Below are 57,671 nucleotides of genomic sequence, written 5' to 3'. Positions count from 1 at the left end.
CAATCCTAACGATTTTGCCAGCGCCGATCGGGTAGCCGAATAGTTTGGAGCGACCATGGGATAGTCCTTCGCCAGTCCCCACTTCGCCCGGTATTCATCGGGCGTCATCCCATGTCGAGTTGCCAAATGGCGTTTTAGCGACTTGTATTTCTGACCGTCTTCAAGGCTGATGATGTAGTCTGGGAACACGGACCTCTTGGGATTCACTGCGCGAGTGCTAAAGTCGCCCGTGCGCGCCATCCATTTTGCCTTCTTACGGTGGACGAGGATGCCGAGCTGGAGAAAAGCTGGACCGCGTTTCGCGTCCGGGCATGAAAATACGCGTCTTCAGCGGGTCAATGGAAGCGCGCCAGACCGATTACGTGGCCATGCGTCAGTGTGTTAGGCTTGCGGCCACACGTTGGCGCCTCTACCCGCGGTCGGCTCAGCGCTTGAATGCCACTGGCGTCGATGCCATCTTATGGCTAAATGGATTCTGATAAATAAGGACACCGAAATGGCCGACATCAAGAAGCGCTACGCGGCCGTTACAAAGCAGGCTCAGCGAAAGGTCGCAGCAGCCGAAAAATCGTCATCGCCTCATCCTGAGGAGGATCGCATCTATGCGACCTTTAAGAAGCGCGCACGGGAGGACTATCGTACGATGGGATCGTCAAAGTCCGTGCCATTGGCAAAATCTGCTGCGAAAGCGTACTAGCGTCCAATACCCGTCCTAACCCAATCCGGCCGCGCTGCGGGTTCGAGAGTAACGCCGGTATGGGATTCATATTCCCAACGATGCGATGAACCGCCGTCCGACCGGCCGTCTAGCGTGTTTTCGGATTTAGCAACCGATCTAATTTGCAGAGAAATCGCATCCGCCTCGCGCGGAAGTTCGAGAACCTTGATGCCGGCTGCCTCGTCTTTCCACAATCCGATCGCGCAGGACTGCGGCCATTGGCCGAGATCATTCTGGCGGGCCATCAATCCGAACGAAGTTAGGCTGAGCACTGATGTGCCCGGGTCGTCGGCCAGTACGGTAGCATATCGGGCTGGCCAACGGCTGCCGATTTGCGGTCCATCCATCAAAAGAGCGATCAGCAGGTTCGGCCCGATGGCCCGAACAACCGCTTGGCAAGGATCAACCCTCGCCAAATCTTCACATATCAGGGTCGTGAGAGTTGAAGAGCCCCGATACACCAAAACATCAAGACTGCGGCTAAGAATGTTCAGGTCTTCCCACCAACTCCTGGCGGGGTCCAACCCGAGGCTATACGTCTCGATCTGAGATCTGTTGAGTTTCCAGCGATGATGTTTCTCTCGCACGAGCACGGTCTGTTCCCAGCCGCTAATCGTGCCGGTGCGTTCACGTCCTAGCAGGAAGAACGGCGCGATGGCGACAAAGTTGCCGTGACGATGGTCCTGGTCGTGTGTCACTCCGGCGATCAGAAAATCGATGCCATTGTCGCGTGCGAGGGCGCGAGCCAAGCCTAGAAATTGATTATAGTTTAGCGACAGTTCCGGAAATACAACCCCATTAACGCGCTGCCCTTTCTCGCGCGCTCGATCAACCAAATCTTGGACAAATGTCACAAAGCTGGAGCGCTTTTGCCGATCGGTGTTTAGAGGCAGCCAGGTCGGCCGGGCGGTGAACCATCCCCAACCACCCCCGGGATGTTCACCGACCGACACGAAAGCGTTTTCGTCCACGCGGTAAGGGAATGGAATCAAAAGAAGACCCAGTTTGTCATCATCCAAAGCAGGCGTTCGTGTAAATGGCGGATGGACCCATCGCGCCCGCACTTGGCCGCGGAGCGGCAGTAGAGCCAGATTGTGAGTTAAGGACCGCAACGTACAGCCGACTGACGGAGTGCGTGATTTTGCTTGCACGCACACCAAGTCCTCGGCTGCAGTGGACAGCGAGAAAGGCGCACGTTGAATGCGCCGAAACTCCTTACCGGATCCCAGATCGGCTGGACATAAGCTGACCGGATAGGGCGGGCGAATTTGTTTCCAGGATCAAAACCGATGTCTTGGCAGGCCTCGTCTGCAATCATGACGAGTTCGAGACAGATCATCCACCATTCCGGAGCGTCAGCGGTTTCCACAAGCGGCTCGAATACGTGTTCGTCCCGAAATTGCTCAAGTTCTTCCCAAAGTACCTCGACGCGCGACGGCGGGGGCGGCAGGCGTCTGCCCGCGCGCGGTTTGGATGCCCTCCATATTCGACCCGTTCGCACCGCACGGGCCCGCAGTTCATCGTCGACGAGGAGCTCGCGAAAACCGCTAGACCGAGCCCGGTTCACATCCGGTGCTACATGATGATAGGCGCCGGAGCGCTCAAGGAGGTGAGCTCCGAACGCGAAAAGGTCTGTCGGCAGAAGAGGTGCGCTTGCAAATATATCGGACCCGGATCTTGGTGAAAATAAGGCGGTATAGACCTCTTCCAGTGTGGCCATCAGACACTTCCATGATTTAGTCTGTCGCGCGACAGAAGAACGGTCTGCAGCCAGCGTCTTCCTGTTGTGGCAAATCAATGTCACACTTGCGCTCATGGTGCAAGACTGCTGTCGGAACGTCATTCATTAGGTTGGAGCGCAAGTCTATAGGTTTCGGACTCTTCTCAGTCGGCTGATACGCAACAGTGCCCGGTGGGAGATAGCGATTCCGAGACTGGACCTTGCACAATCGCGGCTTGGTGTCGAGTGATGACAGACGCTACGCCCATCCGATAGTTGGAATGACTTTTGGTCGCGGATGAAATACCTCGTACTGAGAAGACCCGAATCGGTAGGCCGCAGCGATCTGACGATTATAGGATCATTCCTGGCGTCGGACCTCAGGTTCGCCAGACCATCCGGAGAATATGGGCTGGGCAACCATCAGCTAAACAATCGATTTTCCTTAGAGGCATCACACCCTCCGGGCTCACTATTTAGTTATCCGTCCTTTTTCAAACTCAGTATGATCTTCGAAGGTTGGAGGCTCGTCTTGGCGTTTGGTGAACCGTCGCTGTTGGGGTTAAAGTGGACGCTCGCGATGGGACAGCAGGCTTGCCGCGTTCCCCGATTGAGATCACCCGCGCGTTTTTGCTCCCCAGTTCATCCAGATAATCGGCCCACCATTGCATCATGTTAACGCGCTCTTCCCAGTGCTCTGCCCGGGCGTAGGCGCGACGCACGTCGTTGTTCTCGATGTGGGCCAGCTGCCGCTCTATGGCGTCCGGGTGCCACTTTCCGCATTCGTTTAGCAGCGTTGATGCCGTTGCCCGAAAACCATGCGCGGTAGCTTCTTCCTTGCTATAACCCATACGACGCAGTGCGGCGTTAAGCGTATTGTCGGAAATCGGACGCGAAGCCGATCGAACACTAGGAAACAGCAGCGATCCACCACCAGAGACTTCTCTCAGTGAAGTCAGGACGCTGATCGTCTGTTTTGATAGGGGTATGCGGTGCGGCCGTCGCATTTTCATGCGTGCTTCAGGAATGGTCCACAAAGAGCTGTCAAGATCGAACTCTTCCCATTCAGCGGCGCGAAGCTCGCCGGGGCGGGGAAACAGCAGCGCCATCAGCCTCAGACCGGCTCGGGTTGTCGGCTGTCCGTCAAATGCATCGATCGCCCTCAGCAGACCGCCCAAGGCCTTCGGATCGGTAATCGCGGCGCGAGACGTTATCGTGGGACTGATGAGTGCGCCTCTGAGGGCGAAGGTCGGATCTGTCTCGGCGCGTGCGGTCGCGATTGCGTATCGAAACACGCTGCCGATGGTGGAGCGCAGTCGCCTGGCCGACTCGTATCGACCGCGAACCTCCACGCGACGGAGGGCGGCAAGGATGGTGGCCGGATCGATCTCCCGAATGCACTTGTCGCCGATTATCGGATAGGCAAAGCCGAGCAGCCATTTGACCTTGTTGATGGTCCGGTCGGCACGTCCCTCCTTCTTCAGCTTGTCAACATATTCGTCCGCGATTGAGCGAAAGGAGTCCTTTGCCGAATCGGCCTTCCGCAAGCTGCGTTCCTTTCCAGGGTCGACGCCAGCTAGCAGGAGCCTTTTAGCATCATCGCGCGCCTCCCGTGCCTCGGCGAGAGAGAGAAGGGGATAGCTGCCCAGCGCGAGCAGTTTCTGCTTGCCGTCAAAGCGGTAGGCGAGCCGCCAAAGGCGAGAGCCCGTGGGCTGTACCCATAGCTGCAGCCCGCCCCCGTCAGATAATTTCACGAGTTTGGAAGCAGGGCGGGCGTTTCGACATTTCACGTCGGATAGGGCCATTCGTCAGGTCTCCCTTGGCTGTTTCGATACCATCAGGATGTCGAATACCAACGGAAATACCATCCCCCCGCCTCGTTGGATCAAATGCGCCCGAAGCGCTCTCTGTCCCGCCTAATTGCGCAATGCGACAGCAAAAGATCAATAATTCCAGTCGCTTGCAGAAGCTGCAGCGTAGACGGTTCGGCTAAACGGAGTGTCGGGAGAAGAGGGGATGGTGCCCAGAGGCGGATTCGAACCACCGACACGCGGATTTTCAGTCCGCTGCTCTACCAACTGAGCTATCTGGGCCTGTTCCGGCAAACGAAAACTCGTTGACCGGATTTCATCGAGGCGCCGTGGGGGCGCCCTTGAAAGCGCGTGGGTTATAGCACGGGAATTCGGCCTGTCCAGCGCCTAGGTGGCGATTTCAGAGAGGAAAAGCGATGCTGTGCAGTGCCCCGGTTTCCATGCCGCTTCATGGCCGGAATGGCGCACAGCATGGCACGATACGGCCGTCGTCACCCTTGCCCGCGCCGTTATTGAGGGCTGATATGCCGTGACACGTCTTTTAGCCAGCGACCGAGGCACGGCAGTGCTTTCGCGGCACCGCGCCGCTGGTCGCCGCTATCTATCTGGCGCCGGTCACGCCTCTGCGAAAATCGGAGGGCGACATGCCGGCCAGTTTGCGGAACGACTTGTTGAAGGCGCTGAGCGAGCCGAAGCCCGAATCCATGGCGACGCGCAGCACATTGGCGTCCTGGTGCATTAAGAGCGCCTGCGCATAGCTCAACCGCAACAGGTTGACATACTCGTTGAGCGTCATGCCCGTCGATTTCTTGAACTGGCTCATGGCGTATTTGGGATGGATGTCGGCGGCGGCCGCTATGTTCACGCAGTCGATCTCGTAGAGGAAATTCTCGGCGATGAAATCGCACATGCGCCCGACATTGCGCGACGATTGCTGGTCGAAGGGGCTGCCGGTTTCCTGCCCGGGTGCGGTTTCCGGCACTAGCCGGTAGGGCTCGAACCGCACCCGCTCCAGTCTGAGCAGCAATTCGTTCACGGCATGCTCGATCATGGCCGGATCGCCCGAGCGGAAGTAGCGATTCCAGCGCTCGAAATTGTGGTGGTCCGCCGGATCGGTCGCGCCGGTCACCAGCGTGGCGCCCGTCATCAGCCGATGGCGGACATCCGTCGGCAAATGCAGGCGAAAGAAATGCACCAGGGGCAGATGCGCTCCGGCATAGATGGCATCGTCCGAGAGATCGTCCATCTGGTGCGGCAGACCGCCCCAGAACAGGCACATGTCGCCTTCCGACAGTGCGATCTCATGTTCGTTCATGCGGTAATGCACGCTGCCGCGCACGATGAAATTGACCTCGACCTGGGCATGCCAATGCGGCTTGAGCATCACGAGCGGATGGTTGTGAAACATCTGCAAGGCCAGCGGCAGGCCTTCCACGCTGCTGGCGCCAGGCTGATAAAACGGACGTTCCGGCATCTTACTTTCCGCCAATTTCATATTCCCTTTGACGGCGACAGGCCCTGCCCACTGCCTAGTCTAGGCATGCTCACAGTGAGAGAGCAAATGAAATGGGAGGATTTCTATGCGCATCACAATGACCTGCGCCGCGCTCGTGCTTGCCCTGGGCTCTGCCCCGGCCTTCGCGCAATCCGGCGAAATCACCATCTGGAGCTGGAATGTCGCGGCTTCATCGCTGAAGGCGACCATTGCCGGCTTCAACAAGCAATTTCCCGACGTCAAGGTCACGGTCCAGGATCTCGGCAACCAACCGACCTACGACAAGTCGATCGCCGGCTGCGCCGCCGGCGGCGTCGGCCTGCCCGACATCGTCACCATCGAGAATGGTGAGGCCGAGAATTACTGGAGCCAGTTCCCCGACTGCTTCGTCGATCTGCATACGCTGGGCTACACTGCCGAGGACCAGGCGAAATTCCCCGACTTCAAACGCACCGAACTCGAAGTCGGCGACAAGGCCTACTCGATGCCGTGGGATTCGGGTCCGGTCGCCGCGTTCTATCGCCGCGATTTCTACGAAAAAGCTGGCGTCGATCCGGCGTCGATCAAGACCTGGGATGATTTCATCGCCGCCGGCAAGAAGATCCAGGCCGCCAATCCGGGCGTCACCATGACCAACGCCGATTTCAACGGCGACTCCGAATTCTTCCGCATGATCGCCAACGAACAGGGCTGCGCCTATTTCTCCGCCGACGGGCAGTCTATCACGGTCAACCAGCCCAAATGCGTCGACGCCATGACCAAGGTCAAGGAGATGAAGGACGCCGGCATCATCTCGTCGGCCGACTGGGGCACCAAGATCACCAACAACACTGCCGGCACCGTCGCCACCCAGATCTATGGCGGCTGGTATGAAGGCACCATCCGCACGGAATCGGCCGGTGAAAACGGCAAATGGGGCGTCTATCTGATGCCGAGCCTCACCGCCGACGGTCCGCGTGCCGCCAATCTCGGCGGGTCCTCGCTGGCCATCACATCAGCGTCCAAGAACAAGGAGGCTGCCTACGCCTATCTCAAGTACACGCTAGGAACCAACGAGGGCCAGATCACCATGCTGAAGGAGTTCGGCTTGGTGCCATCGCTGGTGTCGGCGCTCAATGACCCCTATGTCTCGGAAGGCCTACCCTACTGGGGCGGCCAGGCGGTGTGGAAGGACATCCTCGGCACCTTGCCGAAAGTTGTTCCGAGCCGCGGCACACCGTTCCAGAGCGATGCCGAAATCATCGTCCGCGCCGTGCAGACCAAATACCTGGCCGGCGGCTATCCCGATGCCAAGGCAGCGCTCGACGACGCCGCAAGCCAGATCGCCGCGGCGACCGGATTACCCGTCAAATCTTGATCTGGAGATGATGTCGCGGGCAGCATGCTGCCCGCGACCATTACCAAACGCGCCGCGCGTTTCAGCAGGGCGCGCCACCCCTTGAACGCGGAAAGGAGGCAGCAATGCGCCATCAGAATGCCACGGCGTATCGCTTCCTCGCGCCCTATCTGCTGATCTTTGCGGTCTTCTGGGTGTGGCCGATCATCAGCTCGTTCATGATCTCCTTCCAGGCGACGCGCACCGTGCCGTGGCGGTTCGCGCCCGGCTTCAACTGGGGCCGGTTGATCGGCGACCCGGCCTTCTTCAACGCTCTGAAGAACACGCTGCTCATCCTTGTCATCCAGGTGCCGGTGATGATCTCGCTGGCGCTGGTCATGGCGGTGCTGTTGAACTCGCCGCTCTTGAAGGCGCGCGGCCTCTACCGCTTTGCCTTCTTCGCCCCCGTGGTGGTCGGCGAGGTCGCCTATTCGGCGGTGTTCCGGCTGATGTTCAACCTCGATTTCGGCATCATAAACAAGCTCCTGAACAGCGTCGGCCTGCCTAAGATCGACTGGTTCTCCAACGTCACGCCGGCGATGGCGCTGATCATGATCGCGGTGACCTGGCGCTGGGCCGGCTACAACGCCATCATCCTGCTCGCCGGCATGCAGTCCATTCCCGAGGATGTCTACGAGGCGGCGACGCTCGACCGCGTCAGCAAGCTCAAGCAGTTCTTCTACATCACCCTGCCGTTGCTCAAGCCGGTCATCGTGTTTTGCCTCGTGCTGTCGATCATCGGCACCATGCAGCTGTTCACCGAGCCGTTCCTGATCACCGAGCGCGGCGGACCGGGCGGCGGCACTGAGACGCTTGGCCTGCTGCTTTACCGCCAGGGTTTTCGGTCGCTCAATTTCGGCTACGCGTCGGCCGTTGCCTACACAATGGCCGGCCTGGCGATCGCCATCACGCTGGCGCAGCTGTGGCTGACGAGGGAACCGAAATGAGTTCGCGCTCCTCCGCCAGGCTGGGACGCAGCATCGCGCTGCATTTGTTCCTGACGCCGCTGGCGCTGATCTGGTTGTTTCCGCTGTGGATGATGGTGGTGTTCTCGACGATGCCGGACAACGGCATCTTCAGCCCCGGCATCGAGCTGTTGCCGCACGGCAATTTCATCGACAATTTCAACAATCTGCAGCGTGACACCAACTTCGTCGGCGCCATCGGCATCTCGGTATCGGTGGCGGTGACTTACACATTCCTGTCGGTGCTGCTGACTTCGATGGCCGGCTGGGCTCTGGCGCGCTACCAGTTTTTCGGCAAGGGCGCGGTTGTCGCCATCATCCTCGGCACCATCACGCTTCCTTATGCGGTCGTGCTGATCCCGCAATTCATCATGGTGGCGCGCGACTTCAAGCTCGCCAACACCTGGGTTGCGCTGATCGTGCCGCCGCTGTTCAATTCGCTCGGCGTGCTCTTCATGCGGCAGAGTTTTTCGATGATGCCGGACGACCTCTTCGATGCGGCGCGCGTCGAAGGCGTGAAGGAATGGCGCATCTTCCTTTTCGTCGCGCTGCCCTTGGCGCGGCCGATGCTGGCAGCGCTCGCCATCATCCTGTTCCTCGCCTCCTGGAACAATTATCTGTGGCCGCTTTTGATCAACAGCCAGCCCGGTTCGATGACGGCGCCGGTGGCGCTCGGCACGCTGATCGGCCTCACCAAGGTGTCATGGGGCGGCATCATGGCGGGCGCGGTGATGCTGACGGTACCGATGCTCGTCGTCTTCGTGCTGCTGCAGCGCCATTTCATCGCCGGCATTGCCGCCGGCGCGGTCAAGTAAGGGGCAGAATGGCAACGGTTACGCTGAACAATGTAGTCAAGCGCTTCGGCGTCTTCGAGGTCGTCCATGGCGCCAGCATCGACGTCAAGGACGGCGAATTCGTCGTCTTCGTCGGCCCCTCCGGCTGCGGCAAGTCCACGCTGCTCAGAATGATCGCCGGGCTCGAGGATATCAGCGACGGCGAGATCGCCATCGGCGGCAAGGTTGTGAACGATGTCGAGCCGGCCGACCGCGGCATCGCCATGGTGTTCCAGTCCTATGCCCTCTATCCGCACATGAGCGTCGAACAGAATCTGAGCTTCGGGCTGCGCATGACCGGTAACCCGAAGGCCGACACCAATCGGCGGGTGAAGCGGGCGGCCGAGATCCTGCGCATCAGCGAATTGATGGACAGGCGCCCGAAAAAACTCTCCGGCGGCCAGCGCCAGCGCGTCGCCATAGGTCGCGCCATCGTGCGCGAGCCGCAGGTCTTCCTGTTCGACGAGCCGCTCTCTAATCTCGACGCCGAACTGCGCGTCCAGATGCGGGTCGAGATCTCTCGGCTGCACAAGGAACTCGGCGCCACCATGATCTATGTCACGCACGACCAGACCGAGGCGATGACGCTCGCCGACAGGATCGTCGTGATGCGCGCCGGCCATATCGAGCAGATCGGCCGGCCGCTCGATCTCTATGACAATCCCGACAACCAATTCGTGGCGGGCTTTGTCGGCTCGCCGAAGATGAACTTCATCAAGGCTCATATTGTCGGGCATGATGCGCGTGGCGTGATCGTCGAACTGGCGGGGCAGGAGAAGACCCGTTTCACTCAGCCGCTCACAGGCGCCATGCCCGAAACGGGGAGCAAGGTCATCGTCGGCGTGCGGCCTGAACATTTCGGCAGTGCGGGAGAAGGGGGCGCCGACCTCGTTGTCGGCATCGACGTGGTCGAGCACCTCGGCGGCACGAGCTTCCTCTACACCAGAACGGCCAATGGTGAAGACGTGGTGATCCAGCGCGACGCGGCAAAGGTTCCCGATACGTCCGAAATCACCGTTTCCATCCGCAAATCCTACCTGTTCGATGAAAAAGGACTGCGGCTGCGCTGACCGGCCGTCCTTTCCAGCCTCCAAGGAGAATGACAATGACTGCAACCACGCCCATTCGCTGGGGCATTCTCGGTCCGGGCAGCATCGCCCAGTCCTTTGCCGGCGGCGTGGCCGATTCGCGCACTGGAAAGCTGGTCGCCATCGGTGCCCGCAATCCCGCCAAGCCTGGCCTCGCCGAGAGTTTTCCCGGCGCCCGCATCCTCGACGGCTACGATGCCTTGCTCGCCGATCCCGACGTCGACGCGGTCTACATTTCGATACCGCATCCCGGCCATGCGCAATGGGCGATCAAGGCGGCCGAGGCCGGAAAGCATGTGCTGTGCGAAAAGCCGCTAGCGCTGACCGCCTTCGAGGCCGACGCCATGATGCATGCCGCGCGCAAGGCCGGCACGTTTCTCGGCGAAGCCTTCATGTACCGCCTGCATCCGCAGACGCTGAAGTTGGTCGAGCTGATCAGGTCTGGTGTCATCGGCGAGATCAGGATGATCAAGTCGAGTTTCGGCTTCGCCATGCCGCGCTTCATGCCGGAACACCGGCTCTATGCCAATGATCTCGCCGGCGGCGGCATTCTTGACGTCGGCGGCTATCCCGTCTCGATGGTGCGGTTGATTGCCGGCGCCGCAGCCGGAAAACCCTTCGCCGAGCCTGACAAGGTGGTCGGCACTGCCCATCTTGGCCAGTCCGGCGTCGACGAATGGGCCTCGGCGCTGCTGCATTTCCCGGGTGGCATTGTCGCCGAAGTCTCCTGCAGCATCTCGCTTAACCAGGACAATGTTCTGCGCATCCTCGGCACCAAAGGCCGCATCGAGGTGCCGGACTTCTGGTTCGCCGGCGGCAACCGCGACGTTGGTCTCGGCCAAATCGACGTCATTGCATCCGATGGCACGCGCGAGACCATCAGCGTCAACGAGAAGCGCCATGTCTATTCTTTCGAGGTCGACGCAGCCGGTGAGGCCATCCGCGCCGGGCGGCAGGAATTCGCCTGGCCGGGCATGGCCTGGGCGGAAAGCCTCGGCACCTTGCGTGTGCTGGACAGATGGCGGGCGGCAGCCGGCCTCGAATACGAGATCGAGAAGGCCCAGCAACGCACCAACACCATTTCCGGCCGGCCTCTGCGGTTCGGCGGCACGGCGATCGCAAAGCGCACTATTCCCGGCCTGTCGAAGCCGGCGTCGGTGGTGGCGCTCGGCTTTGAGGATTTCCGCACGTTTTCCTCAGGCTCGATCCTGCTCGACGCCTTTTTCGAGGCTGGCGGCAATCTGTTCGATACGGGCTATGTCTACGGCGCCGGCTATACCGAGAAGCTGCTTGGCGAGTGGTTGAAAAACCGCGGCGTGCGCGCGCAATCGGTGATCATCGCCAAGGGCGCGCATTCGCCGCTCTGCTATCCCGACGTGATCGGCAAGCAGCTCGACCAGTCGCTCGACCGCCTGCAGACCGACCACGTCGATGTCTATTTCATGCACCGCGACAATCCGGATGTGCCGGTCGGCGAATTCGTCGATGCGATGGATCGCGAGGTGAAGGCTGGCTGCATCCGCGGCCCATTCGGCGGCTCGAACTGGACGATGGAACGCATGGATGAGGCCATTGCCTATGCCGAACGCACCGGCAAGCAAAAGCCCGGCGCGCTGTCCAATAATTTCTCGCTGGCCGAAATGCTGGAGCCGATCTGGGCTGGCTGCGTCACGTCCTCCACGGATGCGTGGAAGGCCTGGCTGACATCCAGGCAGATGCCGAATTTCGCCTGGTCGAGCCAGGGGCGTGGCTTCTTCACCGATCGCGCCGGACGCGACAAGCACGACAATGAGGAACTGGTGCGGGTCTGGTACTCGGAGCGGAATTTCGGCCGCCGCGACCGAGCGATCGAACTTGCCGCGAGACTGAGCAAGAGCCCAATCCATATAGCGCTCGCCTATGTGCTCGCTCAGCCCTTTCCATCCATCCCACTGATCGGGCCGCGCACGCTTGACGAGTTGGACGACAGCCTACTCGCCCTCGACATCACGCTTTCACCGGCCGATCTCGAATGGCTGGATGGCGGCAGTCTGCGCGCTGCCTAGTTTAGCTGCCTTGTTCAACAGCGGCGACGTCAGGTCTCGTCATCGGAGACCCTGACGCCGCGCCTGGCCGGCGTTCGCATGTTGGCATACATACCGGTGGTGCGGAATTGGCTTGGCGTGATGCCGTAGCAGCGGCGGAAGACCTTCGAAAAATAGTTCGCGTCCTCGAAGCCGCACAGGATGGCGACTTCCTTCACCGGCAGGAAATCCGCCTTGGTCAGCAGCTTCGCCGCGCGTTGCAGGCGCTGCTGCAGCACGAATTCGGCGGGCGGCAGGCCTTCGCTCTCAGCGAAACAGCGTGAGAAATGGGCCCGGCTGAGCCCGCTGATCTGGACCAGGTCCGCCACCGGCAGCGGTTTGTCGAGATTGGCACCAATGTGATCGATGACCGGCTGCATGACACTCTGTTTTTCGGCAAAGGCGTGGGAGCCGAAGACATCGTCATAGAGCGCCATCGCAGCCTCGTAGGCTATCGCCGAAGCAGCACCCGGCGAAGCGGCCCCTTTGATCAGGCGCAGGCTGCAATCGGCAAGATGATCGATCGTCGCCGGCTGCAGCCGAAATACAGGACCAGAGACGCCGAGGATCGACTTATGGATGCGCAGCGCTTCCTCGCCGTTCATCGAAATCCAGAAATACTCCCAGCGCTCATCCCCAGCCAGCCAGTAGCGGTGGTTGTGCGGCACCAGCACCAGCAATGTGTCGTTCTTCTGAAGGCGGTAGTTGCGGTTTTCGTAGCGCAGCCGGCCGGCTCCGCTGATCGTGTGCTGGAGCACGGTGAACGGTGTCTGGCCACGCTTGCGGCCGTCCCAATCGTAGATCTCGTCCTCGCGCACCTCATAGCCCGTGCTCGTCGGCATGGCGTGCAGGCGCTGGCGACCGCGCGGCAGCGAGATCGTACGCATGGATTGTCCGTTGGCTATTAAATCATGCAGCACAAAATTACCCTCGAAAGCATAATCCTTCTCTGGTCGCGCTCGCGAATAAGCGCATAATCCCCGTCGAAAAGCGAGAGAGATCCGTAGTCGAGGAGCGGACGGGGAGGTTGGCAGGCCGGATTCCGGCTTGTCACGCATACATGTCACGGCATGTGGCTACAACTTCCCATTGTCATTCCTTGCCTGCAATTCGAATGGAATGAGGTGCGGCTGATGAGTTTCAAAATCGCTATCATCGGTGCAGGCAGCGTCGGCTTCACCAAGAAATTGTTCACCGACATCCTGTGCGTGCCCGAATTCAAGGACATCGAATTCGCGTTGACCGACGTCAGCGAGCACAATCTCCAGATGATCAAGGCGATCCTCGACAGGATCGTCGAGGCAAACAGGTTGCCGACCAAGGTGACGGCGACCACCGACCGCCGCAAGGCACTGGAAGGTGCTCGCTATGTCATCAGCTGCGTGCGGGTCGGCGGTCTGGAAGCCTATGCCGACGATATCCGCATTCCCCTGAAATATGGCATCGACCAGTGCGTCGGCGATACGATCTGCGCCGGCGGCATTCTCTATGGCCAGCGCAACATCCCGGTGATCCTGGATTTCTGCAAGGACATCCGCGAGGTCGCCGAGACGAACGTCAAATTCCTGAACTATGCCAACCCGATGGCGATGAACACTTGGGCAGCGATCGAATACGGCAAGGTCGACACTGTCGGGCTCTGCCACGGGGTCCAGCACGGAGCCGAGCAGATCGCCGAGGTCCTCGGCGCGAAGTCCAGGCAGGAACTCGACTATGTCTGTTCCGGCATTAACCACCAGACCTGGTTCATCGACCTGCGCCTGAACGGCCGCCCCATCGGCAAGGATGAATTGGTGGCCGCCTTCGAGGCGCATCCGGTCTATTCGCAACAGGAGAAGTTGCGCATCGATGTCCTGAAGCGCTTCGGCGTCTATTCGACCGAAAGCAACGGCCATCTTTCCGAATATCTGCCCTGGTATCGCAAACGTCCCGACGAGATTACGCGCTGGATCGACATGTCCGACTGGATCCACGGTGAAACGGGTGGTTATCTTCGTTACTCCACCGAAACCCGCAACTGGTTCGAGACGGAGTATCCGCAGTTCCTCGAAGCGGCGTCAAAGCCGATCGACCAGGAGAAGCGCTCCAACGAGCATGCCAGCCACATATTGGAGGCGCTGGAGACCAACCGTGTTTATCGCGGCCACTTCAATGTCAAGAACGATGGGGTGATCACCAACCTGCCGCAGGATGCCATCATCGAGTCGCCCGGCTTCGTCGACCGTTTCGGCATCAACATGGCTGCCGGCATCACGCTGCCGGAAGCCTGCGCCGCCACCTGCATCTCCTCGATCAATGTCCAGCGCATGTCGGTGCATGCGGCGATATCAGGCGACATCGATCTGTTGAAGCTCGCCGTGCTGCACGACCCGCTGGTCGGCGCGGTTTCGACGCCGGAGGAGGTCTGGCAGATGGTCGACGAAATGGTCGTCGCGCAGGCAGCATGGCTGCCGCAATACGCCCATGGGGTTCCGGCCGCCAGGGAGCGGCTGTCGACATCTCAGGTGAAGACCCGCGAGTGGGCGGGCGCCGCACGGCGCAGCGTTCGCTCGATCGAGGAATTGCGCGCCGAAAAAGCCGCGCTGAAGCAAGCCGGCTGAAACCACATGCGGTGATGGTGGATCCACGGGAGGCGGATCCACTGCCATGAAGCCTTTTGAATTCGAGGAGAAGCGGAGCAGGGCAAAACTGCTCCGAATAAACAAGAGGGAGAGAGACAGTGAGGAATTTACACAATATCGGCCTTGCTGCCGGACTGGCGCTGAGCGTCTCGGTCTCGGCACTCAATGCATACGCTTCCGAGCCGACGGTTCCACCGGCGCCAACGCCGTTCCCCGCCGAGGGCAAGATCAACTATGTCGCGCGTGACTCCATTCTGGAGTTCAAGGCGCTGCCCGAATATCACGAGCCCGACTGGGTCACCGATAAATACGTCAAGACCGGCAAGCTGCCGCCGGTCAAGGACAGGCTGCCGAAAGAGCCGCTGGTCTTCAAGACGGGCAACATGCAGGACGGCATCGGCGTCTATGGTGATACGATGCGCCATGTCATCGGCGGACGGCCGGAAGGCTGGAACTACGGCGCCGGCCAGACGCAAGGCTGGGGCGGCATCGATATAGGCCTTTCCGAATGCCTGACACGCACCGCGCCGCTGTTCCAGGTCGAGGCGAAGGACACCGAACCGCTGCCGAACCTGGCCAGGAGCTGGGACTGGTCGAAGGATGGCCACAAGCTGACCATGCACCTGGTCGAAGGCGCTAAATGGTCGGATGGCGTTGCCTTCAATGCCGACGACGTCATGTTCTACTGGGACGACGAGGTCGTCGACCCGAACGTTTCGCCGCTGAACGGAGCGACGCCGGAAACCTTCGGTGTCGGCACGACGCTGAAGAAGATCGACGACAACACCGTCGAGTGGACCTTCAAGGATGCGTTCCCGAAGCAATATCTCTATGCGATGGCCTATGGCACTTTCTGTCCCGGCCCCGCGCATATTCTGAAGCCGCAGCATCCGAAATATTCGAAGAACACCTACGACCAGTTCAAGAACGCCTTTCCGCCGGAATATATGAACCTGCCAGTGATGGGCGCCTGGGTGCCGGTCGAATACCGGCCTGACGACATCATCGTCCTGCGCCGCAACCCCTACTATTGGAAGGTCGACGAGAAGGGCAACCAGCTGCCTTACCTCAACGAGCTGCAGTACAAGCTGTCGACCTGGGCCGATCGCGACGTCCAGGCGGTCGCCGGCTCGGCCGACTTCTCCAACCTGGAACAGCCGGAGAACTTCGTCGCCTCGCTGAAGCGCGCGGCGGAAGCAAATGCGCCGGCCCGCCTGGCCTTCGGCCCGCGGCTCATCGGCTACAATCTGCGCATGAATTTTTCGGCCAATGGCTGGGGCAACCCGGACGAGCGCGGTCAGGCGATCCGCGAGCTGAACCGCAACGAGGACTTCCGCAAGGGCGTCACCATGGCGCTCGACCGCAAGGCGCTCGGCGACTCGCTGGTCAAGGGGCCGTTCACCGCCATCTATCCCGGCGGCCTGTCGTCGGGCACCAGCTTCTATGACCGCGATTCGACCGTCTACTACCCCTTCGACCTCGAGGGCGCCAAGGCCGAACTCGCCAAGGCCGGCCTCAAGGATACGGACGGCGACGGTTTCGTGAACTTCCCTTCCGGCACTGCCGGCGGCAAGAATGTCGAAATCGTAATGTTGGTCAACAACGACTACACCACCGACAAGAGCCTTGCCGAAGGCGTCGTCGCCCAGATGGAAAAGCTTGGAATTCGGGTCGTGCTCAACGGGCTCAACGGCACCCAGCGCGATGCGTCGCAATATTCCGGCCGCTTCGATTGGCTGGTCCGACGCAACGAACAGGAACTGACGTCGGTGGTGCAGAACACCGTGCAGCTTGTCCCGGTCGGTCCACGCACCAGTTGGGACCATCGTGCGCCGGAAAACGGCGAGGTCGATCTGATGCCGTTCGAAAAGGACCTCGTCGACATCGTCAACAAGTTCGTCTCGACGCAGGACAATGACCAGCGCGCCAGCCTGATGAAACAATTCCAGAAGATCTCGACGGAGCACGTCTACAATGTCGGCCTGACGGAATATCCTGGCGCGCTGATCGTCAACAAGCGTTTCTCGAACATCCCGCAGGGCACGCCGATCTTCATGTTCAACTGGGCCGAGGACTCGATCATCCGCGAACGCGTCTTTGTCGCGGCCGACAAGCAGGCGAAATACGAATTGTTCCCTGAGGAGCTGCCCGGCAAGCCCGGAGAAAAAGGTCCGATGAATTAGGTTTACCTCCCCTGACCGAGAGAATTCGGGCCGCGCCCCCGGCGGGGCCCGACAAAACCAACCTCCGGACGCAACCACAGGCGCGATCGGCGAGACAAGAAACGGACCGTCCATGTTGCGATTCCTGCTCACGCGCATAGCGTCGGCGCTACCGGTCCTCGCTATTCTGAGCCTAGTCACCTTCGCCATCATCCAGGCGCCGCCGGGCGACTATGCCGACTACATCCGCTCGCAGGCGATCAACCAGGGCGGCGCCTCCTTCGCCGAGGCCGACGCGCAGGCCCAGGCCTATCGCATCGAGCATGGCCTCGATAAGCCGCTGCCCGTGCAGTATCTCAACTGGATCGGCGGCATCGTCACCCGCGGCGATTTCGGCTACAGCCTCTACTACAACAAGCCGGTCGCCGATGTGGTCGGCGAGCGTTTGCCGCGCACGCTCATTCTGGCACTGGTCTGCCATCTGCTCGCCTCGGTGCTCGGCATCACATTCGGCATATGGGCGGCGACCCGGCAATACACCTGGATCGACTCGACGCTTTCGGCCATCTCCTTCCTCGGCATGACGGTGCCGCGTTTCCTGATGGCGCTGATCATCGTCTATCTCCTGGTCTTCCAGTTCAACGTGTCAGAGATCGGCAGCTTCTTCTCGCCGCAATATGGCGGCGCTCCGTGGTCGTGGGCCAAATTCGTCGACCTGGTCAAGCATGTCTGGCCGGTCGTGGCGATCGCCACATTCGGCGGCCTCGCCTACAATATGCGTGTCATGCGCGGCAATCTGCTCGACACGCTCAACGCGCAATATGTCGAGACGGCCAGGGCCAAGGGGTTGACTGGCACTGCTGTCGTCATGCGTCACGCCGTGCCCAACGCGCTGCACCCGCTCGTCATGTATCAAGGCGTGGTGCTGCCCTACATGCTGACCGGTGAGATCGAGACGGCGATCATCTTCGCGCTGCCGACTGTCGGGCCGGCGATCGTCGGCTCCATGGCCGTCGGCGACGTCTATGTGACCGCCACCTTCATGATGGTGCTGTCGGCGACGTTGATCGTCGGCAACATCATCGCCGACATGCTGCTGGTCCTGCTCGATCCGCGCGTGCGCCAGTTCGGGGAGGGTTAGAAATGTTGGCGCGCGATCCATCACCTTCGCCTCTGCCGGCCGAGGGCCCCATCGTGGCCAGACCGGCGCGCGGCAACGAAAGCTACATCGCGCTTGTCTGGCGCCGGCTGAAGCGCTCCTGGACCGGCATGGCCGGGCTTTGGCTTGTCGTGCTCCTGTTGGTGATGGCCGTGTTCGCCGAGTTCATCGCGCCGATGGACCCGAAGGTCACGGACGTCGGCTTCGCTCCGCCGCAGGTGCCTGTTTTCCATGACAAGGACGGCGGTTTCACCGCTCGGCCGAGGGTCTATGCGCTCGCCGATTCGGCGGATCTCGATCCGGTCACCTTCCAGCCTGTCGTTGGTCCTGACTATGACCATCCGAGGCTGCTTGGTTTCTTTGCGCACGGCGCACCCTACAAGCTGTTTGGGCTCATCCCGGCGGACCGGCATTTGTTCGGCTCACTGGATGGCCAGCCGGTACATTTCCTCGGCACGGACAAATTCGGCCGCGACGTGCTGTCGCGCGCCATCCATGGCTCGCGCGTCTCGCTGATGATCGCGCTGACGGTCGTCTTCATCATCACCGTCATCGGCACCACCGTCGGCATGGTCTCCGGCTATTTTGGCGGCAGGTTCGATGTCTGGATGCAGCGTTTCGTGGAACTCGTGCTCGCTTTCCCGCAACTGCCGCTTTACCTGGCGCTGACGACATTGATCCCGGTTACTGCTCCCACCAATGTCTTCCTCGCTTTCGTCATCATCGTCATGTCGGCACTGGGCTGGGCGCAGATGTCGCGCGAGGTGCGCGGCAAGACTTTGGCGCTGGCGCGGATCGAGTATGTGCGAGCCGCCATGGCGGTCGGCGCCACCGACCGGCGCATCATCATGCAGCACATTTTCCCCAACGTGATGAGCCATGTGATCGTCGCCGTCACGCTGGCGATCCCGACGGTGGTGCTGCTCGAATCCTTCCTCGGGTTCCTCGGCTTCGCCGTCAAGCCGCCGCTGATCTCGTGGGGCCTGATGCTGCAGGACACCGCGACCTATTCCGTCATCGGCACCTATCCCTGGATCCTGTCGCCGGTCGGTTTCGTGCTCGTCACCGTCTTTGCCTTCAACGCGCTGGGCGACGGCCTGCGCGACGCCGTCGATCCCTATTGAGGTGGCACAGATGACCGTCGCGCTCGCCGAATCCTTCGCACCAACCGTTCGTCACGACCATGATGGACGCCAGGACCAACCCGTCATCGACGCCCGCAACGTCGCCGTGGCCTTCAAGGTCGAGCATGGCGTCGTCGACGCGGTCAAGGACATCTCGTTCCAGCTCTATCGCGGCGAGACCATCGCAATCGTCGGCGAATCCGGTTCCGGCAAGTCGGTGACGGCGCGCACCGTCATGGGCCTGCTGTCGCGGCGCGCCACGGTGTCGCCCGGGTCGAGCGTCTGTTATGACGGGCAAAACATCCTGAAATTTCCCGAGAGCGCCCGGCGCAAGCTGCGCGGCAACCGCATCTCGATGATCTTCCAGGAGCCGATGAGCTCGCTCAACCCGATCTATACGGTCGGCAGCCAGATCGTCGAGGCGATCAGGGTGCATCGCAAGGTCAGCCGCAAGCAGGCGTGGGCGCGAGCACTCGAACTTCTGCAGCACGTGCAGATTCCCGATCCGGCCGCGCGGCTCAGGCAATACCCGCATCAGCTCTCAGGCGGACAGCGCCAGCGGGTGATGATCGCCATGGCGCTGGCCAACAATCCCGATGTTCTGATCGCCGATGAGCCGACCACGGCGCTCGACGTCACCGTCCAGGCGCAGATCCTGAACCTGATCCGCAGCCTGCAGAAAGAGCTGCGCATGGCGGTGATCCTGATCACCCACGACCTGACCGTGGTGCGCCAGTTCTCCGACTACGTCTATGTCATGCAGCATGGCGAAATGTGCGAGCACAACGTGACCGAACGGCTCTTTGCCGATCCGCGGCATCCCTATACGCGGCGACTGCTGGCTTCCGAGCCGCGCGGGCAGCCGAAACCGCTGCCTGAGGGCTGCGGCACCATTCTCGAGGCGAGCGGCGTGCGCGTCTCATTCATGCTGCGCCACGGCACCTTCCTGAAACCGGACTGGCGAGAACTGGTCGCCGTCGACGATCTCAGCCTCAGCCTGTGTCGCCACGAGACGCTGGGGCTGGTCGGCGAGTCCGGCTCCGGCAAGACCACCTTCGGCCAGACCCTGCTGAGGTTGATCGACGCCAAGCGTGGCGAGATCCGTTTCGACGGCCAGCCGATCCACGGCCTGTCGCGGGCCGAGATGCGGCCGCTGCGCTCGCGCATGCAGATCGTCTTCCAGGATCCGTTCTCCTCGCTCAACCCGCGCATGACGATCGGCCAGATCATCGAGGAAGGGCTGATCGTCAACAGCATAGGGGCGAGCCGACGCGAGCGGGTCGAACGGGTGCGCGAGGCGCTGGTCAGCGCCGGCATGCCCGGCGATATACTGTCGCGGTTTCCGCACGAATTCTCCGGCGGCCAGCGCCAACGCATCGCTATCGCCCGCGCTATAGCGCTCGAACCCGAATTCATCCTGCTCGACGAGCCGACCTCGGCGCTGGACCTCTCCGTCCAGGCGCAGATCATCGACCTGCTGCGCAAGCTGCAGGACGAGCGCGGCCTCAGCTACCTCTTCATCTCGCACGACCTCAAGGTGGTGCGCGCGCTGTGCCATCGCGTGATCGTCATGCAGAACGGCAAGATCGTCGAGCAGGGCCCCGTCGACGACGTCCTGTCCAATCCCAAGACCGCCTACACCGAACGGCTCGTCAGGGCCGCTTTCGACGTGGCCTGAACATATGCCGGAGGTTAGCATGGCAAGAAATCCCAAGATCACGTTCATCGGCGCCGGCTCGACGGTGTTCATGAAGAACATTGTCGGTGACGTGCTGCAGCGCCCGTCGCTTTCCGGCGCGACGATCGCGTTGATGGACGTCAATCCGCAACGACTGGAAGAGAGCGCCATCGTCGTCAACAAGCTGATCGCGACGCTCGGCGTCAAGGCGAAGACCGAGACCCATTCGGACCAGCGCAAGGCGCTTGCCGGTGCTGATTTCGTCGTCGTCGCCTTCCAGATCGGCGGCTACGAGCCCTGCACGGTCACCGATTTCGAAGTGCCGAAGAAATACGGCCTGCGCCAGACGATCGCCGACACGCTCGGCGTCGGTGGCATCATGCGTGGCCTCAGGACCGTGCCGCATCTGTGGAAGGTCTGCGAGGACATGCTCGCCGTCTGCCCGCGGGCGATCATGCTGCAATACGTCAACCCGATGGCGATCAACACCTGGGCGATAGCGGAGAAATACCCTGACATCAGGCAGGTCGGCCTCTGCCATTCGGTGCAGGGCACGGCAATGGAGCTGGCGCACGATCTCGACCTTCCCTACGAAGAGATCCGCTATCGCTCGGCCGGCATCAACCACATGGCGTTCTATCTCAGCTTCGAGCATCTCCAGCCGGACGGTTCCTACCGCAATCTCTATCCCGATCTCGTGCGCGCCTATCGCGAAGGCCGCGCGCCGAAGCCCGGCTGGAACCCGCGCTGCCCCAACAAGGTGCGCTACGAGATGCTGACCAGGCTCGGCTATTTCGTCACCGAGAGTTCGGAGCATTTCGCCGAATACACGCCCTATTTCATCAAGAACGGACGCCCGGACCTGATCGAGAAGTACGGCATCCCGCTGGATGAGTATCCCAAGCGCTGCATCGAACAGATCGAGCGCTGGAAGGGGCAGGCGGAAGCCTACCGCTCGGCCGACCGCATCGAGGTCGAGCAGTCCCGGGAATATGCCTCCTCGATCATGAATTCGGTCTGGACCGGCGAACCTTCGGTGATCTACGGCAATGTCCGCAACAATGGCTGCATCACCTCGCTGCCCAGGGATTGTGCCGCCGAAGTGCCGTGCCTAGTCGATGCCTCCGGCATCCAGCCGACTTATATCGGCGAGCTGCCGCCGCAATTGACCGCGCTGATCCGCACCAACATCAACGTGCAGGAACTGACCGTGCGGGCGCTGATGACGGAGAACCGCGAACACATCTATCATGCCGCGATGATGGATCCGCACACCGCGGCCGAACTCGATCTCGACCAGATCTGGTCACTGGTCGACGATCTTCTCGCGGCTCATGGCGATTGGCTGCCGGCCTGGGCGCGCGTGAGGCGCAAGAACGAGGCAGCCTGAGGACCTATTTCGGATCGACGGGGTCCGTCTCTTCCTCGTCGTCGCGGGCCTTGATGACATAGGCGCCCTTCAGCCAGCGGTTGAGGTCGATGTCCTTGCAGCGCGTCGAGCAGAACGGAAAGGTGTCGCGCGCCGAGGGCTTGCCGCATTCGGGGCAGGGGCGCTTTGGCCGCAGTTGCGTGACCTTGTCGTCCATGCTCATAGCCGGGTTCCCGCCAGCCATCCGCCATGCACTTTGAAGCCTTCGCCGCTCAACAGCGCCACCGTCTCATAGAGCGGCAGCCCGACGACGTTGGTGTAGGAACCGACCAGCTTGACGACAAACGCCCCGGCGAGACCCTGGACGGCGTAGCCGCCGGCCTTGCCGCGCCATTCGCCCGACGCGACATAGGCGTCGATCTCTTCGCGCGGCAGCCGCTTGAAGCGCACCCGCGTCTCGACCAGCCGCTGACGCAGCTTGCCACCTGGGGTGATCAGGCAGATGCCGGAATAGACCCGGTGCGAACGGCCCGACAACAGCCCGAGGCAGTTGGCAGCGTCGTCGAGGGTTTCTGCCTTGGGCAGGATGCGCCGCCCGACGGCGACGACCGTATCCGCGGCCAGCACGAAGCCCGGCGCGTAGTCGGCTTCGGTTTTCAGCGACGCGAACGCCTTCTCGGCCTTTTCCTTCGACAGCCGCTTGGCCAGCGAGCGCGGATGCTCGGCACGCAGCGGCGTTTCGTCGACATCGGCCGGCAGCACGCGGTCCGGCTCGATGCCGGCCTGCTGCAAGAGCTCGATCCGGCGCGGCGAACCCGAGGCAAGCACCAGCTTCTGCAAAATGCTCATCGCGGACCAGTCGGGCTTTGCTTACTTGAAACGATAGGTGATGCGGCCCTTGGTCAAGTCGTATGGCGTCATCTCGACCAGAACCTTGTCGCCGGTCAGCACGCGGATGCGGTTCTTGCGCATGCGGCCGGCCGTATGGGCAATGATCTCATGTTCGTTTTCGAGTTTTACCCGGAACATCGCATTGGGCAACAATTCCGTCACGACACCCGGAAACTCGAGGACTTCTTCCTTCGGCATTCGATACCTTTGCTTGGATGGCAGTTCCGGCGCTTAGAGCATGATGCCGAAAAGTGTGGAGCGGTTTTCGGACGACATCATGCTCTACTTCTTGGTTTAGAGGCGGATTCAGATTTCAGGTCGAACAGACCTGAAATCATCCGACTCTAGCCGGAATTTCGGCGGAACCTATATGATAATCGTTCGCTTGTGAACACGCTTAATCCGTCGCGTTTTTTGCTTCTGGATGCAAAAAACGTCGACCTATGCGCAACTTCAGCCGCTCGCGTACGTCCCTGTAGGCCGCCATGATCTGCTCGCGCGTGCCGCCGGCATCGGTGGGATCCGGCATCGGCCAGTATTCGACTTCGACGGCGAGCGAGCGGGTGAGTTCAAGCGCCGCGTGGTGCGCTTCCGGAGCCAGCGTGACGATGAGGTCGAAATAGTCGTCCTCGAGATCGTCCATCGTCCTTGGGTGACGCTCACCCAGTGTGAGACCCTCCTCGGCCAGTACCGCATCGACGAACGGATCGCGCTCGCCGGCGCGAACGCCGGCCGAGGCGACGAAGATGGTGGTGGGCAGCATCCGCCGCGCCAGCTGCTCGGCCATCGGCGAGCGCACGACGTTCATGCCGCACAGGAACAGGATGGATCGGGGCAGCGTAGCCAGGGCTAGCCCCGCCAGTGCAGCACGCAGACCAGCGTGAACAGCCGGCGCGCCGTGTCGAAATCGATGTCGATCTTGCCGGAAAGCCGGTCCATCAGCGTCTGCGAGCCTTCATTGTGCAGGCCGCGGCGGCCCATGTCGATCGCCTCGATGTGGCTTGGCGTCGAGGATCGGATGGCGTCATAATAGCTTTCGCAGATCATGTAATAGTCCTTGACGATGCGCCTGAGCGGCGTCAGCGACAGGATATGGGTGACGACGGCATCACCATCCTCGCGCGCCACGGCAAATACCAGGCGCTGCTCGGCCAGCGACAGTTTCAGCCGATAGGGGCCGGCGCCGCTGTCATTGACGGGTTGAAAACTGTTTTCCTCGATCAGGTCGAAGATCGCCACCGCGCGTTCATGCTCGACATCGGGTGTCGAACGGCCGATCGATTCATCGAGTTCGACATCGATCAGCCTGGCGCGGGTTTGATCGGAGCCAGACATCGCGGCCTACATGTTCAGCCGTATGGCGACGGAGCGGCCATGCGCGTCAAGGCCTTCCGCCTTGGCCAGCGCAATCGCCGCCGGCGCCAAAATCCGCAACTGCTCCGGCCCAAGCTTGAGGATCGACGTGCGCTTGACGAAATCGAGCACGGAAAGGCCCGACGAGAAGCGCGCCGAGCGTGCCGTCGGCAGCACATGGTTGGAACCACCGACATAGTCGCCGATGGCTTCCGGCGTGTGGCGGCCGAGAAAGACGGCACCGGCATTGCGCATCCGCGCCAGGAAACCCTCGGCATCGTCGATGGCGAGTTCGACATGTTCGGCGGCGATGCGGTCGACCAGCGACAGCGCGGCGTCGATCGACCGAACCAGGATCACCGCGCCGAAATCGCGCCAGCTCGCGGACGCGGTCTCGGCTCTCGGCAGGCTCTGCAACTGGCGCTCGACCGCCTGTTCGACGGCGATGCCGAAAGCTGGATCGTCGGTGACCAGGATCGACTGCGCCGATGTGTCGTGCTCGGCCTGGGCCAGCAGATCGGCGGCGATCCAGTCCGGATCGTTGCTGCCGTCGGCCACGACAAGCACTTCCGACGGGCCGGCGATCATGTCGATGCCGACGGTGCCGAAGACCTGGCGCTTGGCTGCGGCGACATAGGCATTGCCGGGGCCGACGATCTTAGCGACCGGCCGGATCGTTTCGGTTCCATAGGCGAGGGCTGCGATCGCCTGCGCGCCGCCGACACGGTAGATTTCCGACACGCCGGCAATGTCGGCCGCCACCAGCACCAGCGGATTGATGATGCCGCCGGGCGCCGGCACGACCATGACGATGCGCTCGACGCCGGCCACCCTGGCCGGTACGGCGTTCATCAGCACCGAGCTTGGATAGCTCGCGGTGCCTCCCGGCACATAGAGCCCGACCGCCTCGACCGCCGTCCAGCGCCAGCCGAGCTCGACGCCGGCGGCATCCGTATAGCGATCATCCTTCGGCCGCTGCCGCTCATGGTGCGAGCGGATGCGGTCGCGCGCGAATTCCAGTGCCTCGATCGTTTTTGGGTCGGCGGCCTTGTAAGCTTGAGCGATGTCGTCCTTCGAGACGGCGATGCCTAATCCAGCCAGATCGGCGCGATCGAATTTCTGTGAATAGTGGATCAGCGCCGCGTCGCCTTCGGCGCGCACGCGCGCGATGATGTCGCGCACCGCGGCGTCGACATCGGCGGACACTTCCCGCTTGGTCAGGAGGAAGGCGGCGAAACGCTGCTCGAAATCGGCGTCGGACTGACGAAGCGTGATGGCCATTGGAGGTTCAGGCCTTGTGGATGGGGCGCGAGGTGGCTTCCCACGCGCCGCCGACGTCGGCAAGGCGGGCCTCGATGCACTCGACATCGAGCATGATCGTGCCGCCGCCCGCAAAGATCAGCTCGACGATACCGGCAGGCTTGCTGATCTCGATGAAGCTGATCGCCAGCAGGGATAGGACCTCAGCCGGCTTGTCGCGGGCGATGCCGCTGGTCTTGGCGCCGAGCACGCGGTCGAAATGCAGCACGGCCTGCCGCCGCTCATTGTGCTGGCGAAACAGGCCGGATTTGGCCTCCCAGACGAAACGGTTCATGGTCAGAAGGAAACGCTTGGCCGCAGGCAGGAATTCGAGGTCGCTGACCTTCATCACGGCGTCCTGGACATGGGCCGAAACGATGCTCAGATCCTGATCGTCGAGCGCGATAAGCTTAAGGGCAGTCATGCGGATTTCGCACCTGAAGGTTGATAACTGAACCTTCTGTTAGGCGGTCTTTCCCGTCCGCGCAACCGCACCGCAAGGCCTTGCGATTGGCCTATGCGGAAATCCGCTCGATCACCGCGCCGCAGTTGGACAGCTTTTCCTCCAGTCGCTCGAAGCCGCGGTCGAGATGGTAGACACGGTTGACCGTCGTCTCGCCTTCGGCTGCCAGGCCGGCAATGACCAGCGACACCGAGGCGCGAAGATCGGTCGCCATCACCGGCGCGCCCTTCAGCTTCGGCACGCCATCGACGATCGCCGTCTGGCCCGAAAGCGTGATGTGGGCGCCGAGCCGGGCCAGTTCCTGCACATGCATGAAGCGGTTTTCGAAGATCGTCTCGGTGATGCGCGACTTGCCCTTGGCCATAGTCATCAGGCCCATGAACTGCGCCTGCAAATCGGTCGGGAAGGCCGGGAACGGTGCCGTCGTCACGTCGACCGGCGAAATGCCGGCGCCGTTGCGCCTGACGCGAATGCCGGAATTGGTCGGCGTGATCTCGGTGCCGGTCTGGGCAATAACGTCGAGCGCGGTCTGCAGCAGCTCCGGCCGCGCGCCTTCGAGCACGACGTCGCCGCCAGTCATAGCGACGGCCATGGCATAGGTGCCGGTCTCGATGCGATCGGGAATGACACGCACGCGCGCACCCGACAGCGATTCGACGCCGTCAATGGTGATAACAGGCGTGCCGGCGCCGTAGATCTTCGCGCCCATGGCATTGAGGCACTCGGCGAGGTTCACGATCTCAGGCTCGCAAGCGGCATTTTCGAGAACCGTTTCACCCTTGGCCAGGGCGGCCGCCATCATCAGCACATGGGTGGCGCCGACCGAGACCTTCGGGAACACGTAGCGGTTGCCGACCAACCTGCCATTCCGGGTCTTGGCGATGACATAACCGGTGTCGACGTCGATATCGGCGCCCAGCGCCTGCAGGCCTTCGAGGAACAGATCGACCGGGCGCGTGCCGATGGCGCAACCGCCCGGCAGCGACACCTTGGCCTCGCCCATGCGGGCCAGCAGCGGGCCGATCACCCAGAACGACGCCCGCATCTTCGACACCAGCTCGTAGGGGGCCGTCGTGTCGACGATGTTGCGGGCGGAGAAATTGATGGTGCGCGAATAGCCCTCATTCTGCTTTTCGCGGCGGCCATTGACCGAATAGTCGACGCCGTGATTGCCGAGAATGCGGATCAACTGCTCGACATCGGCCAGATGCGGCACGTTTTCCAGCGTCAGCGTGTCGTCGGTCAAAAGCGAGGCGATCATCAGGGGCAGCGCCGCGTTTTTCGCGCCCGAGATCGGAATGCTTCCGGAGAGCTTGTTGCCCCCGACAATTCTGATGCGATCCATGGAAGAACGTCCCTCTCGGCCAAAAAGGCCGGTTCAATCGTTTGAGTAGCGGCCCGTCTAGACCATTGGCCGGCTTGGTTCAAGAATTAGGCCGGTTCAAGAAATGGGATTTTCGCCCACTCCGGTCCAAGAGTGGCCCATTTGAGTTAATCTTTTTGTATTTCCCTTGCCGCGCCGAGCCCATCCGGCCGCTGATCCGCATCCCCGGTGCGGCGCGAGCGCGACTGCGCCTTGCGCTTCTGCAGATTCGCCCGCAATTGCTCGGCGAGCCGGTCCTTGCGGTTGATGCCGCCCTTTTTCGCTGGGATTGTCTTGTCGTTCATCGTCCCGTCCTGGCCGGCGACCAGCCAACCCGTCATTCAGGGATAGCCAACATTATGGCGCCGCCATGTCAATAAAAGCTATCCGGCAAAGCCTTTCACAGAAGCGTTGCACTTGGCCTTGCGCTTGCCGGTTCGATATGGCAGAAGCCCCGCCATCAGCGGCTGCGGTAGCTCAGTGGTAGAGCACTCCCTTGGTAAGGGAGAGGTCGAGAGTTCAATCCTCTCTCGCAGCACCATTCCAAGCCGTTGTTTGGAAACAACTATCTGACTTTATTGGTCTTTTTGCCGCCTGTCTGGTACACAGGGGTGGTACACATAAGCTTGAGAATGCTTGGACCTTGGCCACATCCGAAGATCGGCGTCTATTATCTTTGGCAACGCGCGCCCTCCGATTTGAGGGATAGGCGTTCGGGCTGGTGTCGGGCGTGTAGATTAGGCCCGACTTTCTTTTGCCGGCGGCGGCCAGCAAACACTGGTCCTCCTACTCCCCGACAATGGACGTCGGTGAGCGTACCGAGGTTATCGGATCGGCATGACGAAGGACGATCCTCCACGCGCCTTCCTCCCGGCGGAATATGGTGGTGACTCGAAGCGCAATCGGCACCAGTTTGTCGCCCCCACCGACCTTGGATTGGAACCGCTCGACCTCGATGATGTATCCCAAGTCGGCCGTCGCATACTCCGAGATGCGCTCAAAGCCGATGGCCTTGCCGTGCCGGTAATTGGTGGCGGCCCGTTCCATGGTCTCAGCGGCCTTTCTCCATCCCTTCGCCGGCGGGCCAAAGGGATTGGCAATTATGACGTCGTCCTGTCGCGAGTAGAGGCCTTTCAAGGGCTCAGGATCGCCCTTTACGAAGGCATCCAGAGCCAGATGATCCTGCTCGATAACTTTCGTTAGGTCGGAGGCTAACATCTTAACATTCCACAGTCTTGCCATGCTTCCAATTTCAAAACTTTAGAAGCGGCAACTTGTTCCGTTAGCCTGCGCTAAAATGCCTGACACCTCCCGGCAGTGGGCAGTGTCGTCGTGGGAACATGCACTGAATGGAGAACAGTGCGACAGCCGAACTGCCCCACAGGTCAGGAATCTTTGGGACAAAAGTCTGTGCGACCCATCAGACCGGGCGAGTTCTGCGACGGGATCACGCCTGCTGAATCACCAATTCGCTGGTCATGGGAATTCCTCTGAGGGCCCCAAGCACCATATTGTGCGAGATCGCGCGGTCATGAATTTTCTCCAGGTCGGCGCGCGGCGCCGAAGAACACACGGTCGCGCGCAGGTGCAGGGACACATAGCAATGCCGGGCGTCCCTGGGCGCCGTGAGCCCATCAAGTCCGTCGAACTCGCCACGCGGGTCGAATACGCCTTCCGCGACAAAATCGACTGAACGCAGATCGACCCCCGCATGCGCCGCCAGCATCGGATAGTCCGAGCCGGCACACACCGCCGCCGCGGCAAAGATCTGCTCCCAGGGAAAGACTGCGGCCGGCGAATTGTCCTTAAGACTCGCGGGTCGCTCCAGCAGCGGTGTTGTGTAAGGATCGCTTGATTGCGGGTCGAAGCGGTAGCGGGCACGGTAGGTGCCACGCACCGCGTCACCGTGTTTCTTCAGCACGGACACGATATCTTTGACCGTGCTGACGGATTCTCCGAAAACTATTGGCATTTTTACCTCCCTATGAAGTTACAATTCCACTCACTTCCTCGGTTGCCGACGACGGCTGTCGCGGTCCGGCCTTGATCCGACAATGTGCCGATAAGGCTCGCCCTACTTGGCAGGCGCGGCCGCTTGGGCATCGCCGCCGAGATCTTTCTTGAAGGTTTCGAAATCGACCTGCATGCCGTAGAAGATGGTGCTCCAGTGGCGTGACAGAGCGGCGATGGCGACGGCCTCTTCGATCTCGTCCTCCGTTGCGCCCGCCTGTTTTGCGCTCTCGGTGTCTTCCCAGATGCAATACTGGCAGGGAATTTGAGCGGAGACGGCGAGCGAGATCAAAGCCTTGACCTTCGGCGGCAAGGCGGTGTCGCTCGAGAACTGCAGAGCCTTCACCTCGGCCCAGGCGCCTGGCAGCACCGCTTTTGAAACCTGATGGACAAAGCTTGGCACCGAGCCGAGCGTCCGCTCGACGTCCTTATAGGTGGCGTCGACCTCAGCCTGGCCGGCCCAGCCTAAGCCCGGTGACAAAAATGTGGCGCAGACGACAGTCGATGCGAACGCCATTTGAAGGAAGCGGCGCGACCGGCGGGGTCCGAGCTTGCCGTGGCGTGCGTTGGAAACAACATGGGAAACTGCGAAGGCGGACATGATCTCTCTCCTCTGTGGGACCATTCGAGGCGGCGCTCTGTGATGGTCCCGTGCTCCAAGGAGTCACGGACGAGAGAAAAAGTTCGATCAATCATCCTCGATTCTGGGCGGACGCGGCGAAAGATGAAGATGCAAGCGTCGGGCCTTGCTGTCTCGTTGAAAGATCACCAGGACGACACCCGGCGGGCAGTGGAACGGGTCTTCGGGCGGATTGATGAATCGCCCTTCGATGACCGTGACATGGCTGCCGCTGAGAATGCGCTGGGGCTCGAGGCGGACGCCGGCTTCCGTATCGGAGTCGACTTCCTCGGCAAGGAATGAACGCCCCAACACCGGTTCGCTCGCTCCACGGACCAGGTGAAGGTCTTCCGCAAAGTGCCCGAGGAAACGGTCGCGCTCGCCGTGCCGGTTGAGTCCATTGAAGATTTCGGAGTAAAATCGCTGGCGTTCGCAAGACTGTGAGCGAGCCCCTGCGTCGGCAAGGCCTGCCGTTTCGAGCAGCATCTCCGCCAGCCTGCGTTTGGCTTCTGACAAACGACTGCGAACCGTCCCAATCGGCACATCCAGAATGGCGGCCAGTTCCTGGTAAGACTGATAGCTTCCAAAATAGCGCAAAATTGCGGTGGCCTGCAGCGGCTCGGGAAGCTTGCGGAGGGCATCCCAAACCCATTCGCGAAGCGCGATTTTCTCCAGCCGCTCCTCAATGCCAGCGCGTTCGTCTGGGCGGTCGGGAATGTCGGCGGTCAAGATCTCGCGTCGTCTTCGACGCAATTGTTGCAGGCAGCATCGGTACAGCACAGCGCGGAGCCAGCCACCGACGGCTTGCGGATCCTTGAGCTCACCGATGCGCCTCAGCGCGATCAGGAAAGTTTCATGCACTGCATCTTCGGCGTCCGATCCATAGCCGAGCATGTTCAGCGCTGTCGCATAGAGCCGCGCGCGATGACGTTCCAGCAACAGGCCGAGGCAACCACAATCACCGCCCCGAGCGGCAAGGACCAGTTCGGCATCATTCGGCACGATGGAAGTTTCGTAGCCCATGGACTGAAGATGCATCAACTGGCGAAAAAGTTCGAATGTTAGTTGTTTCGTCACGATCCGTGTTCGGCGGGAACCAGTTCACCAATGAGGCTTTGAGCGGGCTTCGGATTGAGGTTGTGACCCTCAACCGTCGCTCCCAGATCTATCAGCGTGCAGTGCGTCGTCACTTCTGCTTCGCAACGACCGGCCCGAAGCAGGGGCCGTGAAGCCAAGGTCGTTCGTGCCGCGGAACAGGCAGATGCCATGGTCGTGCCAAACCAATCCATTGCCCGAACGGAATGCTTGTCCGACCTTCTCCTCGTCCAGCCGCCCTGCGCTGACGGAAGGATTGCGCTGGGAAGTCAGCGATCGCAACAGCGCGTGACAATGACGAACGCTTGCCGTATATTGACATAAAGATATCCTTATGTGACATGAAAAGGCTTGTCGCCAAAGGGATAAAAAATGTCGCAGAATTCTGCATCGCTGGACGCATTGTTCGGCCCCGTCGCGGCAAAGCCCGACGGGTCGGAAGTGCTTGCGGCGCTGACGGCAGCGGCGCGGGAGCGCATCCTCATCCTCGACGGCGCCATGGGCACGCAGATCCAGGGCCTGGGTTTCGATGAGGACCAGTTTCGCGGCGAAGCCTTCGCCGGCTGCGCCTGCCACCAGCAAGGCAACAATGATCTTCTGATCTTGACGCAGCCGCAGGCGATCGAGGAAATCCACTATCAATATGCCATCGCAGGCGCGGATATCCTGGAGACCAACACCTTCTCCTCGACTTCGATTGCACAGGCAGATTACGGCATGGAGGATGCCGTCTACGCGCTGAATCGCGATGGCGCGCGGCTGGTGCGCCGCGCCGCTGTTCGTGCCGAGCAGCAGGATGGCAAGCGCCGTTTCGTGGCCGGCGCGCTCGGGCCGACCAACCGCACCGCCTCGATGTCGCCTGACGTCAACAATCCCGGCTATCGCGCCGTGACCTTCGACGATCTGCGCCTCGCCTATGGCGAGCAGTTGCGCGGCCTGATCGATGGCGGCGCAGACATCATCCTGATCGAGACGATCTTCGACACGCTGAACGCCAAGGCGGCAATCTTCGCAGCAGAAGAGATCTTCAATGAGAAGGGTGTGCGCCTGCCGGTGATGATTTCCGGCACCATCACCGATCTCTCCGGCCGCACGCTGTCGGGCCAGACGCCGACCGCCTTCTGGCATTCGGTGCGCCATGCGAGCCCCTTCACCATCGGCCTCAACTGCGCGCTCGGCGCCAATGCCATGCGCGAGCATCTGGCCGAGATATCAGGCGTCGCCAACACTTTTGTCTGCGCCTATCCGAATGCCGGCCTGCCCAACGAATTTGGCCGTTATGACGAGAGCCCGGAATTCATGGCCGCGCAGATCGAGGATTTTGCCCGCGAGGGGCTGGTCAATGTCGTCGGCGGCTGTTGCGGTTCGACGCCTGAGCACATCCGCGCCATCGCAGAGGCGGTGCGGAAATATCCGCCGCGCCCCATTCCCGACATCGAGCGCAAGATGCGCCTTTCCGGACTGGAGCCATTCACGCTCACCGACGAAATTCCCTTCGTCAATGTCGGAGAGCGCACCAATGTCACCGGGTCGGCCAAGTTCAGGAAGCTGATCACGGCGGGCGACTATGTCGCCGCGCTCGACGTGGCGCGCGACCAGGTCGCCAATGGCGCGCAGATCATCGACATCAACATGGACGAGGGACTGATCGATTCGAAGAAGGCGATGGTGGAGTATCTCAACCTGATCGCCGCCGAGCCGGACATCGCCCGCGTTCCGGTCATGGTCGACAGTTCCAAATGGGAGATCATCGAAGCCGGCCTGAAATGCGTGCAGGGCAAGCCGCTGGTCAACTCAATCTCGATGAAGGAAGGCGAGGCGGCTTTCCTGCATCATGCAAGGCTCGTGCGCGCCTATGGCGCCGCCGTGGTGGTCATGGCCTTCGACGAAGACGGCCAGGCCGACACCAAAGCGCGCAAGGTCGAGATATGCACCCGCGCCTACAGGCTTTTGACCGAACAGGCCGGCTTCCCGCCCGAGGATATCGTCTTCGATCCCAATGTCTTCGCCATCGCCACCGGCATAGAGGAGCACGACAATTACGGCGTCGACTTCATTGAGGCGACGGGCGAGATCACCGGGACTCTGCCGCATGTCCACATTTCCGGCGGCGTGTCGAACCTGTCGTTCTCGTTCCGCGGCAACGAGCCGGTGCGCGAGGCCATGCATGCCGTGTTCCTCTACCACGCCATCCAGCGCGGCATGGACATGGGCATCGTCAATGCCGGTCAGCTCGCCGTCTACGACACGATCGAACCGGCGCTGCGCGAGGCCTGCGAGGATGTCGTCCTTAACCGCGTGCCCAAGGCTGGCGGCACCGCCACCGAACGCATGCTGGAGATCGCCGAACGCTTCAAGGGCACGGCGGGCCAGGAGGCCAAGGAGCGCGATCTCGCCTGGCGCGAATTGCCGGTCGAACAGCGGATCAGCCACGCGCTGGTCAACGGCATCACCGAATTCATCGATGCCGACACCGAGGAAGCGCGGCTGGCCGCCGAGCGTCCGCTGCATGTCATCGAGGGTCCGCTGATGGCCGGCATGAACGTCGTCGGCGACCTGTTCGGCGCGGGAAAGATGTTCCTGCCGCAAGTGGTGAAGTCGGCGCGGGTAATGAAACAGGCCGTCGCGGGACTGCTGCCGCACATGGAAGCCGAGAAGCTGGCCAACCTCGCCAACGGCATCGACAATGGCGAGCGCCAGACGGCGGGCAAGATCCTGATGGCGACGGTGAAGGGCGATGTCCATGACATCGGCAAGAACATCGTCGGTGTCGTGCTCGCCTGCAACAACTACGAGATCATCGATCTCGGCGTCATGGTGCCGGCGGCAAAGATCCTGCAGACGGCGCGCGAGAGACAAGTCGACATCATCGGCCTGTCAGGCCTGATCACGCCGTCGCTCGACGAGATGGCGCATATGGCCGCCGAGATGGAGCGGGAAGGCTTCGACATCCCGCTGTTGATCGGCGGCGCGACGACCAGCCGCGTGCACACGGCGGTGAAGATCCACCCGCGCTATACCAAGGGCCAGACGGTCTACGTCACCGACGCCAGCCGGGCGGTCGGCGTGGTCTCGTCCTTGCTGTCGAAGGAGACCAAGGGCGGCTATGTCGACACGGTGTGCGCCGAATACAAGAAAGTCGCCGACGCGCATGCCCGCTCCGAAGCCGACAAGCAGCGGCTGCCGCTGGCCAAGGCGAGGGCCAATGCGCATCGGATCGATTGGTCTGAATATGAGCCGCCGAAGCCGTCCTTCACAGGCGTGAAGGTGTTCGAGAATTGGGACCTGACCGAACTCGCGCGCTACATCGACTGGACGCCGTTCTTCCAGACCTGGGAGCTGAAAGGGCGCTATCCCAGGATCCTCGAAGACGAAGCGCAAGGACCCGCCGCGCGCCAGCTGTTCGAGGATGCGCAGGCGATGCTGAAGCAGATCATCGCCGAAAAATGGTTTGCGCCACGCGGCGTCATCGGCTTCTGGCCGGCCAACACCGTCGGCGACGACATCAGACTGTTCACGGATGACAAGCGCTCACAGGAACTGGCGACCTTCTTCACACTGCGCCAGCAACTGACCAAGCGCGACGGCAAGGCCAATGTCGCGCTGTCGGATTTCGTCGCGCCGGTGGACAGCGGCAAGCCGGACTACATCGGCGGCTTCATCGTCACCGCCGGCATCGAGGAGGTGGCGATCGCCGAACGGTTCGAGCGCGCTAACGACGATTATTCGTCGATCATGGTCAAGGCGCTGGCCGACCGCTTCGCTGAGGCCTTCGCCGAGCGCATGCATGAGAAGGTGCGCAAGGAGTTCTGGGCCTATGCACCAGATGAGAATCTGGCACCAGACGAACTGATCGGCGAGCCCTATCGCGGCATACGCCCGGCGCCCGGTTATCCGGCGCAGCCGGACCACACCGAGAAGGCGACCTTGTTCCGGTTGCTCGACGGCGAAGGTAATGCGGGCGTGAGCCTGACCGAAAGCTACGCCATGTGGCCGGGCTCCTCGGTGTCCGGCATCTATCTGTCGCATCCCGAAAGCTATTATTTCGGCGTCGCCAAGGTCGAGCGTGACCAGGTCAAGGACTATGCACGCCGCAAAGCCATGCCGTTGGCCGAGGTCGAGCGCTGGCTCGGCCCCATCCTCAACTATGTGCCGGCACACTATGCCGAGGCGGCTGAATAGCGGCGGCAAGTTCTGTTGTCAGCCAGGCCACACGGCAACCACATCGCCATGGCATCGTCGAGACACGATATGCCAATATCGACATCTGCGCCGATGGCTGGCCTCTGATCAAAGACGGCGATAAACCCGAGGCAGCCGTCCTTGCAGTTGGAGCGCCAATGACCCTACTCACACGCCGCAGGCTTTTGAAAACAGCCGCGGTTGCCGGCGCGGGCGGCATCGGGCTCCCGGCCCTGGGTCGGCTTGGCGGCTGGGCCGCTGCCGGGCCTGAGCCGGTGGTTCTGCAGACGGCAAAAATCCAGGCGAAGCTGATGGATGTGGGCCAGACCAGGGATGTGCTGACCTACGGCACCGCCGGAATGCCGCCCGTGCTCAGAATGAAGAAAGGCGAGCCCTTCGCCGCCCGTCTTGTCAACGCGATCGACGATCCGACGACGATCCACTGGCACGGCATTCGCGTTCCAAACAGGATGGACGGCGTTCCGTTCCTGGTCCAGCCCTACGTCTATACCGGCGACCATTTCGATTACGCCTTCACGCCGCCAGACGCCGGCACCTTCTGGTATCACCCGCATTGCAACACGCTGGAGCAGATGGGCCACGGCCTGACAGGCGTCATCGTGGTCGAGAACCCGGCTGATCCGAAATTCGATGCCGAAATCGTCCTCAATCTGCGCGACTGGCGCCTCGGTGACGATGGCCAGTTCATCGACCAGTTCCGGCCGCGCGATGCCGCAAGAACCGGTACCTACGGCACCGTGCGAACCGCCAACTGGCTCGATCAACCGCAATATGATGCGCCGGCCGGCGGGCTGGTACGACTCAGGGTGGCGATCACCGACGTCACGCGCATCTATGCTTTTCGCGTCGACGGCGCCGAGGCGACAGTCATCGCACTGGACGGCAATCCGGTGGCGCAGCGTTTTTCACCCGATGCCTTGCTGCTTGGACCGGGACAGCGCATGGAGCTGGCCATCCGCATGCCCGATGGCGAGGGTGCGATCGTAAGCCTGCGGGATGTCAGGGGCACCAAGCCTAAAATTCTGGCGACCTTGCGCGCGACCGGAAGCTCGCTCAAGCGTGATATCAGCGATGTTGCACCCCTGGAGGTCAATCCCGTGGCGGAAGTGGATCTCACCAGCGCCAAGCATATTTCCCTGGCGCTGAGCGCGACGGCGGAAAACGTCCCGAGCGACGGCATCTGCGGTTCGCTTGGCTACAGTTTCTGGGCAATCAACAAGATGCCGTGGCCGGGCGATACACCGGATCCGACCGCACCGCTGGCCGAATTGAAGCTCGGCGGAAGCTATGTCATCGACATGGAAAACCTGACGCCGCAATCCCATCCGATGCATCTGCACGGCATGAGCTTCAAGGTGCTGTCGTCCTCGACGCGCCAGGTTCAGCCTTTGATTTCCGACACCTATCTCATCCAGCCCAACGAGAAGGTTCAGCTCGGCTTCGTTGCCGACAATCCCGGCGACTGGCTGCTGCACTGCCACATCATCGAGCACCAGAAATCAGGAATGACGAGCTACGTCAGAGTGGTGTGAAGCCGCAGCCAAGGGTTTCGTTGGCAAAAGGGGGCGCTTCCCTGCTATTGCCGCCTCCAACTCAAGAACCATAGGACATTCCTGCATGACAAATGTCGCCTTGACCGGCCTTGCCCGCGATCTCGCCAGGCGTGCCGCCGAGGGCCGCCCTGTGCGCATCGGCGTCATCGGTTCGGGCGAGATGGGCACTGATCTGGTCACGCAAGGCATGCTGATGCCGGGCATTTCGGTCTGCGCCGTTTCGACACGCCGCCCGCACACCGCGCGCGATGCCATCCGTATCGCCTATGGCGATGAAGCCATGGCGGTCGAAGCCGACAGCGCGTCGAAAGTCACCGGGGCCATCGAGAGCGGCAAGATCGCCATCACCTCCAACGAGATGCTGGTCACCAACCCGTTGATCGATGTCGTCATCGACGCCACCGGCAAGCCGGGTGTTGCCGCCGATTTCGACCTGATGGCGATGGAACACGGCAAGCATCTGGTGATGATGAACGTCGAGGCCGACGTGACCATCGGCTGCTATCTCAAACAGCAGGCCGACCGGCTTGGCGTCGTCTATTCGGTGGGTGCGGGCGACGAGCCGTCGAGCTGCATGGAACTGATCGAGTTTGCGTCCGCGCTTGGGCTAACCATCGTCTCGGCCGGCAAGGGCAAGAACAACCCGCTCAACCATGATGCCGTGCCGGACGACTATCGCGCGGAAGCGATCCGCCGCAACATGAACCCGCGCATGCTTGTCGAGTTCGTCGACGGCTCCAAGACCATGGTCGAGATGTGCGCGATCGCCAACGCCACCGGGCTGGTGCCCGACGTGCCCGGCATGCACGGCCCGAAGGCCGACCGCGACGACCTCGCCAAGGTACTCATCCCGCGCGAGGATGGCGGGCTGCTGCTAAAGAAAGGCGTCGTCGACTACACGGTCGGCAAGGGCGTCGCGCCCGGCGTCTTCGTCATCGTCGAGGCAACGCATCCGCGCACTATCGAGCGCATGGACGATCTGCATATCGGCCACGGCCCCTATTACAGCCTGTTCAGGCCGTATCATCTGACTTCGCTGGAAGTGCCGCTGACCGCAGCCCGCATCGTACTGTTCGGCAAGCCCGACATGGTGCCGCTGCCAAGGCCGGTAGCCGAAGTGTGCGCCGTCGCCAAGCGGGACCTTGCCACCGGCGAGACCTTCGATGCGATCGGCGAGACCTGCTACCGGTCCTGGACGATGACCGTCGGCGAAGCCCGTGCCCAGCGTGCCGTGCCGGTCGGCCTGCTCGAGGGCGGCAAGGTGCTGAAACCGGTCAGGAAAGGCGAATTGCTGACCGCCGACAACGCCGCTCCCGACCAGTCGACGAGGCTGTTCGCCTTGCGCCGGCTGCAGGACGAGATGCTGTACGGGGCGAACTGAGCTCTATTTCCCCAGCTCGATCGATCGCAGCCGCGCAGCCTCCACCGCCTCTGTGAGAAGGCGCGTCAGCCGGTCCTCGCCCATCAGCACCTCCAGTGCCGCTGCCGTCGTCCCCTTGGGGCTGGTCACCTGCTGGCGCAGCACGCCCGGCTCCTCGCCGCTTTCGGCGGCGAGCGAGGCGGCGCCGTAGACGGTCTGCATGGCGAGCAGCTTGGCGGTCGCTGTCGGCAGGCCGGCCTTCTCGGCCGCCACGGTCAGCGCCTCGATGAAATGGAAGATATAGGCCGGCCCCGATCCCGACACGGCGGTCACCGCGTCCATCAGGCCCTCGTCGTCGATGGTGGCCACTTCGCCGCTCGCCGACAAAAGGTCGGCGACGAAACGCTTGGTGTCGTCGGAAACCAGCCTATTGGAAAACACCACCATCATACCCTTGCCGATTGCTGCTGGCGTGTTGGGCATGCAGCGCACGATCGGCGCGCGGCTGCCCAGGATGTCCTCGAAGGTGGCGGCAGGCGTGCCGGCGGCGATGCTGACGAAGGTGGTGCGGCCGTCGCCGAAGCGCTTGTAGGCGGCGGTGACGTCGCGGATCACCTGCGGCTTCACCGCGATGACGACGAGATCGGGCACGGCATCGGCCGGAATGCCATCGGCATCGGCTGATGTGGCGCAGCCCAACGCTGCGGCGCGATTGCGCAGGTCGGCATTGGGCTCGACCACGAAAACCGCCGACGGCGCAAGCTTGCCGGATTTCAGCCAGCCCGAGAGCATGGCGTAACCCATATTGCCGCAGCCGGCGAGAACAAGCCTGATCGTCATCGAAAGTCCTCCAAGGAAGGCTTCACATAGACGCTGGCTGTTCCGTGGGGAAGCCCCGTCAGGAGGAACGGGAAGATCGTGCACCGCGATCGGGATCACGCACGGCCATCGGCCGCAGCGAGACTTGCCTGAGGCCAAGCACGCCGAGCACGAAGAACAGCCAGACCGGGTCGCCACGATGGAAGAAGAAGCTTTCGAGGAAAGCGTTCAGCGCTGTGAACAGCACCGCCATCATGAAGAAGTCGCCGAGAAAGATGTTTTCCCTGCGCAACGGAATGCGCATGTAGTCGCGCAATGGCGCGATGAGGAAGGTGTAGACCGCCACGCAAAGTGCCGGAATGCCCATCAGCACGGCGATGTCGAGATAGCCGTCATGGCCGTGCACGATGGTTCTGATGTCCCATGGCCGGTCGAAGGGCTGATCCTGGTTGAGCAGCAGCGGCGTGCCCCAGAAGCTTTCATAGCCGTAGCCGGTCCATGGCTTCTTCGCCAGCATGCTGCCGGCGAACTCCCAAAGCGTCGTGCGGCCGGTATAGGTCATGTCGGGGAAATAGATCGCCGCCAGATGTTTCACGGGCGGCAGGAAGACGATGCCCAGCGTGCCGACCGCCGTGGCGATGATCGCCAGCGCAAACAGGATCGGTGTGCCGAGCCGCATGCCCATCAGGCTCGGCAGCATGACGATCAGGATCGAGAACGGCACCAGCCCGGCGGTGGTCTTGGAGCCCGTATGCAGCATGAAGATCATCGCCGCGAAGAAGATCCCGGCGCCCCAGTACCGCTGCCCGCGCCGGTAGAGATACAGGCCCGCGAAGCTGAGACAGGCCATGATCGGGCCGGCGATGTTCTTGTGGGTAAACACGCCGCGCCACAGGCCGGCATGTTCGGGCTCCTGTGAGTCGGCGGTGTGCATCGCCTCGTGCGGAAAGACGATGAGGCCGAGATAGGACAGGCCCATGACCACGACGGCGGTGAAGATGATGATTTTTGAAAAAGCTTCGGCGTCGCGCGGCAGCACCAGAATCGTTGCCATCGTCAGGATGCCGATCAGCGTGAAGGAGGCGGCGCGCATCGCCGAGGGCGGATCGGTCGACAGGATCACCGACAGGAAAAAGAAGCCCAGCATCAGCATCCAGGACGGGCTGAGCAGCGAGCGCACCACGCGCGGATCGGCAAAGGCCGTCAGCGAGAAGATCGACATGGCGCCGAGCGAGCTGAAGCCAAGCTGGTTGACGATGTCGCCGCCTTCACCGGTCAGTTCGGCGCCGGCCGGCTGGAATGGGCGGAAGGACACCATGATGACGGTGAACAGCAACGCGGCAATGGCGGTCGCCACGCCTTCGCGCGTGAACGCGGCGCTGAGGGGCGGGCGCTCAGTTTTTCTCAGGCTGACGGTATTGCTCATTGGCATATCCGAATTCGGCCAGCACGCGGCCCAGCGCCACATGGACGGGGTAGATGGCGATCGCCGGCGATCCTGTTCGCACCAGGCGGATCAGGCCGCGAAACGGCGAGGCGGCAAGCAGCGCCAGGCTCTTCAGCAACACCTTGGCGCCGGCGAGTGGCCTGCCGGCGCGTTTCTTCTTTTCGACCAGTGTCGAGATCACGCCGTTGCGCAGGCTGCGCGCTCGGATCCAGTCGGCTTCGATGCGCCGGGCCGGAACGGTTTCTTGCACCTTCGCTTCGGCGCACCAGCCGAGCACGAAGCCGCGTTGCACCGCCCGGCTCAGGAAATCGGAATCGCCGCCGCCCATGAAATTGAATTTGAGGTCGAGAAAGGGCGGCCCCATGGCGGTCAGCACGTTGCGTCCGACCAGAAGGTTGCCGGAGGAATAGAGCGCAGGCACGCGTCCCGTCTCCCGGTAGGGAGGCGCGAACACCGGATGCTCGGCCCACCCCGCATGGGCGGGATCCGCAAACACGGGCACTTGCGGACCGCCGACGATATCGGCGCCAAGCCTTTCGGCTGCCCCGCACATCCGTTCCAGCCATTGCGGATCGGCGATCTCATCATCGTCGATGACCAGCAGATGCCTGAAGTTCGGGAACTGCAGGATCGCCGTCTGCCAGCCGGCATTGTAGGCGCTGCAATTGCCGCGCTCATGCGCGATGATGATCAGACCTGATAGCTCGCGGCGCTCGAACAGCGGCAGCGCCGCCTTGGCGCCGGCCCGCGCCTCGGCTTCGTTTTCCATGACGATGACGGCAAAACGCCTGGTGGTTTGCTGCGCGCGCAGCGACGCCAGCGTTTCCAGCACCTGCTCGGGCCGCTTGAAGGTCGGCAAGGTTACGACCGCTTCGATAGCCTCGGCGTCAAGCCGGGGCGAGCGTCCCGCGATCGATACCGAACCGTCCGATGGCAAAGGGATCATCCGTGTCCAGCCACATGGTGAGTTGGGCTCTGGTAGCACCCACGGTGATAAGCTTTCGTTAATCACCTTGCACGGAGAAGCCCGCCAGGCAGCGGCTTTCGGTCGTCGAATGTGCTGGCTTAATCAAGGGTTCACCGCACTTTGCTACCGGCTACACCACAGGATAGGTGAGATGCATCTGCTGTTCGCCACATCGATCGTGCCCGACGGCGCTCTCGCCTCGGGCTACGAGATCGCCAATGCTGCGATCATCGCCGCCTTGCGGCGCGCTGGCGCGCGCGTGACCGTCATTGGATTCACCTGGCCCGGAAAACCCGCGGCCGATCCCGAAAACACCGTGGTGCTGGGTGCGATCGACGTGCGTACGGACAATGCCTCCGCACGGCAAAAGCTGGCCTGGGTCGGCAAGGCGCTGCTTTCGGGTCTCACCTTCGCGTCGGTCAAGTTGCGCACCGTGCCCGACGGCGATGTTCTCGCCGCCATTGAGAGGGCCGGTCCGGTCGACGGTTATGTCTTGAATTCCGTGCAGTTCGCCGGCGCTTTTGAAAAGCTGTTCACTGAGCGGCCTTCGATCTTCGTCGCTCACAATGTCGAGCATCTTTCGGCGCGGGAGAATGCCGCTGCCGCAGGCAGCCTCTTCCAGCGCCTGCTGTTCCGCCGCGAGGCAAGGTTGCTCAAGACCGTGGAAGAGCGTCTCTGTCGCCAGACGCGCTTCGTCTTCACGCTGGCCGAGGAAGACCGCGCCGCGCTCGGCGTCGCCTCTGACGACCGCTCAGCGGTGCTGCCTCTGGTGATAGGCTCCGGGGCCCCGACCCAAAAAGGGTTGCGCCACATCGATTGCGATGCGGCGCTGATCGGCACCTGGACCTGGCAGCCGAACCGCATCGGCCTCGACTGGTTCCTGGAGAAGGTCGTACCGCATCTGCGGGCCGGGTTCCGCATCCGCGTCGCCGGCAGCATGCCTTCAGGCGTCACGTCGAAGCATCCCGGTGTCGAATTTGTCGGCCGCGTGCCTGACGCGCAGGCGTTCGTGCGCAGTGCCGCCGTCATCCCGTTGATCAGCACCGCCGGCAGCGGCGTCCAGTTGAAGACCATCGAAACCTTCGAGCTCGGCCTGCCGTCCGTCGCCACCAGCCGCTCGCTGCGCGGCATCGACCATCGCCCGGCCAATTGCGTCGTCACCGACGATCCCGCCGCCTTCGCCAGGGCTCTCGAGGCCGCGGCGGCCGATATCCGCGACGTCGACGGCAGCGCATTCCGGCGTTCGCAGGTCAAGGCGCTCGACGCTGCTATCCGGCTCGGCCTCGAAAAGCTCGGGCCCGTCAGGCAGGAGGCGTTTGCATGAACATGCATTCCGCCCGCGCCGCGTTCGGGCTCGACACGCTGAAGACGATCCTCGGCATCTCGGTGGTTGCGATCCGCTGGAACGATGCCATCGTCCTGCTGAACCGCCTGATTGCCGAGCGGCGTTTCACCAAGGTCAGTTTCCTCAACGCCCACAACGCCAACATTGCCTACACCGATCCGGTCTTTGCCGAGGCGCTCGACGATTTCCTCATCCTGCCCGACGGCATCGGTGTCGATCTGGCGGCGAGACTTCTCTATGGGGCGCCATTTCCGGACAATCTCAACGGCACCGATTTCGTCCCAGCCTTCCTGCAGGCCTCGACGGCGCCGCTGACCGTAGGGCTGCTCGGCGCAACGCGCGTCAACGCCGAAGCGGCGTCGATCAAGCTTGCGGCGCTGGCCGTGCAGCACCGGTTCGTGGTCATCCATGACGGCTATTTCTCGGCTGCCCAGCAGACGGAAATCGTCGATCGGATCGAAGAATTGCGGCCGGACGTGCTGCTCGTCGCCATGGGTGTGCCACGCCAGGAATTGTGGATCGAACGCCACATCGACGCACGCCACTGCACGCTGCCGATCGCCGTCGGCGCGTTGCTCGATTTCCTGAGCGGCGCGGTGCCCCGCGCGCCCTTGTGGATGCGCCGGCTGCGGCTCGAATGGCTGTTCCGGTTGGCTGTCGAACCGGGCCGCCTGTGGCGCCGCTATGTGGTCGGAAATCCCCTGTTCCTGCTGCGTGTCGTCAGGCAGAGATTCTCGCGTGCACCCGAAGCTGCGGGAGACATCAAGTGAACAGCAGGTTCGTTCCCGGTGCCACTGTCGACCCAAGCCCGCTTCGGCGGATGCCGACGGCGGCAATCGTGACGGCAAGCTACGCGCCCGATTTCGAGCGCTGCCGCCTGTTGTGCGAGACACTCGATCGCCACGTTTCCGGCGCAGCGCACCACTACATCCTGGTCGAACATCGCGATGTCTCGCTTTTCCGCCAGATGGAGACCAGCCGGCGTACCATCGTCGACGAGCGGGCATTGCTGCCGCGCTGGCTGCATGCCTTCGACGACCCGCTCAGCCTGTTTCGCCGGCGCGTCTGGCTCAGCCTGAAGACCCAGCCGCTGCGCGGCTGGCACGTGCAGCAGCTGCGCCGCATCGCGATATCAGCGCACGCATCCGAAGATGTGCTGATCTTCTGCGATTCCGACGTCGCCTTCCTCAAACCTTTCGACTGCGATGCCTTCTGGCGCGGCGGCAAGGTTCGGCTGTTCCGCCGTGACGGTGTGCTGGCGCACGAAGGTCATGAAGAGCACCGCATCTGGTCGCGCAACGCGGGGGCGGCGCTTGGCATCGACGCCTCCCGGATATCGGCCCACGACTATATCTCGACGCTGATCGCCTGGCGGCGCGACACCGTGCTGGCCATGTGCGGCGAGATCGAGAAGGTCCATGGGCGCAACTGGGTCGAGGTTGTCGGCTCGGCGCGCAAATTCTCCGAATGCATGATCTACGGCCGCTACGTCGACGATCTGCTGGAGGGCGCCGGCCATTTCCACGGTTCGGAAGAATTCTGCCGGGTGCACTGGACCGGCGAGGCGCTTTCGGACGACGAGTTCCGCCGCTTCGTTGCCGCCATGGCGCCGGAGCAGGTGGCGATCGGCATGCAGTCCTTTATCGGCACCGATATCGGCCGCATCCGCCGTCTGATTGGCTTGAATTAGACGGGTTTGGCCGGCTTGCGCATCGCCGAATAGGTGAGCAGCGCCGAGGCGAGATACAGAAGCAGGAAGACGACGTTGAGCGACAGCACTAGGTTCGGCGTGTCGAGGACGGTCGTCAGCACATAGGTCAGCAACAGCGCCTTCAGTGCGGCAAGCAGGCCGAGATTGAGCGCCCGCACCAAGGTCTGGCCGCGCGCGAACAAAAGCTCGGCCTGGTATTCGACCAGATTGCGCAACCCCGGCACGCAGATCGCCAGCACCACCAGCGGCGCGGCCTCGGCGACATTCTTGCCAAGCGCATTGGGGAAGAAATGCAGCACGATGCCAAGCGCCAGCAGCGCCAGCGTCGAGACCGCGAACACACCGCCTTCGATGCCGCTCTTGACCGCCAGCCGTGACAAAAGTTCCGGCGCGCGCATCATGCGCTGCACCAGCATCATCGAGAAGGTTCGGATCGGAATGGCCGTCAGGTCGACCAGCCGCATAATGATGGCGTAGATACCGGCCAGATGCGGGCCGCCGATCGCCAGAACCAGCAGCTTGTCGAACTCCATCTGCAGGTAGAACAGCACTTCGGCGCCCGCCACATAGATGGAATCGGCCAATCGCCTCAAATACAGCTCGATGCGCAGTCGCAGCCGCTGTCGCGGATAGAACCAGCCGAACGCTAGTATCAGGGAGGCGGCATTGGCGCCGATATAAAACCACGACCATATCCAGACGCTGTGTTGCGCCCCGAGCATGAACAGCACCGCGCCAAGCGCTCGCAGCGCCGTCGTCAGGATGGCCAGCAGCGCGGCGCGGCCGAATTTGCCCAGACCGTTGTTGACGATCAGCGCCACCTCCACCGGCCGCCACAAAAGCGCTTCGGCAAAGACGATTGCCGCAAACACCGCCAGCGGCACGGTGTCGGCGAAGAAAAGCAGATAGACGCCGAACGAGGCCGCGGCCAGCAGCGGCAACGACAGCACGCCGAGCAGCACGAAGCCGGCGGAGAAGGTGCCGATCAGATTGGGTCGGATGGTGGCCGTGCGATAGAGCGCCGAGATGAACCCGAAGGCGAGGATGCGCGACAGCATGACACCGGCCGCCGATGCGGTGGCGAACATGCCGAATTCGGAAATGGACAGCGTGTTGGCCAGTGCCATGAAATAGGCGAGTGAAAACACCAGTCGCCCGCCGGCACCGCTGACCGCCGAGAAATAATCGCGAAGCAGCCCCCGTCGTTCGGCCAAAAAGCTGCCGATCCGGGCGAGGGGCCGCCTTTGCGGTATGTCACTGGCCTGCGTCATGCTCAAGCAGAGCCTAGGGCGGAAAACTTAACGCGCCGTTCTGGGGCTTAAGGTTGTGTCGAAGATAGAGGTTGGCAGAGAGAGAACCGCTTCTCAGCGTGGCAAGCGGCGGGCTTTTTGCCGTTCTATCCGCGCCTGCTAATCCGGCAAAATCGGTTTCGACCGGCGGTATTTCCGGTCGAGGGTCCAAAGCGCGATCTCTCAGCCTTGGGCGCGGGTACCAGTGACCATGCATTGTCCCGCCCTTCAGCGGCGCGGAATCAAGTTCCTAATTTCTGCTTTGAAAGGTTCACTATTAATAATTTAGGTATTGCTAACGCTAAGGAGGTCAAAAAGTCAGGGTTTCAATAAGTGGTTGTATTGAACAACCTTTCCGATATGCTTTGACCAACGCTTGGTCATCACGTGGGGGGCACCCGCGACAGGTGAAAGGGGCGTAGTGGCATGCGTTAAGGGCACTCTGAAGAAGGGAACCGTGCATGCTTAAGAGATCTCTCGCATCGAGTATTGCGGCACTTGCTGCGATCATGCTGTCTGGTCCGGCGTTCGCGGCGACCGCGACCGGCAACATGACGGTTCGCATCACGATCCAGGCCGAATGCAAAGTTCAGACCGCCAGCGATCTGGATTTCGGCACGAAGGGCGTCATCGATGCAAATGTCGATCTGACCAGCACGATAGGCGTGCAATGCACGAGCGGGCAAACATACAATGTCGGCTTGAGTGCCGGTGGCGGTGCTGGCGCAACTGTTACAGCCCGCAAAATGACCGGCCCAGCGGCGGCGACAATCAGTTACGCGCTTTACCGGGACGCTGCCCGCACACAAAACTGGGGTATCACTGTCGGCACAGACACAGTCACGGGAACCGGCAACGGTAGTGTCCAGAACCTGACTGTTTACGGACGGGTGCCGCCGCAGGCCACACCGGCAGCCGGCGTTTATACCGACACCGTCGCGATCACCGTTACCTACTGACAACAGCAAAGCGAGAACGACATGCGAACCATGCTTTCAGGCATTGGCGCAGTGGCCCTTGTTCTGCTGTGTGCCGGATTTTCACAAGCCGCCTCGCTAAGAGTGGCTCCGACCAGTCTCGAACTGATTGCACCAGACAGTGCGGCGGTTCTCAACCTTCATAATGACGCGAAGCGGCCGATCAACGTACAAGTCCGCGTCTTCAGATGGACGCAGGTCGAGGGCGTTGAACGGCTGGAGCCGACGTCGGACGTGGTGGCCAGCCCGCCATCGACCAAACTCGGCCCTGACGCCGACTACGTGGTTCGGGTCCTGCGGGTCGGCAAGGCGCCGGTTCGAACCGAGGAAAGCTATCGCGTTGTCGTCGACGAGCTGCCGGACCCTTCGCGCCGACAGGCTGGGACGGTGACCCTGGTCCTGCGGTATTCGATCCCGGTCTTCTTCCGCAGTCCCGACGCTTCGACGCCGAACGTATCCTTTAGCCTTTCCCGCGCTGGCGGTGGGCTCATGCTTAAGGCGCGCAACAATGGCGATAGTCGACTGAGACTGTCGAACATCACTTTGAATCAGGGAGGCAAGAAACTGGGGAGCCGGAGCGGACTCGTCGGCTACGTTTTGGGTGGGGCATCAATGCAATGGCCGATCGGCAGCGGCAAATCGCTGTCCGGAAGCTCTGTGACGCTGAAAGCGCAGAGCGATTTTGGACCATTCGATGCCAAAGTTGCCGTCCAGGGCCGTTAGCGCCGCGGTTGCAGCCGTTCTTGTAGTTTGCTCTTGGTCGCAGGTGAGGGCGCAAGAGATACCGGACGAACCGGCAAAGGACATTTCCGATTCGGCTCGGCCCCCTGAGCGCGATCTCTATTTGGAAGTGTTCATCAACGACGTTTCGTCCAAGATGATCGGCAACTTCAAGGAATTGCCCGACGGCGGCCTCGCTGCCACTCCGGCAGAACTGCAAGAGGTCGGCCTCAAACCAAGTGAAGAAGCGATCGATGCCGACGGTCTCGTCAGGGTCGATCGCTTGCCGGCCGTCTCCTTCCATGTTGATGAGACGGCGCAGCGGCTCTACGTCACCACGACGAATGACGCTCGAGCCGCCCGTACGATCGATGTCGGCCCGGCGGAAAAGCAGGATCGGCTGAAGCCGCAATCGGGCTACGGCGCCGTCCTCAACTATTCCCTCTTTGCAAGCTCGAACACGCTGTTCGACAACAACGTCGAGTTGTTCCAGGGCGTTTCCGGCGCCTTCGATGCACGCGCCTTCAGCCCATACGGAACGCTGGCCCAGTCATTCATTGCCGGCTACTCTGAAGGGGAATTCCAGGACTTCACCCGCCTGAACACCACCTGGAGCTATTCGGACCCCGAACGCCTGGTCACCTACAGAGCGGGCGATTTCGTTTCCGGCGGCTTGTCATGGACCCGACCTGTCTATCTCGGCGGCATCCAGGCGCAGCGCAACTTTTCTCTTCGTTCGGATTTGGTCACCCTTCCGCTCCCCTCGTTTGAAGGCACCGCCGCCGTGCCTTCGACCCTGGAGGTCTATACCCAGAATGTACGCACCTACGCCGGCGACGTGGCGGCAGGGCCATTCCAGGTCGTTAATTTGCCGGTGTTCACGGGCGCCGGAGAGGCACGCGTGGTGCTGCGAGACAGTCTTGGACGGGAAACCACGGCAACGCTTCCGTTCTACGCATCCAGCATGCTCTTGCGAGAAGGCCTGCTCGATTTTTCGGCCGAGGCAGGAATGCCAAGGCGGAATTTCGGGGTCGAATCCAACGACTACGACCGGCGTGTCATGGGCGTCGCCACCGCCCGCTACGGGCTCACAAACTGGCTCACCCTTGAAGGCCATTTCGAAGGCGGCCAAGAGCTTCTCAATGGCGGCTTGGGTGTCGCGGTCCCGCTCGGACCATATGGCGCCGCTTCGGTCGCGGTCGCCGGAAGCCACCATGACGGAAACACCGGCTCACTGGTGAACGTGTCGCTAGAACTTAGCTACGGTGGGTGGTCGCTCTATGGCAGGGTTCAAAGGGCGTTTGGCGACTACGAGGACATCGCCTCGGTGACGGCCGAACCAGAATTCTCGGGACCGGATGGTCTTCCGATCTTCAGTCCCGGCGTTCCGCGCGCGATCGATCAGGCAACGTTGTCGGTGCCGATGCCGCTCGATCTGTCGAGCCTCAATCTTTCCTATACCCATCTCAAGGACGCCGCTGGTCAACGCAGCCAAATCGTCGGCCTCTCCTACAGCCAGCAAGTGTTCAAGCGGAGCACGCTCTACGCGACCGCGTTCACGGATCTTGACGACCGCAAGAGTTTTGGTGTGTTCGCCGGTATCTCGGTCGCCTTCGATGACGGCATCACCGCCTCCACCGGGGTCGAACAAGGTCCTGATGGGATGAACGTCGTCGCCGACGTCGCCAAGGCCGAGCGGCTCGAGAATGGCAGCATCGGCTGGCGCGCGCGGACGTCGGAGGGAGATGTTCCCAATCGATCGGCGGCAGCCAGCTACCGCGCTCCGTTCGCGCGCTTCGAAGCAGGCGTCCAACAATACGACAAGGATGTCCGCGCGACGGCACAGATGGACGGCGCCATCGCAGTGGCAGGTGGCAGCGTATTTGCGACGAACCGCATCGATGACGCCTTTGCCGTCGTCGACGTGGGCACGCCAGGCGTGGAGGTTGAGCGTCAGAACAGACCTGTCGGCGAAACGGACAGTCGTGGCCGTATACTTGTCCCCGATCTCAATTCCTACGAAGCCAGCACCATTTCGATCGATCCGAAGAACCTGCCGGTCGATGCCGATGTTCCGGCCACCAAGGAAACGGTCGTTCCCGCCGACCGTAGCGGTGTGGTCGTGAAATTCGGAGTGTCGCAAATACCGGCAGCAGCACTCGTCACCTTTGTCGACAGCAGCGGTGCTGCACTTGAGGCAGGTCTGAAAGGCAAGCTGGACGGTGCTTCAGAGGAATTTGTGATCGGTTATGACGGCCAGGCTTACGTTCGTGGGCTGGCTCCTCACAATATTGCCATCGTCGAGCGGGCTGACGGCAGCACATGCCGCGCCGAATTCACTTTCAAACCAGCAACCGGCCAGCAGGTCGTGATCAGGAACGCAGTGTGTTCGTAAAACTACCTAGCTTGCGAAATTTCGTCATCGCTGCCGTGTTGCTGCTGCCCGGCACCGCCTGGTCCCAAAGCTGCAGCTTTGGCCTGTCGGACCAGAGTTTCGGTTTCATCGATACGCTTTCCGGCGCGCAAACGAATTCAACCGGGACCATGAGCGTCACCTGCAGCGGCACGCCGTTGGCCCGCATCCTGATTTGTCCAAATCTGGGCGCGGGCAGCGGCGGTGCGACGGCAGCCGCGCGCCAAATGCTCAGCGGATCGAACGTGCTCAATTATCAGCTTTATTCCGATTCGGCCCGCAGCGTCGTTTGGGGCACCTATTCCTGGGCATTCCCGGCTCGTGCGCCCGCATTTGCATTGACGTTGAACGCAATCGGAACCGGATCTGGATCTGCGCCCATCTATGGCGCGGTCCTTGGCAGCCAACCGACCGCGCCTCCTGGAAGCTATCTGTCGGCTTTCTCCGGCAGCAATGTTGAATTCCGGTATCGATACACCACGTCCAGTTCCTGCGGCACGGGAACGGGCACGATCTCGCGGCCAAGTTTCAACGTGACCGCCACCGTTGCGGCAAACTGCCTGGTCGCCACTCAGAACATCGATTTCGGTGCTGTCGGAATTCTCGGCGCAAACGTCGATTCGACCGGACAAGTATCGGTCACCTGCACGCCTGCCACCAACTACACTGTCTCCTTGAATGGAGGCACTACAGGGTCCCCGCCAACCTCGCGCAAGATGTCGAAAGGCGCCGAAGCGTCACCTATGGGCTTTACAAGGACGCTGCGCGAACACAGCCTTGGGGAGACGCCGAGACACCAGGAAGCACTGTGCCGGGGACCGGCAGCGGAGCAGTCCAGAACCTGACCGTCTATGGCCGCGTGCCGCCGCAGACGACCCCTTCGGCCGGCGTCTATACGGATACGGTGGTGGTGACGATCACATACTGATCGTTGGTTGCATGAGGGCTGCCGATCCGGGCGAGGGACCTCCTTTGCGGTACGTCACTGGCCTGCGTCATGTCTCAAGCAGAGCCTAGGGCGGAAAACTTAACGCGCCGTTCTGGGGCTTAAGGTTGTGCAACCGAAGAGAGAAACCGCAGCTTCGGCGCGGGAAAATTAACCTTTTGTTTTCCATGCCTGTTTAGCGTGGCTTAACGAACGGCCAATCGCCGTTCGCAGGCCTCCAAGGGTAAAGTTCCAGACGATGGTCGACAGGGAAAACCGCGAAGACTGGAAGCGCGAGCGCTCGTTGCTGGCGCTTGGCCAGGCTGTGCGCGGCGACGAACCCGACGCGTCCCTTGTCTCGATCGGGGACCGGGCAGACCCGTCATGGCGCGAGGATGCCGCCACCCGCCATCGTCTCGCCCGTTCACAGCGCGAAACACGGACGAACCCAAAGCTGTCGGATCCGGCCGCAACAGACGGGTATCAGGCTGGCTATGAGCCGGCCTCGTCGGTGAGCCGTGCGCAGACCACGCCACAGACACGGTCTACCGAAGCCGCAGCCGCCTATCGCCCCGCTCGTGCATCCGAACCTTATCGTTCAAGCGACGCCCCGGCATCCCACGACGACGGCGCCGACAGCCAGCAATGGAAGCCGCTGATCGATCCGATGCAGGTCGTCCGTGGTGTCGGAAAGTCGAAGCTGCTGATCGTGACGACGACGATATTGGGTGCCGCGCTCGGCATATCCATCGCGCTGTCGACGCCGAAGAAATACGAAGCGACCACCGAGCTGATCGTCGATCCGCGCGACCTGAAGCTCACCGATCGCGACCTCACCCAGTCGGTCGTTGCCTCCGACGCAACGCTGGCCATCGTCGAAAACCAGGTCCGGGTGCTGACATCAGGCACGGTTCTCAACAAGGTTGTCGACAAGCTCAATCTCGTCAACGACCCGGAATTCAATGGGCAAGGCGGCGGCCTCAGCGTCATGTCGCTCATCCGCTCCGTCCTGTCTCGCAATGACGGGCCAGGTGGTGTCGACGACGCCCGCCGCCGTGCGCTTGCTGTCGGCAATTTGGCCGAGAGCCTTTCGGTGGAGCGCGGCGGTAAGACCTTCGTCATCACCGTCAGCGCCACCACGCAGAATGGCGAGAAATCGGCTCTGATCGCCAACACGATGACGGATGTCTTCCTGCAGACTTTCGGCCAGATCCAGTCGGATACCGCAGGCCGCGCCACCGACGAACTGACGGCCAGGCTGGATGAACTGCGCAAGGGCGTCGAGGCGGCCGAGCGCAAGGTCGAGGATTTCAGGGCCTCGCACGATCTTGTCGATGCGCAGGGCCACCTCATCAGCGACGATGAGATGCTGAAACTCAACGAGCAGCTCTCGGTTGCCCGCGCCCGCACGCTGGAGCTGAATGCCCGGGCGGCTTCGGCGCGTTCGGTCGACGTCAACTCGGTTCTGACCGGCACCTTGCCGGAGGAGATCAACTCCAACACGATGAGCGATCTGCGTTCGCAATATGCGACGCTCAAGCAGGAGGCTGACCGCGCCGCCATCCGGTTCGGCCCGCGTCACCCCGAACTCCAGGCTCTCAATGCCCAGCTTGCCGGCGCACGCGACCGCATCGCCGCGGAGTTGCGTCGCATCGGCTCGTCGCTGCAGGTCGACCTCAAGCGCGCGGTCCAGCTCGAACAGGATCTCGCCTCTCGCCTGGCCCAGCTCAAGGTGCGCAGCGGCGACGTCAACGGCGATCTGGTGTCGATGCGCGAACTGGAGCGCGAGGCTACCGCCAAGCGTTCCGTCTACGAACAGTACCTGCTGCGCGCCAAGGAGACCGGCGAGCAGAAGGACATCAACACCGCCAACATCAACGTGATCTCGAAGGCCTTCGCGCCGCTCGAGGCGAACGGGCCGTCGCGGGTCGTGGTGGCGCTTGCCGGCCTGTTGCTGGGCTTTGCCTCCGGCATTGGCCTCGGCGCCATGCGTGGCGCCTATGAGAGCCTGCGTGACACCGCCAATTCGCGCTCGCGCCGCGACCGCAGTGCGGACCAACGTCGGACGCCCTACGAGGACAAGCCATATCGGGCAGCACCCCCGCCGGCGCCGCAAGCACCCGCTCCCGCTTCACAACCATCGGCACCTCCGCCTGCGCCGCCACCGCCCGTAGCAGCACCGCCTGTCCAACAGGCTGAGATCACGCCGGACGAAGGCCCCGGCAGGGTCAGCACGCTGCTGTCGATGCTGCGCAAGGCCGTGTCCCGCAAGCCGTCCCCGGAAGCGCCCTTCGATACCGAGTGGGTCTCCGCTGAAAACGTGAAGCCAACGCAGGAACCGGCGTACCCCGTCTATCCCCAGTCGGCGCCGGCCTTTGCGCCTCGGCAGCAGGTCGCGGCGGCCTACCCGCCGCCGCCCTTCCAGTCCGACAATCCTGTTCCCTATGCCCCGCAGATGGCGCAGCCGCCTCAGCCTCCGCACATGGTGCCGCCGCGAGCGTATTCGGGCCCGCAACTCTATCCCTACGCGCAGCCTTTGGCCTACACACAGCAGCCCGGCTATCCGCAGTCCATGTCGGCCCCCAATGCCAGGCAGTTGCCGTATCCGCCTCAGCCTGCTTCCGCGCTTTATCCGCAACATCCCGCCTCGCCGCAGCAGGAGACCCAGCCTCGCGAGCCATCTGTGGAGGCGCGGCAGGCCGAGCGGGACGTCGAACCGCAAGCACCAATCGAGGAAATCCGCGCCAGCCTGCGCGAATTCCGCGAAGCGGTCCGCGAACTCACCGAGAGCCGCACGCGTCGCCGTTACTTCTGAGCCACAAAATTCTTCGCGCTGTCGTACAAAAACATGCCGGTTTCGCGTAAACGGCATGGGACGGCGCTTTGGCAGGATTGCGTGTTGGAATTTTCGTGAAGATGCCACGCTGTGAAAGATCAGAAAGCGCATCGCTTCAGGAAGCGACGCGCTTGGGCATTTTGGTGTTGAGGGTGGTCCATGGCTGAAGTGATTGATGGTAAGAGCGTTGCCGAAGACGTGGTGCGGACGGTCAAGACCCTGACGGCCGAACTTGTCGCCAAAGGCAAGGCCAAGCCCGGTCTTGCCGTGGTCATCGTCGGCGAGGATCCGGCCAGCCAGGTCTATGTTGCTTCCAAATCGCGCACCGCCAAGGAATGCGGCTTTCATTCCGTCCAGCACACGCTGGCGGCCGAAACCTCCGAACCGGCATTGCTGAAGATCATCGGCGACCTCAACGCCGATCCGGCCATCAACGGCATCCTGGTGCAGCTTCCGCTGCCTGCCCATATCGACGCCGGCAAGATCATCCAGACCATCGCGCCGGAAAAGGATGTCGACGGCTTCCATTTCATCAATGTCGGCAAGCTCGGCACCGGTGAACTCGAGACTGCCTTCGTGCCTTGTACACCGGCCGGCTCGATGCTTTTGATCGAGCGTGTGCGCGGCAAGGATCTGTCCGGCCTCAATGCCGTCGTCGTCGGTCGCTCCAACATCGTCGGCAAGCCGATGGCCAATCTTCTGCTCGCCGCCAACTGCACCGTCACCATCGCCCACAGCCGTACCAAGGACCTGCCGGCACTTGCCCGCACCGCCGACATTCTTGTCGCGGCCGTCGGCCGGCCGGAGATGATCAGGGGTGACTGGGTGAAGCCAGGCGCCACCGTCATCGATGTCGGCATCAACCGTATTCCCGCACCCGAGAAGGGCGAGGGCAAGTCGCGCCTCGTCGGCGATGTCGCCTACGCCGAGGCGGCCAAGGCCGCCGGCGCCATCACGCCGGTTCCCGGCGGTGTCGGCCCGATGACCATTGCCATGCTGATGGCCAATACGTTAGCCTCGGCCTACCTTGCGGCCGGATTGAAACGGCCGTCCTTCTGACCCGCCAGAAAGCCGCAACTTTGCCGAACCCCAGTGTTCCCTCAGAACGGCCGGTCATGACTGATCCCGTTCAAGGCGGCCGGCAGTTCGCTTTCCTGCTGGTAGACAAGTTCTCCATGTTCTCGCTGGCCGCGGCGATCGATACGTTCCGGTCGGCGAACCGGTTGCTCGGCCGCGACTTCTACGGCTGGACCACGGTGTCGGCCGACGGCGATCCGGTGATGGCCTCCAATGGCCTGCCGCTCAAGATCGACTATGCCGTCGCCGATCTGCCGCCGGTCGACATCCTCTTCGTCTCGGTCGGGCTGACGACGGAATTTCCCGGCAAGAGCAAGGTGCTGGCGGCTTTGCGCAGCTGGGGCCGGCGCGGCAATGCGCTGGGTGCCTTGTCGGTCGGCTCCTACCTACTGGCCGAGGCCGGCCAGCTCGAAGGCTATCGCTGCACCATCCATTGGGAAAACCGCGCCGGCTTCGTCGAACGCTTCCCCGACATCAACTGCACAGGCAACGTCTTCGAGATCGATCGCAAGCGCTACACCTGCGCCGGCGGCACCACCTCGATCGACCTCATGCTGGAGATCGTGCGCGGCGATTTCGGCTCGAATCTCGCCAATGGCGTCGCCAACCAGTTCCAGCACGAACGCATCCGCTCGGCCGGAGACCGCCAGCGCGTCGGCCCGGAACGCGACCTGACCGGCAAGTCGGAGAAGCTCAGGCGCATCGTCGAACTGATGGCAGATCACCTCGACGAGCCGCTGTCGGCCGTGCAACTGGCCAAGTCCGCCGGCTTGTCGGTGCGCCAGGTCGAGCGGCTGTTCCTGCGCCATCTCAGCGTCACGCCCGGCCGTTACTACATGCGGCTGCGGCTCGAGCGGGCGCGTGAACTGCTGCGCCAGACCAACATGCCGATCCTCGACGTGGCGATCGCGACCGGCTTCACCTCGCATTCCTACTTCGCCCAGAGCTACCGGCTGCAATTCGGCAGGCCGCCCTCGGAAGAGCGACGCACGACCTACTGAATCTCGCTTCCGCTGAAAAGTTCGGCATTCGGCCCGGCGCCGGCGCGTTGGCTGACGGAGCATCAAACGAAAAACCCGCCTGAGCGGCCGGTCACCGGCGCAAATCAGCACCATAGGCAAATATGTACCATAGCTGAGGGCAATGAGTCAAGAAAAAATTCCTATCGTGAAAAACTACCGGCACTGCCAACACCGCCGAACTGGCTGTCGTCAGGGTCTTTTGTCAACCTTAGTTCGGAGCCCTACGCACCGGCACCGACTTGTGTCCCGGCGCCGCGTCAAATAGCTTGCCGCCCGGATCAGGGGCGGATTGAGGAGATTTCGATGGCGGGACTTGCACGGAGCGTCGCTGCGGCGATCCTCCTTTTGTCGATGACGACATTCGGCTTTGCCGCAAACAAGGTCATCGTCATTCTCGATGCTTCCGGCTCGATGTGGGCGCAGATCGACGGCAAGCCCAAGCTCGAAATCGCCCGCGAGTCGCTGCGAACCGTGCTTCAATCGGTCCCCACCGACGACGAGATCGGCTTCATGGCCTATGGCCATCGCGAGAAGGGCAGCTGCGAGGATATCCAGCTGATCGTGCCGCCACAGGCAGGTTCGGCAAGTGCCATCTCGGCCGCCGCCGACAGCCTGAAATTCCTCGGCAAGACGCCGCTGACCTCTGCCGTCAAGCAAGCAGCCGAGGCGTTGAAATACACCGAGGACAAGGCGACCGTCGTGCTCATCACCGACGGTCTCGAAACATGCGGTGGCGACCCTTGCGCGCTTGGCAAGGAGCTTGAGGCATCCGGCGTCGACTTCACCGCCGATGTCGTCGGCTTCGGCCTCACCGCCGACGAAGGCAAGCAGATCGCCTGCCTCGCCGACAACACCGGCGGCAAATACATCCAGGCCTCCGACGAGAAGGCGCTGCAGGAGGCGCTTGTCGAGACCGTGGCGGCACCCGCTCCAGAGCCGGCTCCCGCTCCGGCGCCTGCGCCCGCACCGGAGCCGGCGAAACCGGAATTCAATTTTCAGCCGACAGTGGTGATGGCCGAAGGTGGCGAGCCGATCACCGACGGCAACGCCTGGGAGATCTACAAGGCAAGTGCCGACGGCTCGCGGGGCGATTCCGTCACCACCGAATATGGCACCTACAACGGCAATCTCGAACCGGGCGACTACATCGTCGTCGCACGCGACGACGAGGCCAAGGTGGAGCAGAAATTCAAGATCGAGGCAGGCCAGGTCTACAAGCCGCTGTTCACCTTGAACGCAGGCACCATGCTCATTCATCCGCGGCCGAGCCAGGGCGCCGACATCAGTGATGCGGCCAGCCTCAATTTCGCTTATCCGGGTGGCAGCACCACCCACTATGGCGACACCAAAATCATCGTGCCGGCGGGCGAACAGAAGGTCACGGTCCAGATCGGCGCCGGCAGCGTCACCGAAACCATCCAGCTCGCCGCTGGGCAGAAGATCGAGAAGGACGTCATCGTTGGCGTCGGCCATATCGTGCTCAACGCCTTCTATGTCGCGGGCGGCGACAAGGCCGACAGTTCCGGCCTCGGCTTCGAGATCGTCAAGGCGAAGAAGAAAATCGATGGCACGCGTGACAGTGTCGAGCATTCCTATGGCCCGGACAGCAAGTTCTGGCTGCCGCCGGACGATTATGTCGCGCTGACCACGCTTGATCTGGCGGTCGTCGAGCAGCCGTTCAGCGTCAAGGTCGGAGATATCACGGACATCAAGGTGCCGCTCGATGCCGGCGT

General features: G+C 62.1%; 46 protein-coding genes, 2 tRNA genes and 2 pseudogenes (2 of these 50 cut by a window edge). 27 read left to right on the top strand and 23 right to left on the bottom strand.

What is annotated here, in order from left to right; all coding sequences use genetic code 11:
* A pseudogene (locus NKI38_RS02350) lies at positions 1-210 on the bottom strand (Ros/MucR family transcriptional regulator); its annotated part reaches 57 nt to the left of the window's first position; the annotation flags it as partial.
* Between the two features lie 286 nt (positions 211-496).
* Between NKI38_RS02350 and NKI38_RS02345 the strand changes: the two are divergent.
* The gene (locus NKI38_RS02345; protein ID WP_156934446.1) at positions 497-697 is read left to right on the top strand and encodes a hypothetical protein; all 201 of its coding nucleotides are present in this window, start codon (positions 497-499) and stop codon (positions 695-697) included.
* On the opposite strand, the gene NKI38_RS02340 is transcribed toward NKI38_RS02345, so the two are convergent.
* The 4 genes from NKI38_RS02340 to NKI38_RS02325 all read right to left on the bottom strand — a co-directional run bounded on the left by NKI38_RS02340 (position 694) and on the right by NKI38_RS02325 (position 5,723).
* Positions 694-1,737 (bottom strand): hypothetical protein, encoded by a 1,044-nt coding sequence (locus NKI38_RS02340; protein ID WP_352654470.1) that lies wholly within the window; start codon positions 1,735-1,737, stop codon positions 694-696. The two genes, NKI38_RS02345 and NKI38_RS02340, sit on opposite strands and share 4 nt — an antisense overlap.
* A 1,201-nt stretch (positions 1,738-2,938) precedes the next feature.
* Positions 2,939-4,243 carry a tyrosine-type recombinase/integrase gene (locus NKI38_RS02335; RefSeq protein WP_352654468.1) on the bottom strand — a complete coding sequence of 435 codons (1,305 nt, stop codon included), beginning with the start codon at positions 4,241-4,243 and terminating at the stop codon, positions 2,939-2,941.
* A 212-nt stretch (positions 4,244-4,455) separates the two neighbouring features.
* Positions 4,456-4,531 (bottom strand) — tRNA-Phe (locus NKI38_RS02330).
* 319 nt (positions 4,532-4,850) lie between these two features.
* Positions 4,851-5,723, bottom strand: coding sequence for a helix-turn-helix domain-containing protein (locus NKI38_RS02325; protein ID WP_352654466.1), 873 nt, complete (start codon positions 5,721-5,723; stop codon positions 4,851-4,853).
* 106 nt (positions 5,724-5,829) lie between these two features.
* Here NKI38_RS02325 and NKI38_RS02320 point away from each other — a divergent pair, with 106 nt between their 5' ends.
* From NKI38_RS02320 to NKI38_RS02300, 5 genes are all read left to right on the top strand, one after another.
* Positions 5,830-7,101 carry an ABC transporter substrate-binding protein gene (locus tag NKI38_RS02320; RefSeq protein WP_352628445.1) on the top strand — a complete coding sequence of 424 codons (1,272 nt, stop codon included), beginning with the start codon at positions 5,830-5,832 and terminating at the stop codon, positions 7,099-7,101.
* Between the two features lie 104 nt (positions 7,102-7,205).
* Positions 7,206-8,066 carry a carbohydrate ABC transporter permease gene (locus tag NKI38_RS02315; RefSeq protein WP_352654464.1) on the top strand — a complete coding sequence of 287 codons (861 nt, stop codon included), beginning with the start codon at positions 7,206-7,208 and terminating at the stop codon, positions 8,064-8,066.
* Positions 8,063-8,899, top strand: coding sequence for a carbohydrate ABC transporter permease (locus tag NKI38_RS02310; protein ID WP_352654462.1), 837 nt, complete (start codon positions 8,063-8,065; stop codon positions 8,897-8,899). The genes NKI38_RS02315 and NKI38_RS02310 overlap by 4 nt, the downstream gene beginning before the upstream one ends.
* An 8-nt stretch (positions 8,900-8,907) precedes the next feature.
* Complete coding sequence (locus NKI38_RS02305; protein ID WP_352654460.1) at positions 8,908-9,987, top strand: ABC transporter ATP-binding protein; 1,080 nt, start codon at positions 8,908-8,910, stop codon at positions 9,985-9,987.
* Positions 9,988-10,022: 35 nt separating this feature from the next.
* Positions 10,023-12,050: an aldo/keto reductase gene (locus NKI38_RS02300; RefSeq protein ID WP_352654458.1), complete on the top strand. Its 2,028-nt coding sequence runs from the start codon at positions 10,023-10,025 to the stop codon at positions 12,048-12,050.
* A gap of 29 nt (positions 12,051-12,079) precedes the next feature.
* Here NKI38_RS02300 and NKI38_RS02295 read toward each other — a convergent pair whose 3' ends face one another.
* Positions 12,080-13,126: an AraC family ligand binding domain-containing protein gene (locus tag NKI38_RS02295; RefSeq protein WP_502899237.1), complete on the bottom strand. Its 1,047-nt coding sequence runs from the start codon at positions 13,124-13,126 to the stop codon at positions 12,080-12,082.
* Between the two features lie 75 nt (positions 13,127-13,201).
* Here NKI38_RS02295 and NKI38_RS02290 point away from each other — a divergent pair, with 75 nt between their 5' ends.
* From NKI38_RS02290 to NKI38_RS02265, 6 genes are all read left to right on the top strand, one after another.
* Positions 13,202-14,668, top strand: a complete 1,467-nt coding sequence (locus NKI38_RS02290; RefSeq protein WP_352654454.1) for an alpha-glucosidase/alpha-galactosidase — start codon at positions 13,202-13,204, stop codon at positions 14,666-14,668.
* Between the two features lie 119 nt (positions 14,669-14,787).
* Complete coding sequence (locus tag NKI38_RS02285) at positions 14,788-16,872, top strand: ABC transporter substrate-binding protein (RefSeq protein ID WP_352654452.1); 2,085 nt, start codon at positions 14,788-14,790, stop codon at positions 16,870-16,872.
* A 112-nt stretch (positions 16,873-16,984) separates the two neighbouring features.
* Positions 16,985-17,992: an ABC transporter permease gene (locus NKI38_RS02280; protein WP_352654450.1), complete on the top strand. Its 1,008-nt coding sequence runs from the start codon at positions 16,985-16,987 to the stop codon at positions 17,990-17,992.
* Positions 17,993-17,994: 2 nt separating this feature from the next.
* Positions 17,995-19,134, top strand: coding sequence for an ABC transporter permease (locus NKI38_RS02275; RefSeq protein WP_352654448.1), 1,140 nt, complete (start codon positions 17,995-17,997; stop codon positions 19,132-19,134).
* Between the two features lie 10 nt (positions 19,135-19,144).
* Positions 19,145-20,812, top strand: a complete 1,668-nt coding sequence (locus NKI38_RS02270) for an ABC transporter ATP-binding protein (protein WP_352654446.1) — start codon at positions 19,145-19,147, stop codon at positions 20,810-20,812.
* A 19-nt stretch (positions 20,813-20,831) separates the two neighbouring features.
* Positions 20,832-22,202 (top strand): alpha-glucosidase/alpha-galactosidase, encoded by a 1,371-nt coding sequence (locus tag NKI38_RS02265; protein ID WP_352654444.1) that lies wholly within the window; start codon positions 20,832-20,834, stop codon positions 22,200-22,202.
* Positions 22,203-22,206: 4 nt separating this feature from the next.
* On the opposite strand, the gene yacG is transcribed toward NKI38_RS02265, so the two are convergent.
* The 9 genes from yacG to NKI38_RS02220 all read right to left on the bottom strand — a co-directional run bounded on the left by yacG (position 22,207) and on the right by NKI38_RS02220 (position 27,891).
* Positions 22,207-22,404: a DNA gyrase inhibitor YacG gene (gene yacG / locus NKI38_RS02260; RefSeq protein ID WP_352654443.1), complete on the bottom strand. Its 198-nt coding sequence runs from the start codon at positions 22,402-22,404 to the stop codon at positions 22,207-22,209.
* Positions 22,401-23,030 (bottom strand): Maf-like protein, encoded by a 630-nt coding sequence (locus tag NKI38_RS02255; protein WP_352654441.1) that lies wholly within the window; start codon positions 23,028-23,030, stop codon positions 22,401-22,403. Before NKI38_RS02255 ends, yacG begins: the two co-directional genes overlap by 4 nt.
* A gap of 21 nt (positions 23,031-23,051) precedes the next feature.
* Complete coding sequence (gene infA / locus NKI38_RS02250) at positions 23,052-23,270, bottom strand: translation initiation factor IF-1 (protein ID WP_006200926.1); 219 nt, start codon at positions 23,268-23,270, stop codon at positions 23,052-23,054.
* 199 nt (positions 23,271-23,469) lie between these two features.
* A complete protein-coding gene (locus NKI38_RS02245) occupies positions 23,470-23,934 on the bottom strand; it encodes an arsenate-mycothiol transferase ArsC (protein WP_352654562.1) in 465 nt (154 codons plus the stop codon).
* Positions 23,922-24,407 (bottom strand): UPF0262 family protein, encoded by a 486-nt coding sequence (locus NKI38_RS02240; RefSeq protein ID WP_352628419.1) that lies wholly within the window; start codon positions 24,405-24,407, stop codon positions 23,922-23,924. The genes NKI38_RS02245 and NKI38_RS02240 overlap by 13 nt, the downstream gene beginning before the upstream one ends.
* A gap of 6 nt (positions 24,408-24,413) precedes the next feature.
* On the bottom strand, positions 24,414-25,706 hold the full coding sequence (gene hisD / locus NKI38_RS02235; RefSeq protein WP_352654439.1) for a histidinol dehydrogenase: 1,293 nt from the start codon (positions 25,704-25,706) through the stop codon (positions 24,414-24,416).
* 7 nt (positions 25,707-25,713) lie between these two features.
* Positions 25,714-26,148 carry a DUF2948 family protein gene (locus NKI38_RS02230; protein WP_352628415.1) on the bottom strand — a complete coding sequence of 145 codons (435 nt, stop codon included), beginning with the start codon at positions 26,146-26,148 and terminating at the stop codon, positions 25,714-25,716.
* Between the two features lie 91 nt (positions 26,149-26,239).
* Entirely contained in the window at positions 26,240-27,532 is a 1,293-nt protein-coding gene (murA, locus tag NKI38_RS02225) for a UDP-N-acetylglucosamine 1-carboxyvinyltransferase (protein WP_352654437.1), read from the bottom strand.
* A gap of 146 nt (positions 27,533-27,678) precedes the next feature.
* Positions 27,679-27,891: a hypothetical protein gene (locus NKI38_RS02220; protein WP_352654573.1), complete on the bottom strand. Its 213-nt coding sequence runs from the start codon at positions 27,889-27,891 to the stop codon at positions 27,679-27,681.
* Between the two features lie 125 nt (positions 27,892-28,016).
* On the opposite strand from NKI38_RS02220, the gene NKI38_RS02215 reads away from it, so the two are divergent.
* Positions 28,017-28,091: transfer RNA gene (locus NKI38_RS02215), tRNA-Thr, on the top strand.
* A gap of 245 nt (positions 28,092-28,336) precedes the next feature.
* Here the strand turns inward: NKI38_RS02215 and NKI38_RS02210 are convergent.
* From NKI38_RS02210 to NKI38_RS02195, 4 genes are all read right to left on the bottom strand, one after another.
* Complete coding sequence (locus NKI38_RS02210; RefSeq protein WP_352628409.1) at positions 28,337-28,768, bottom strand: YybH family protein; 432 nt, start codon at positions 28,766-28,768, stop codon at positions 28,337-28,339.
* Positions 28,769-28,997: 229 nt separating this feature from the next.
* Positions 28,998-29,522, bottom strand: a complete 525-nt coding sequence (locus NKI38_RS02205; RefSeq protein WP_352654436.1) for an OsmC family protein — start codon at positions 29,520-29,522, stop codon at positions 28,998-29,000.
* Positions 29,523-29,624: 102 nt separating this feature from the next.
* Positions 29,625-30,161, bottom strand: a complete 537-nt coding sequence (locus tag NKI38_RS02200; RefSeq protein WP_352654434.1) for a carboxymuconolactone decarboxylase family protein — start codon at positions 30,159-30,161, stop codon at positions 29,625-29,627.
* Positions 30,162-30,248: 87 nt separating this feature from the next.
* Positions 30,249-31,256 carry an RNA polymerase sigma factor gene (locus NKI38_RS02195; RefSeq protein ID WP_352654432.1) on the bottom strand — a complete coding sequence of 336 codons (1,008 nt, stop codon included), beginning with the start codon at positions 31,254-31,256 and terminating at the stop codon, positions 30,249-30,251.
* A gap of 390 nt (positions 31,257-31,646) precedes the next feature.
* On the opposite strand from NKI38_RS02195, the gene metH reads away from it, so the two are divergent.
* The 3 genes from metH (at position 31,647) to NKI38_RS02180 (ending at position 38,411) form a co-directional block, all read left to right on the top strand.
* Complete coding sequence (gene metH / locus NKI38_RS02190; protein WP_352654430.1) at positions 31,647-35,456, top strand: methionine synthase; 3,810 nt, start codon at positions 31,647-31,649, stop codon at positions 35,454-35,456.
* A 158-nt stretch (positions 35,457-35,614) separates the two neighbouring features.
* The gene (locus NKI38_RS02185) at positions 35,615-37,009 is read left to right on the top strand and encodes a multicopper oxidase family protein (protein ID WP_352654428.1); all 1,395 of its coding nucleotides are present in this window, start codon (positions 35,615-35,617) and stop codon (positions 37,007-37,009) included.
* An 85-nt stretch (positions 37,010-37,094) separates the two neighbouring features.
* Entirely contained in the window at positions 37,095-38,411 is a 1,317-nt protein-coding gene (locus NKI38_RS02180; protein WP_352654426.1) for an NAD(P)H-dependent oxidoreductase, read from the top strand.
* Between the two features lie 3 nt (positions 38,412-38,414).
* Here the strand turns inward: NKI38_RS02180 and proC are convergent, their stop codons facing one another.
* From proC to NKI38_RS02165, 3 genes are read right to left on the bottom strand one after another with little or no spacing between them, the layout of a single operon-like run.
* Positions 38,415-39,230, bottom strand: a complete 816-nt coding sequence (gene proC, locus NKI38_RS02175; RefSeq protein ID WP_352654425.1) for a pyrroline-5-carboxylate reductase — start codon at positions 39,228-39,230, stop codon at positions 38,415-38,417.
* 58 nt (positions 39,231-39,288) lie between these two features.
* Positions 39,289-40,635 (bottom strand): O-antigen ligase family protein, encoded by a 1,347-nt coding sequence (locus NKI38_RS02170; RefSeq protein WP_352654423.1) that lies wholly within the window; start codon positions 40,633-40,635, stop codon positions 39,289-39,291.
* Positions 40,604-41,602, bottom strand: coding sequence for a glycosyltransferase family 2 protein (locus NKI38_RS02165; RefSeq protein ID WP_352654421.1), 999 nt, complete (start codon positions 41,600-41,602; stop codon positions 40,604-40,606). The genes NKI38_RS02170 and NKI38_RS02165 overlap by 32 nt, the downstream gene beginning before the upstream one ends.
* Before the next feature lie 172 nt (positions 41,603-41,774).
* On the opposite strand from NKI38_RS02165, the gene NKI38_RS02160 reads away from it, so the two are divergent.
* Genes NKI38_RS02160 through NKI38_RS02150 form a run of 3 tightly spaced genes read left to right on the top strand, consistent with a single transcriptional unit; the run spans position 41,775 to position 44,658 of the window.
* Positions 41,775-42,947, top strand: a complete 1,173-nt coding sequence (locus NKI38_RS02160) for a glycosyltransferase family 4 protein (protein ID WP_352654419.1) — start codon at positions 41,775-41,777, stop codon at positions 42,945-42,947.
* Entirely contained in the window at positions 42,944-43,738 is a 795-nt protein-coding gene (locus NKI38_RS02155) for a WecB/TagA/CpsF family glycosyltransferase (protein WP_352654417.1), read from the top strand. The genes NKI38_RS02160 and NKI38_RS02155 overlap by 4 nt, the downstream gene beginning before the upstream one ends.
* The gene (locus tag NKI38_RS02150) at positions 43,735-44,658 is read left to right on the top strand and encodes a DUF6492 family protein (protein ID WP_352654415.1); all 924 of its coding nucleotides are present in this window, start codon (positions 43,735-43,737) and stop codon (positions 44,656-44,658) included. The genes NKI38_RS02155 and NKI38_RS02150 overlap by 4 nt, the downstream gene beginning before the upstream one ends.
* Here NKI38_RS02150 and NKI38_RS02145 read toward each other — a convergent pair.
* Positions 44,655-45,950, bottom strand: a complete 1,296-nt coding sequence (locus NKI38_RS02145; protein ID WP_352654413.1) for a lipopolysaccharide biosynthesis protein — start codon at positions 45,948-45,950, stop codon at positions 44,655-44,657. The two genes, NKI38_RS02150 and NKI38_RS02145, sit on opposite strands and share 4 nt — an antisense overlap.
* A gap of 479 nt (positions 45,951-46,429) precedes the next feature.
* Between NKI38_RS02145 and NKI38_RS02140 the strand changes: the two genes are divergently transcribed.
* From NKI38_RS02140 to NKI38_RS02105, 8 genes and pseudogenes are all read left to right on the top strand, one after another.
* The gene (locus tag NKI38_RS02140; protein WP_352654411.1) at positions 46,430-46,927 is read left to right on the top strand and encodes a Csu type fimbrial protein; all 498 of its coding nucleotides are present in this window, start codon (positions 46,430-46,432) and stop codon (positions 46,925-46,927) included.
* Between the two features lie 21 nt (positions 46,928-46,948).
* On the top strand, positions 46,949-47,668 hold the full coding sequence (locus NKI38_RS02135) for a fimbrial biogenesis chaperone (RefSeq protein ID WP_352654410.1): 720 nt from the start codon (positions 46,949-46,951) through the stop codon (positions 47,666-47,668).
* Positions 47,640-50,060 carry a fimbria/pilus outer membrane usher protein gene (locus NKI38_RS02130; protein ID WP_352654408.1) on the top strand — a complete coding sequence of 807 codons (2,421 nt, stop codon included), beginning with the start codon at positions 47,640-47,642 and terminating at the stop codon, positions 50,058-50,060. The genes NKI38_RS02135 and NKI38_RS02130 overlap by 29 nt, the downstream gene beginning before the upstream one ends.
* Positions 50,061-50,071: 11 nt before the next feature.
* Positions 50,072-51,006, top strand: a pseudogene (locus NKI38_RS02125) (Csu type fimbrial protein).
* Between the two features lie 256 nt (positions 51,007-51,262).
* Entirely contained in the window at positions 51,263-53,818 is a 2,556-nt protein-coding gene (locus NKI38_RS02120; protein ID WP_352654406.1) for a GumC family protein, read from the top strand.
* Positions 53,819-53,998: 180 nt separating this feature from the next.
* Positions 53,999-54,898, top strand: a complete 900-nt coding sequence (gene folD / locus NKI38_RS02115) for a bifunctional methylenetetrahydrofolate dehydrogenase/methenyltetrahydrofolate cyclohydrolase FolD (RefSeq protein WP_352654401.1) — start codon at positions 53,999-54,001, stop codon at positions 54,896-54,898.
* 56 nt (positions 54,899-54,954) lie between these two features.
* Complete coding sequence (locus NKI38_RS02110) at positions 54,955-55,917, top strand: GlxA family transcriptional regulator (RefSeq protein ID WP_013530232.1); 963 nt, start codon at positions 54,955-54,957, stop codon at positions 55,915-55,917.
* Positions 55,918-56,241: 324 nt separating this feature from the next.
* Positions 56,242-57,671 carry the 5' portion of a vWA domain-containing protein gene (locus NKI38_RS02105; protein WP_352654399.1) on the top strand. It continues 229 nt past the right edge of the window, so only the first 1,430 of its 1,659 coding nucleotides appear in the window; its start codon is at positions 56,242-56,244; its stop codon lies off the right edge, out of view.

Source organism: Mesorhizobium sp. M0621, assembly GCF_040320745.1.
GTDB lineage: Bacteria > Pseudomonadota > Alphaproteobacteria > Rhizobiales > Rhizobiaceae > Mesorhizobium.
Note: the sequence above shows the minus strand (reverse complement) of the source record. Positions and strands in the feature narration are given on the sequence as shown.

Excerpts from the sequence above, each read along its gene's own strand:
- NKI38_RS02165 (WP_352654421.1), bottom strand. The coding sequence starts at position 41,602 with ATGATCCCTTTGCCATCGGACGGTTCGGTATCGATCGCGGGACGCTCG.
- NKI38_RS02315 (WP_352654464.1), top strand. The coding sequence starts at position 7,206 with ATGCGCCATCAGAATGCCACGGCGTATCGCTTCCTCGCGCCCTATCTG.
- NKI38_RS02290 (WP_352654454.1), top strand. The coding sequence starts at position 13,202 with ATGAGTTTCAAAATCGCTATCATCGGTGCAGGCAGCGTCGGCTTCACC.
- NKI38_RS02265 (WP_352654444.1), top strand. The coding sequence starts at position 20,832 with ATGGCAAGAAATCCCAAGATCACGTTCATCGGCGCCGGCTCGACGGTG.
- NKI38_RS02160 (WP_352654419.1), top strand. The coding sequence starts at position 41,775 with ATGCATCTGCTGTTCGCCACATCGATCGTGCCCGACGGCGCTCTCGCC.
- NKI38_RS02120 (WP_352654406.1), top strand. The coding sequence starts at position 51,263 with ATGGTCGACAGGGAAAACCGCGAAGACTGGAAGCGCGAGCGCTCGTTG.
- NKI38_RS02130 (WP_352654408.1), top strand. The coding sequence starts at position 47,640 with ATGCCAAAGTTGCCGTCCAGGGCCGTTAGCGCCGCGGTTGCAGCCGTT.
- NKI38_RS02110 (WP_013530232.1), top strand. The coding sequence starts at position 54,955 with ATGACTGATCCCGTTCAAGGCGGCCGGCAGTTCGCTTTCCTGCTGGTA.
- NKI38_RS02295 (WP_502899237.1), bottom strand. The coding sequence starts at position 13,126 with ATGCGTGACAAGCCGGAATCCGGCCTGCCAACCTCCCCGTCCGCTCCT.
- NKI38_RS02255 (WP_352654441.1), bottom strand. The coding sequence starts at position 23,030 with ATGAGCATTTTGCAGAAGCTGGTGCTTGCCTCGGGTTCGCCGCGCCGG.
- yacG (WP_352654443.1), bottom strand. The coding sequence starts at position 22,404 with ATGAGCATGGACGACAAGGTCACGCAACTGCGGCCAAAGCGCCCCTGC.
- NKI38_RS02300 (WP_352654458.1), top strand. The coding sequence starts at position 10,023 with ATGACTGCAACCACGCCCATTCGCTGGGGCATTCTCGGTCCGGGCAGC.
- NKI38_RS02180 (WP_352654426.1), top strand. The coding sequence starts at position 37,095 with ATGACAAATGTCGCCTTGACCGGCCTTGCCCGCGATCTCGCCAGGCGT.
- NKI38_RS02220 (WP_352654573.1), bottom strand. The coding sequence starts at position 27,891 with ATGACGGGTTGGCTGGTCGCCGGCCAGGACGGGACGATGAACGACAAG.
- NKI38_RS02345 (WP_156934446.1), top strand. The coding sequence starts at position 497 with ATGGCCGACATCAAGAAGCGCTACGCGGCCGTTACAAAGCAGGCTCAG.
- NKI38_RS02305 (WP_352654460.1), top strand. The coding sequence starts at position 8,908 with ATGGCAACGGTTACGCTGAACAATGTAGTCAAGCGCTTCGGCGTCTTC.
- infA (WP_006200926.1), bottom strand. The coding sequence starts at position 23,270 with ATGCCGAAGGAAGAAGTCCTCGAGTTTCCGGGTGTCGTGACGGAATTG.
- NKI38_RS02135 (WP_352654410.1), top strand. The coding sequence starts at position 46,949 with ATGCGAACCATGCTTTCAGGCATTGGCGCAGTGGCCCTTGTTCTGCTG.
- hisD (WP_352654439.1), bottom strand. The coding sequence starts at position 25,706 with ATGGCCATCACGCTTCGTCAGTCCGACGCCGATTTCGAGCAGCGTTTC.
- NKI38_RS02320 (WP_352628445.1), top strand. The coding sequence starts at position 5,830 with ATGCGCATCACAATGACCTGCGCCGCGCTCGTGCTTGCCCTGGGCTCT.
- NKI38_RS02280 (WP_352654450.1), top strand. The coding sequence starts at position 16,985 with ATGTTGCGATTCCTGCTCACGCGCATAGCGTCGGCGCTACCGGTCCTC.
- NKI38_RS02205 (WP_352654436.1), bottom strand. The coding sequence starts at position 29,522 with ATGCCAATAGTTTTCGGAGAATCCGTCAGCACGGTCAAAGATATCGTG.
- NKI38_RS02325 (WP_352654466.1), bottom strand. The coding sequence starts at position 5,723 with ATGCCGGAACGTCCGTTTTATCAGCCTGGCGCCAGCAGCGTGGAAGGC.
- NKI38_RS02275 (WP_352654448.1), top strand. The coding sequence starts at position 17,995 with ATGTTGGCGCGCGATCCATCACCTTCGCCTCTGCCGGCCGAGGGCCCC.
- NKI38_RS02170 (WP_352654423.1), bottom strand. The coding sequence starts at position 40,635 with ATGAGCAATACCGTCAGCCTGAGAAAAACTGAGCGCCCGCCCCTCAGC.
- NKI38_RS02240 (WP_352628419.1), bottom strand. The coding sequence starts at position 24,407 with ATGTCTGGCTCCGATCAAACCCGCGCCAGGCTGATCGATGTCGAACTC.
- NKI38_RS02310 (WP_352654462.1), top strand. The coding sequence starts at position 8,063 with ATGAGTTCGCGCTCCTCCGCCAGGCTGGGACGCAGCATCGCGCTGCAT.
- NKI38_RS02155 (WP_352654417.1), top strand. The coding sequence starts at position 42,944 with ATGAACATGCATTCCGCCCGCGCCGCGTTCGGGCTCGACACGCTGAAG.
- NKI38_RS02185 (WP_352654428.1), top strand. The coding sequence starts at position 35,615 with ATGACCCTACTCACACGCCGCAGGCTTTTGAAAACAGCCGCGGTTGCC.
- NKI38_RS02335 (WP_352654468.1), bottom strand. The coding sequence starts at position 4,243 with ATGGCCCTATCCGACGTGAAATGTCGAAACGCCCGCCCTGCTTCCAAA.
- proC (WP_352654425.1), bottom strand. The coding sequence starts at position 39,230 with ATGACGATCAGGCTTGTTCTCGCCGGCTGCGGCAATATGGGTTACGCC.
- NKI38_RS02210 (WP_352628409.1), bottom strand. The coding sequence starts at position 28,768 with ATGTTAGCCTCCGACCTAACGAAAGTTATCGAGCAGGATCATCTGGCT.
- murA (WP_352654437.1), bottom strand. The coding sequence starts at position 27,532 with ATGGATCGCATCAGAATTGTCGGGGGCAACAAGCTCTCCGGAAGCATT.
- metH (WP_352654430.1), top strand. The coding sequence starts at position 31,647 with ATGTCGCAGAATTCTGCATCGCTGGACGCATTGTTCGGCCCCGTCGCG.
- folD (WP_352654401.1), top strand. The coding sequence starts at position 53,999 with ATGGCTGAAGTGATTGATGGTAAGAGCGTTGCCGAAGACGTGGTGCGG.
- NKI38_RS02200 (WP_352654434.1), bottom strand. The coding sequence starts at position 30,161 with ATGTCCGCCTTCGCAGTTTCCCATGTTGTTTCCAACGCACGCCACGGC.
- NKI38_RS02230 (WP_352628415.1), bottom strand. The coding sequence starts at position 26,148 with ATGACTGCCCTTAAGCTTATCGCGCTCGACGATCAGGATCTGAGCATC.
- NKI38_RS02270 (WP_352654446.1), top strand. The coding sequence starts at position 19,145 with ATGACCGTCGCGCTCGCCGAATCCTTCGCACCAACCGTTCGTCACGAC.
- NKI38_RS02140 (WP_352654411.1), top strand. The coding sequence starts at position 46,430 with ATGCTTAAGAGATCTCTCGCATCGAGTATTGCGGCACTTGCTGCGATC.
- NKI38_RS02145 (WP_352654413.1), bottom strand. The coding sequence starts at position 45,950 with ATGACGCAGGCCAGTGACATACCGCAAAGGCGGCCCCTCGCCCGGATC.